The sequence below is a fragment of the Sphingomonas xinjiangensis genome (genome assembly GCF_014199255.1).
GTDB lineage: Bacteria > Pseudomonadota > Alphaproteobacteria > Sphingomonadales > Sphingomonadaceae > Sphingomonas > Sphingomonas xinjiangensis.
In genome coordinates, this window is the sequence record NZ_JACIJF010000018.1 from 1 (window position 1) to 57,671 (window position 57,671).

Consider the following 57,671-nt stretch of genomic DNA (forward strand, 5'->3'; position numbering starts at 1 on the left):
TTCCAGTCGTGAGCCCGCACCTTCATCTATCGAGGAACAGCCACCCTCCACACCATCGCTGGTCGAGGTAGCCCGCTCCCGCGATTACCCCATGTCCACAGATGCCGTTGCAAGCAGCTCGAGCGCTTGCCAATACCTGCCGTCCATTCAGATTTCTTCAGCCGGCGTCGAGGTGGAGCCCTCGTCGATGTACGCAACACCCAAGTCTAGGCGCACCCGCATGACACTGGCTCGCGCCCAACGCAGCTTCCCTAGTGAAGCAATTCCGTCAATATATAAGCCGTCGCCTCGACGATCAGCGCGTAATGCCGATAGACGCAGCTGCCGTATACCCGGCAGCGATGCTGCCGCCCATGGTGGGCGTTTGCTGAGCGAGTTACGCCGCACTGTTGTCAGCAAACACGTTGTCGGAGGACAGGGCGACGCCGCTAAAATTGCGGATGCTGGAGCTATAGCCGCTATCGCCATTGTACACCTCAGTGCAGACTGACGCCGGCATTGCCAATTGGCCCACCAGTACTGCGTATCGGCCGCTTGTCGCATTCGTAAGGCTAGAGAAGACTTCGAAGTGGATGTGCGGCCAGCGGCCTGCGTAGCAGCCAGGAAAGATGGTGGTGAACACCACTTGTCCGTTGCTGTCGGTAACCCCGACGCCGCGCAGGTAGCTTTCATTTGGAAGGTCGTAGAGCGAGTAGCGGCCTTCCCGATCGCAGTGCCAAAGGTATACTGCATAGCCTGCAAGGGGCGCGCAACTCGCGTTAACGTTCAGGACGGTGAGCGTGAGCGTCACCTGCACACCCGGAGCGGCGGCGTTCGAGGTGCCGATGAAACTCGAGCGAATGTCACTTCGGACTACGTTCGACGCAGTGAGCGCATTGGAGGTCAGACCCCGCGAGGTGTTGGTGCCGTCAGCGGGATAGGGACCGTTGGTCTCTGAGGGATCCACGACGCAGCCCGAGACCGGCGACGGTCTAGCACTCGGCGTCGGCGTGCTGGCCGCGGTCGGAGTGGGCGAAGGGCTCGGCGTCGGCGTTGAAATTTCGCCTGCCACTGGCTCGCCAGCACTTCCATCACATGCCGCGACAAGCGCGGCCGAGCCGGCTCCGGCAAACCAAGGCAGCGCACGCCGCCGGCTTGAAAGGCGCATCATCGCCTGCAAGTCGTGAGCTAAACCCAAATCGTGTTCGTGTTGATGTTCCTGAGACATTTCTTCCAGCTCCCTGTCTGACGGGAATATCGGCCTGGAAGCTCACGCGCTGATTTCAGCACATTGCGGCTCGTTTCGTCGGATTACAGTCAGGCCATCGGAAGCCAAACTCTCACCCGTCCGCCGCCGAGAGGGCGCGTCTCCAGCGTTACCTCGCTCCCATGGCTTTCCGCAATGCTGCGTACAATCGCCAACCCCAAGCCGGTCCCGCCTGTATCACGGTTGCGCGAGGCCTCGCCTCGGACGAAGGGTTGAAACAGGCTCTCCGAATTTTCTGCATCGAAGCCAGGCCCTTCGTCATCGACGATAACTTCTGCCCACCGCCCTTCGATCCGCCACTGCAACTCGGCGCGACCGCCATAGCGCACGGCATTCTCGACCAGATTGGCAAAGAGGCGCTTGAGGTCGACCGAGTGGCCACGGATCACAAGCCGCGGTCCCGGCTGCGCGCTCACAGGAGTTCCTGCGACGCAAAGATCGTCGGCCAGGCTCTCCAGCAGGCTGCCAAGGTCCAGCCTCTCAGCACGTTCTACGCTTGCACCGTCACGGGTGAACCGCAAAGCAGCCCCAAGCATGTCGCGCATCTGGTCCAGGTCAGCTGAAGCACGCACCCGGGCGGCGTCTGGCAGTTGCTCGATCCAGAATGCGATGCGCGATAGAGGAGTCCCGAGATCATGCGCGATGGCCGCCAGCATCGTCGCTCGTCCCTCAGCCTGCTCAAGGATCCGTCGCTGCATTGCCGCCATAGCCGAAGCTAGCTCGCGAACCTCTCGCGGCCCAGTGATAGGAACGGGTTCCTTAGTGCCCAAGCGAGCGCGGCTTGCCACGTCAGCCAGGTCGCGCAGCGGCCCAGAAATCTTTCGGGCCACGAGCCAGGCCAACATGGTCAGGACTATTAGTGTCACGAGCGTCGCGATCACTCGGATGAGGTGCCAATGCGTGAACGCTGGCCTCTCCGGGCTAGTTGCGACGACCCAACCATCGGTTCTTCTGCTGGCAATGGTCCAGCTACCGAACAGGTCGTTCTCGGGATCGCGGGCCTGCATCTGATAATAGCCGCGGACTTGATCGACAGGCACGCCTATGCGGGCGGCGAGCACCGCGTCGCGCCTGAGGTCTGGCCGCTCGATGGAACGCCCTGTAGGCTCAGCCTCCACATGCCGGATCGTAATCTGACGCTCTCGTCCGGGTGGGAGGGTGCCGGTCCGCAGTGCCTCAGCGATACGCGAAACGGGCAGCGGCGGCATCGACCCGGGAGGCGGCCCGCGAAACATCAGCGCGAACTGCACAGCAACCGCGAGGAGTGCGCCACCAAATACGAGTGCAACGATCGGAACGATTATCGAGCGGTGACGGCTGGTCATCCTTTGGTGACTTCGGCAACGAACATGTAACCCTCGTTGCGGATCGTCCGGATCAACTCGTCTGCGCCAGGCTGGGCGAGCTTCTTCCTCAATCGGCTCATTTGAACGTCGATCGCGCGGTCATAGTGTTCGGCGCTTGGACCGCGCGATGCGTCCAGCAGCATGTCGCGCGTCAGCACACGTCTTGGACGCTCGACAAACGCGAGGAGCAGTCTGAACTCGCCGTCAGATAAATTGATCAAGACGTCTTCTGGGTCGAACAGCTGCCGTCCGGTAGGATCCAAACGCCACCCAGCGAAACGAAGATACTGCCGCGCGGGCTCCAGTGGCGATACCGAGCTAGGTCGAGCTCGGCGCAAAACCGATCTGATGCGCGCCAGTAGTTCGCGAGGGTTCGCGGGCTTGGCAACATAGTCATCGGCGCCCAACTCAAGGCCAACGATGCGATCAACATCTTCGCCAATCACCGAATGAAGAATGACGGCAGGACCGCCTGTGCGGTCCATGCCGCGCAGGATTTGCAGCCCATCCTCACTGGGCATCATCACGTCGAGCACGATCAGCTCATAAGTCTGCCGTGCCATCGCGGCGCGCATCTCAGCTGCACCAGCAGCTACATCCACGAGGTAGCCGTGCTGCGACAGGAACTCGGCAGTGAGTTCCCGAATGCCGGAATCGTCATCGACGATGAGGAGGCGGGTATCTAAATCCAATTCGAATGCTGGCTGAGACATGTCCGGATGAATATACCGTAAAGGTATCCGCTGCCTTGCAAAGCTGCAACGGAGTGTAATGCGATCGCGCTGTGGCTTCTTTGCCACGCCTTCCCCGCAGAGCCTTTCCACCCTGCCAACACGAGGGCGAAGCAAGTCTGTAGCTAAAACTGCGTTCCGATGTTGAAGGTGAAGAGCTTGGGGTCGTCGCCGTCTATGCTGATGATGTCCTTGGCTATATCCAAACGGAGCGGTCCGAACGGCGAATTCCAGTTCACGCCGAAGCCAACAGAGATGCGCGGTTTTGGGCTATCCCCCAAATACGTCTCGTAGAACGGCGCCGTCTCGGTATAGTATTGTGTGTTGAGCGAGGTGCCGGTGCACGGATCGGTGGAAGTCGCGGCATAGCCAACCTGGCAGATCGTCGTCAAGCCAGCGTTCGTCGTGTCCGTCGACGCGACTACGTAGTAGGGATTCCCGCTCGAATCGTACACATAGCTCTTCTTCGGCAAAAGCGTTGGCGAACCATCGGCATTGTAGACTAGGTTGCCTGAGGAGTCCTTCAGCTGCTCGAACTCGACAGTCTTCGCCGGACGCGTGGTGTTGAACACAGCGCCGGCCTGTATGAAGATCGAGGGCCGCAAACCGAGCTCCGCCGCGCCTGCTCCAAGTGGAATCTCAAGCTCGGCCTTTCCAAGATAATAGGCTTTTCCGCCGAGCGCATCGTCGGTGATCGAAGATGTGTCGGTGGACAGCAATTGCGTGCCGGCCGCGGGATCTCCGGTATAGCTGGTGCGCTGGACCCGCGGACCGATGCCGCGGATGTCGAAGCCGCGAAACTGCGGCTCCCCCAGATAGAAGCGGTCGGTGATCCGGACAGGATCGACTCCCTCAGCCTTCGATCCCTCGAGGCCATGGATATACCCTCCTTCCGCTGAGAGCGAGAAGATGAAGCCTTTGCCGACATTCCAATACTTGTCTGCGTCGAAGCGCCCACGCAGGTAGCGGACGTCACCACCGAGCCCGGCGAAATCCGCGCCGAGGACCAGACGGTGGCCGCGGCTCGGGCGCAGGCGGCTGTTGAGGCTGTCGTAAATCAGCGAGAGCCCGACGAGCGAGGTGATCCGAGAACCAACCGCCTGGCAGTAGTAGGTCCCAGCCTTGAGCGGATCACACTCGGTGTCGCCATCACCATCGGTATCCGAGTAGAAGGTCGCCGTGTCGAGGGAAACATCATCCTTCGTCAGGGAGTATCGTCCAGATAGAGTCCAGTTTTCTGTGAGAGGTACGCCGGCGACGAGTTGGAAGCCGGTTGATATCTGTTGATAGGTCGTGCTGCGATCGGTCCCTACATAGTTGAACGCGTTGTAGTCGCGGCGGAAGATGGTTCCGCCCAATGCCACGTTGCTGTCGAAGAGGTAGGGCTCGGTGAAACCGAGTTCGACAGACTTCGAATAGCTTGAATAATCTACCGATGCCGACAACGTCTGCCCTCTTCCCCGGAAGTTTCGCTGGCGGATCGAGGCCGACACGATGAAGCTCTCCAGGCTTGAAAAGCCCGCCGACAATGTTAGCTCGCCATTCGCCTTCTCTTCTACGCCGGCAGAAAGGACGACCCTATCGGGTGCGGAGCCTTCCTTGCGCTCGACCTCGAACTTTTCCTGGAAATAACCCAGGCTGTTGATGCGGTCCTGCGAGCGCTTCACCAGAAAGGTGTTGAACGCGTCGCCCTCGGCCACGCGCAGTTCGCGGCGGATCACCTTGTCCTGTGTCTGGCGGTTTCCGGTGATGTCGATGCGCTCGACATAGGTACGATTGGCTTCCGCCATGCGGAAGTTCATCGTCATCGTCAGGCTCTCGCGCTCGCGCTGGAACTCTGGACGAACATCGGCAAAGGCATAGCCAAACGCGCCAGCGGTTTCGCTCAGTTGCTCAACGGTGTCCTCGACGGCTTTGGCGTTGTACCACTGCCCCTCCTTGATTGAGAGCGCCGTAGCGAGCTTCTTGTCGTTGAAGTCGCGGATCGCGCTATCGACCGTCACCGGGCCAAACTTATAGCGCGGACCTTCCTCGACGACATAGGTGATGATGAAGTCGCGCTTGTCCGGCGTTAGTTCGGCCACTGCCGAGATCACGCGGAACTCCGCATAACCGTTGGTCAGGTAGAACTGACGAAGCTTCTGCTGGTCATAGGCCAGACGGTCCTGGTCATAGGACGTGTTCGAGCTGAGCAGGTTCTTCAGGCTCGACGCCTTGGTGGCCATCTCGCCGCGGAGCTCTCCGTCCGAAAACACCTCGTTGCCGATGATGTTGATCTGGCGGACCTTGGATTTGGGGCCTTCCTTGATCTCGAAGATCACGTCCACGCGATTCTGCTCCAGGCTGACCATCTTGGGCTGAACATTGGCGGCGAAGCGGCCTTGGCGGCGATACAGCTCTAAGATACGAGCGACGTCAGCACGCACCGCAGTGCGGGTGAAGATCTGGCGCGGTGCCAGCTTCACTTCCTTAGCGATCTTCTCGCTCTTGAGCCGATTGTTACCTTCGTAGATCACCCGATTGATCACCGGGTTTTCTCGAACGCGGATGATCAGATCGCCCTTATCAAGCCCTTCGATCTCCACATCGGCCAGCAGGTCGGAGGCGAGTAGATCGCGAATTGCCTGATCGACCGTCTCCGCGGTGTAGGGCTCGCCAGCCCGCAACTTCGTATAGGAAAGGACCGTCTGCGCTTCGACGCGCTGGACGCCCTCCACCCGCAAGGAGCGAGCCAGCTTGGGCTTGCTGTCCCTTGCCCGATCCGCAAGCGGTGCGGTCTGCGCGGCCGCCTGAGCAGCGGTCGTCCCGCAGAGCAACAAGCTCGCACCGAGCAACAGGGCGCCACGCCGGGCCCGCTTCGTTCGAGTGGGTCTTTGAGACAATGGGATACTCCACGCATACTGTGCGATATCGGTCGCCGGACGCGCCGAAGGTCGAGACGAAGGACGCCCAACCCCCTCCCGAAACGGTGGGGAGCGAAGGGCTTCCAGCCCGTCGTCGGGGCGATTTCAGAACCAAGCTGCCGGCTAGATCGAGCGTCAGATACTCGATCCGTCGGCGAGCCTGTTGATGCGGCTTGAGCGTCGAAGGTCGGCTAGCCGGTTCAGATCACAAAGGCTGAAAGCCGTTCAGGCCTTTGAGATACTGCGCCCGAATTTCTATGCTCATCCCGCCGGCCGGGATCGTCACCAAGGCCGGTTTCACCTTAGGCCTGGTGAGCCCAAGTGGGTGGTTACTCGGCAGCCCCGCCCCGTCCCTCCATGGATTGAACTTGTTCTTGCCGTCGCGGTCATGCGTGAAAAGAACTGCCCACGTGCCCGGGCCCGGCGCTCGGATGCACAAAGCGGCATCGCGTCCCGGAGGCGAGCCGCTCCAGACCCGGCGAAAGGACCTACCTTCCGCTTTCAGCTTCCTGTCGTCTTTCAAAAAGTCAGCCTCGGTAGGAGGAAAGATCTCAAGCTTCAGTCGACCGGATAGATCCTTCAGCCCTACCACTTTGACATGAAGCGGTGGGCCGCTGGCGTTCGAGCAGGATCCGTCCTGTTGAGCGTAAGTAGTGGCGGCAGCGGCGACCGCGTGCGAAACCGACGCAGTGCCGAGATACATAAAGAGGTGAAACATCGGGATTCCTAATGGATTGCCTCGGGTCGAGGGCGATCTATCGAGAACACTGCAAGGCTGCGCGTTCATCGGCGCCTTGCTCGAGGATTGCCGCTGTAGAGGGTAGCTCAACATCCGAGAGGACGTTGAGAAGCGTTGAGATAGCGCGAGCCGTGTACATCTCGCACAGCCGCCGATGTATGAACGCCGCCCTTTGTGAACGCGCATTGATAGCGGCAACTTGTTCTTGATGGCCGCGCCGACAGTAATAGACGAACGTCGAGATCATAGGCTTCACAGTCGCCCCAAGAAGCACAGGCAGGTGGGCCTCTGGCGCCAGGCTCACCTCAACTTCGGCCATCTGAACGGCGAAGGCCCACGGCTCCGCCCTCCCGAACGGACTTCCTGAACTGCGGACCGTCGCCATTCCGCTCATCGGATTCTCGTCGGTCACTGACCTGGACTGGACTCGCCCAAGACACCGTGATCCGCGGTTGTCCATAAGCCTTCATTGGAAAGCCTCTCCGCTGGCAGCGGCTTGAGATGGGCTGAAGCCCTGCTGCTCCAGGAAACAATTGAGTGCCAGGACCAGCGTTTGAGCTGCCGGTATCGGCAGCGCGAGCCGCCCGACGACGACCCGCTCGAGAACCGGCGTCGCGCGCGAGTGGTCACACTGCAGGCTCTCTAGGGTTAGTTTAATGATCCCACCCAGGTTGGATACACCCGCGAAGCCGGTGACCAGCAGCTCGGGGGCAAACGGGTTGTCTACGAGCGGTGGCTGGTCGGTCCCGGGCGTTGGTCCTCGCCTATGAAAGGCGCCGTCACTATGGATGTACATTCAGATTCCTTCGCAAAGCACTCGCGGTAGCGGCAGGGCGGCATTGTTGGATCATTCGCCCTGATTCGCAGCCGCTGAACTGTTGTGCAAAAGACACATGTCAAAAGAATTTCGCAGCCGAGATGTTTTGTAATGAATGTAAAAAAGGTGCCTTTAGGAAAGGCGAACCGACAGGAAAGCCACGCCTTAGAGCTCCAGGTTTCGACGGTCTGAGCAGCCATCATCTACGCTGCTCCATGAGAGTGCGGTTCGCGTGGCCTGGGTATTGGGCAAGGCGAGGGCCGTTTCTGAGACCTAGCGATGCGCATCCAGCGCATCTCGTGCAAGGCTGGCGCAGGTCGCAGCTTTGGAGAGCCTGCGGTTCAAAGCTCTTAAGCTAAGGGCATTTGGTCCGTGGTACCTCGACGTTGAACCACAGGGGCGGAACACCGCCCCTGTGGTTCGGGGCATTCACCGGTGAGGTCCGGTGGTCGGCGACAGGGGGGGGGCACGCCGACCAGTCCTCGCTGCGGGCAGCGAGTTGCGGACGAATTTCCGTTTGTAACGAAGCCATGCAACTTGGAGCATCGAGGGTGCAAATCGGCCACTCTTTGGCTGAAAGCGACGTCAGGTGGGCGCCAGCAGCTGCCTTTCCAGGATCCTCCCCTGCTTCTTATAACATGCCGTTGATTCACCTGTCCCCGGCTTGAGCTTGCAGGCACTTCGTATTCGGCGGTAACACACTGATCGGCAGCTCGGGCGCTAATCGCTGCCGTTCTGATGCGGCAGGGTCGGCCGCGCAGACACGATTTAGCGGTGATCTACGCTATGAATGGAAGCCCAGCGGACTTGTGGCGACGCTTCGTATGCGGACGGACCGTCTCGCCACTTGACGACCTTCGGCGGATCTAGCGCTCGGCAGCAAAGCGCCAATTGCTGCCCTTGAGGGCAGCGGGCGAGCTTCCCGTTACCTGCCCTTCGTTCATGTGGAGCATAAGCCAACTTTACGAAGGAAACACAGATCCTGCATTCAAACTGCATCCGGTGCTGGTAGGTCCCGACCATGCCGAGCCCGCATCTGCAGCCCATCTCGCCTCAGCCGATCTCTAAACGCGCTGAAGACTTACAGCCCTCCATTGCTGGGCTGCGGTTGCGATATTTGCTTGGTGCCGCGCTGCTCCTGATCATCGAGGCCGCGATTGCCCTGTTTCTCGATGATCCGATAATACGCCCGTACGGTGGTGACAGCTTGGCCGTAGTGCTGGTGTATTTGGTCATCCGAGGCGCAACGCGGTTGGGATCGATCGCTTCAGTGCTCTGCGCCCTTGCCACCGCCTTCGCCATTGAGGTCTCGCAGTGGTACCATTTCGTCGAGGTAATTGGCCTCGGACGAAATCCGGTAGTCAGAGCGGTGCTGGGCACCGGCTTCGATCCGCGGGATTTTCTAGCCTATTCCGCCGGTGCCGGAGCCGTTCTGATCTTGGAGCATCTTTTCAGGGCAAGAAGGGCAACGAACTGAGTTTTACGCGCTGTGGCTAAGCGCCAGTAGCTGCCGCTCCGAGCCCCTCCCCTGCTCCCGTAAGCTGCCGTCCATTCAAGTTAGGGTTCTGCAGGTCAGACGTTGGTGTCGCGTGGATAGCGGAATGGCCGCTTTTGGGTCAATTCGGCCCTCATACAATGAGTGGAACACGGCGTCGCTGGAGTCTTTCAGGAAATTTGATGACAGCTAGTCGCGTCCGCGGTTAAGATCCTATCCTAAGCCCGCGTCCTCCCGACGTTACAGCTCACGTAGCGCAGCTGCTGGGCGAGCGCGGAGCACAGGCATACTTCCGGCCAGACCAACGACGATCGTCACGAGCGCACCAGATGCCAATGTTAAAAGGACGACACTCCAGTTCGGCAACCATACGAAGTCGAAAAGCTGCGTGACAACGTACCAGCCGCCGGCTGTTCCGATGGCCAGAGCGACGGCGCTCATGATCGCCGACAGCATGGCATATTCGATCGCCTGCAACGTCAGCACCTGTAGTCGAGTGGCACCAAGCACCTTCAGAATCACGGCGTCGTAGGTTCGCGCGGCGCGGGCGGCTGCGATCGCGCCGATTAGGACGGCCACACCGGCCAGAACCGCCACTCCGGCGGCCGCGGCTATGGCAGTCGCCATCTGCCCCACGACCGCTTGTACCTGTGCGAGAACGCCACCCACCTCGATGACCGAGGTGGACGGGAAGCGCGGCAGCAAGGCATGCGTTACCGCTGGGGTTTGGCTCGCGGGCATGTCGATGGTTGCCGCTAAATTGTGTGGAACGTCAGCCAGGGCGCCAGGGGAGAAGACCAGCACGAAGTTGAAGCCCAGGGTATCCCAAGCGATGCGCCGGAAGGATGCGACCGTCGCGTCCCGTTCCAGCCCCAATACCGAAACGGTAAGCCGGTCCCCAATCTTCAGGTTCAGCGATTTAGCTAGCCGTTCGTCGACAGAGACGAGCGCCCGTCGGCCCTCGGCTGGGGTCCACCATCGACCAGCCGACAACGTGCTGCCTGGAGGCAGCCCTTCTGCGAATGTAAGTCCACGCTCACCACGTAGCGCCCAAGCCTCCTCAGGGATCACCTTTAGGTCGGCAACGCGGGTGGAGCCATAGGCAGTAATTTTTCCCCGCATGAGCGGCACCGCGTCGACCTTGGCCCCCGGTGCTGAACGCTCCACAGTGCGACGGAATTCGGCCTCGCGCTCGGCGGGAACATCGAGTGCAAAGAGTGCAGGCGCTCGTTCGGGTACGCTGCGCTGGATGTTGCCGTCCAGGCTGGTGCGAATGGCGGCAAGAAGCACGAAGAGCGTGAGACCGAGACCAAGCGCCACCACTAACGCTACCGTTTTCGAACCGGGTCTATGAAGGCCCGCAACCGCAAGTCGCAGCAGCGGCCGGCGGAAATGAGGGAGACGAGCTGCGGCCCCGCGGATCCCAAGGCCGATTACCACCAAAAGCAGCAGGGTCACCGAAGTCGCGAGCAGAAAGCTTGCCGTGAACCAGGGGCGATCGCTCGAAGCGAGCGCCAAGGCAATGACGACAGCCGCCGCACCAGCGATCCAGCGCCAGGCGGTCCATCCGCCCGACCGCATGTCGGTCGTTGATCGCAGGAGTGACGCTGCAGGAACGCGCGCGGCAGTCACAAGGGCGGGAGCGCAGAACGCCAATGCGATGAGGAAGCCATAGGCGGCGGCAAGCGCGAGCGGAACGGGCTCCAGCGCGGAGCCAGGGGCAATCGGGAGAACCGCACCAGCCAGCGAACTGAGCAGCGGCGTTGCCGCAACCCCCGCGAGTAAACCAAGAGCAACGCCGACAAGGGCGACAGCCGAAACCTGAATAAGGTAGATGCGAGTAACGATGCCGGACGTCCCTCCGAGCACCTTGAGCATTGCGATGCTTGAGCGGCGCTGGTTGAGATAAGATGATACGCCACCGCCCACCCCAACCCCCGCGATCACGAGGGCCGAGAGCCCAACCAAGGTCAGAAACTCACCCATTCGCGTGATGAAGCGGCTGGCGCCGGGCGAAGCACGATCGCGCGTTCGCGTCTCCCACCCTGCCGCAGGGAACGCTTTCTCGAAACGGCTGATGACGGCAGCGGGATCAAGTTGAGCCAAAGCCACTCGAACTCTGGTCTCATAGAGACTGCCCGGCTGAACCAGCTCCGTGCGGCGCAGACCGGCCATAGACACAAGCGCAACAGGACCGAGTGTGAAGCCCTCGCTAAGCCGGTCCGGCTCCTCGCCGATGATCCCGCCAACGAGGAAACTGGCCATTCCAACACGGAGCTTGTCGCGTGACTTCAGGCCTAGCCGCTCGGCCAGAGCTTTGCCGATCCAGATCTCTCCATCCTCCGGAGCACGCACGGTACTCCCGTCCGACAGGGTAAGCCTGCCGTAGAGGGGATAAGCCTGATCCACTGCCTTCAATTGGATGGGCGCCGTATCGCCGCTGACAGTAACAGCCATGGACTGCATTCGAACGGTTTCCGAGACGCGGCCGAAGGCTCGCAGCGCGCCGACCTCTTCGGGGTCGGCGCCTCGCTGCGATACCGAAAACTCAGCGTCGCCCCCTAAAAGCACCTGGCCTTGCGCCCCAAGCTCCCGAGTTATGGCGGACGCCAGGCTTCCGATCGCCGCCAAGGCGCCCACGCCGAGGAAGAGGCACACGAGCAGCAGCCTCAGGCCGCGGAAGCGTAGCGACAGCTCCCGCCGGGCAAGCGTCAAGGCAATGGCCCACTGGCTCAAGCGAGACGTCCGTCGACCAGCTCGAGGGTTCGGTCGCATCGACGTGCAAGCGCAGGATCATGCGTGATAATCACGAGGCTTGCGTCAGCGGCACGTTGCCGCTCAAACAGCAGGTCGACGATCCTGGCCCCAGTAACGGCGTCAAGGTTGCCGGTCGGCTCATCGGCGAAGACCAACGACGGGCGGGGGGCAAGCGCCCGCGCTATCGCGACACGTTGCTGCTCTCCTCCTGAGAGCTGAGCCGGGTAATGATTGGTCCGGTGACCCAAGCCGACGGCGATAAGCTCGTCTTCAGCCAGCGCTGAAGCGTGAGCAATCCCGGCCAACTCCAATGGCACCGCGACATTCTCGCGCGCCGTCATGGTCGGAAACAGGTGAAAGGCTTGCAACACGATGCCAATACGTCCCCGACGCGCAATTGCGAGCGCGTCCTCGTCCAACGTCGTGAAGTCTAATCCCGCGACCTGTACGCTCCCGCTCGTTGCGCGCTCAAGCCCGGAGAGCACGGCCAAAAGAGAAGACTTTCCCGACCCTGAAGCGCCCAATAGGGCGACGCTCTCGCCGCGCGCGACGTCCAGATCGATCCCGCGCAGGATTCCGATCGGCTCGGCAGCACCCAGGGTCAGCCTTACATCGCGAGCCGAGATGACCATATCGGGTGCAGTCATGAGCGGAAGCGGAGTGGAAGTGGTAAAGGCATCGCGATCTTATGCATGCTGTGGAGTGATCCTCCAAGCTGCCCTGCTCCTGAGTGCCTGCGGAGACGGAGCGAACGACGTCCTGGTGCCCAACCAGTCGGCAACCTCCGCTTCGGAGACGCAGGCCAGAACCACCACCGACATTCCGGTTTCAGGACCCAAGCGGACGGTGCTGGCGTTTGGGGACAGCCTTTATGCCGGCTATCGCCTGAAGCGCGGCGAGAGTTTGCCAGATGCTGTTCAGGCTCAGCTGCGATCTCACGGCATCGATGCGTCGATCGTTAACGCCGGCGTTTCGAGCGACACCACAGCCGGAGGCCGCCGACGGCTTGCCTACACGCTTGATCGCCTAAAAACCGCTCCCGATCTCGTCCTGCTGGGATTAGGCGGAAACGACGTGCTGCGTCAGGTTGATCCCGTCGAGACCCGCGCCAACCTGGCGGCGATGCTCGACGAGTTGGACAAGAGAAAAATCCCCGTGGTGCTTACGGGGATGCTGGCTCCGCCGAACCTTGGGCCTGAATTCGCGGCTCGCTTTAATGCGATCTGGCCGGACCTCGCGCGGAAGCACGAAGCCGCGCTCTACCCCTTCATCCTTGAAGGCGTGATCGGCAAGCGAGCACTGATGTTGCAGGATGGTGTTCATCCCAATGCGCGGGGAGTGACAATCATCGCCAACCGGCTGACCCCGATTGTGGAAAAGCGGTTGGAGCAGTTGGAGAGATCCCGCTGATGCCCCACCTCGCTGGCTGAGGCCTCTTCAGATCACATGCTGGAGTTGAGCTAAGGGAGAGTTTCGGCAAGGGCACCATCCGCTCTCAAACGGGCCGGTTGAGGGGATAAGTGCGCGAAAGTCTGGGGGGGTCGTGATGAACGAAGGTAGGTCGAGAAGCCGGGGGAGGTGAACGGTTGAGCGGGGCAACTCGCGCTAGGCTGACCAGCACGTACCTTGAGCGAAGGAGAGGTTCGGCGGAATAGGTCTTACAGTCAACCGAGCATGCTACCATCCGACGCTAAACCAACCGTGCGCCCAGTCCTTGCAGACGCATAGATCGCCTCGATTAGTCGCAAGTCACGCAGGCCCATTTCCCCAGGCGTTTTGATAGCGGTATTGTCGCGAACCGCGTTAGCGAAGTGGTCGAGTTGGCGCGCGAACTGGACGTCGGGATCCCCCGGCGTGAACTCTCGCCCATCGCGACTCTCGATGCGCATCTTCTGCCCAGCATAGCTGGTCGCCGGATCCATGATCAGGGCTCCGTCGGTACCGCGCACCTGCGCGAAGTTCGTGCCTGCAGAGTCATAGGATGTTGCCAGTTGCGCCACCGCGCCGGATGGGAACAGCCATTGCGACGAAACATGGGCGAAGATCTCCGCAAAGCGAGCGTCTCCAGCGGGACGGAACGCCGTGGCGCTGATCCGCTGGGGCATTTCGCCGGTGAGGTACAATGCGGCTTGAAGTCCGTAGATCCCATAATCCTCGAGCGGACCGCCGCCTGCTAGCGCGCGACTGGTTCGCCAGTTCTCGCCTGGGCTGGTCGGTCCCATGCGATAGGACTGCTCAGTGCGCACCAGCCTGATAGTCCCGATTGCCTTCTGCTCCATCAACCTCATGGCTTCCAGGTTGTACGGCTCGAAATGAGAACGATAGGCAATCATCAGCTTGCGCTTGGCCCTGCGACCTGCAGCGATCATCCGTTCGCAATCGGCACTCGAAAGGGCCATCGGCTTCTCGCACAACACGTGCTTCCCAGCCGCAAAGCCGCGGATTGCCCACTCGGCATGGAGGCCCGTCGGCAGGACGATGTACACCGCGTCGATGCGCTTGTCGGACGCAATCTTTTCAAATGCCTCGTAGGAGTGGCGTGCGTCAGTCGGGACGCCGTAGGCGTCACCCACACGACGCAGCTTCTCAGGATTTCCCGACACAATCGCAGCGATATGTGCTCGCTCTGCTTGCGCGAACCGCGGCATCATCTGATTAAGTGCGTAACCGCCAAGGCCCACGATCGCGAACCCGACGCTGTCTGAGCGTATCCTGCGATCAGGGGCTGAGGGAAGCCGCGCGCCATCCGGCAAGGGCTGCCCCTTCAGACGTGCGCTGCCGCCGGCCTGTGCAAGGGTTGCGGCGGAGTCTGTGGTCACGGCCAGCGACGCGGCGGCAAGGCTACTCCCGGCAACAAACCCTCTTCGCGTAAAGACTCGAGTGACCATGAGCGCCTCCTGTTCGAGCAAGACGGTTCTTACGCGCTTTTTCAGCAATGTTCGATCCGTAGCGGACGACCGGCCGGTAATACCTGACGGCCGATGTTAGGGAGCCGAGAGGTCGGCCTGAATGGCCGATTGTGGGTCGCCCCGACAATCGGTTGTCGTGAGCGCAATGGCGAAGATATCACTGTCCGGCAGAAACGGCGTCGTGCCGACCGAGGATTGAAGATATGCGCGTGCTCCTGATCGGAATGGGCGACATCGCTCGCAAGGCGTATCTTCCGGTGCTGTCCAGGCGAGGCGATCTCGATATTCACCTCGCAACGCGAGATGAAGCCGTCCTCGATGAGGTTGGCCGCTCATTCCAGATCGCGCATCGGCACACCAGCGTAATCGGGGCGCTTGCCGTCACTTCGTTCGACGCCGCCTTCGTCCACGCGGCCACGCTGGCACATGGAGAACTCGTCAAGCTCCTTATCGAGCGAGGTGTTCCGACCTTCGTCGATAAACCGCTCGCAGATAACCTCGGCGAGGTCGAGGCGCTCGTTGCCTTAGCCACGCAGCGTGCAACACCGCTCGTGGTCGGCTTCAACCGGCGATACGCGCCGGACTATGTCGCCCTACACGGCATCGACGCGGACCTCATCATCATGGAGAAGCACCGCTACCGGCAACCCGACGTACCGCGCCGGGTCATCTTCGATGACTTCATCCATGTTGTCGATACGCTGCTTTCCCTCGCCCCTGGGCCAGTCCATCGGCGCAACATCGAAACTCATGTCGTGGACGGGCTGCTTCACACGATCACCCTCACGCTGGCAGGCGACGTGTTTACTGCCATCGGCACGATGCATCGTAACAGCGGGCTCGATGAGGAATGTCTGGACGTCATTGGTGGTGGGGCACGCCACACCGTGCTGAACCTTGCTGATCGCATCGAAGCGAGCGGGACACGAAGCCTGCATCGACGGGCCGACTGGATTTCGGTGGGACGGCAACGAGGCTTTGAGGCGATGTGCGACGATTTCCTGCTTGCAGCGCGCGAGCGCAGGCGGGTCGATGCAGCCGCTATTCTGGCGACGCATGAGATATGTGAGGCCATCGTCCGCCATACGGAGATCTGAGTCTTCGGACGGCCTTCCAGGGCTTGTATGCTCGGGCGCATAGCGTGCATCCAGGAGTTCGCATGCGCCGTGTTTCTGCTCAGCGCACAAGCCCGCTTCATCATCAGACACGAGCACCGCGTCAGCGGCGACATGCAAAACGTTTAGCCGGGTGCCCACCTGAATGAGTGTCCGAAGCTGAGAAGCGGGTTAAGGCGCTGGAATGGCCGATTGTGGGTCTTCCCGGCCTGAGAAGGCTTTCTCTGATGTCCGTCGGGCGCGATCATATAGGGCGCTCTGGTCGTGAATGTTGGGGTTGGTGAATGCCAGCCCAGCTCGTCCTATCAACGGAGTGCCGAGATGATCGCGAACGGCGGCTAGGCCTCATTGTCAGTGGGTGGCTCGATAGTTCCTGATAGCGGCGAGAAAACGCGTGGAGATACCGGCCGCGCGATCGACCTCGTCGTGAGGCACATCTACCCCGTGCGCGGCCTTGTTGAGGATGCTGACGATGCTCATGAAGTCAATCGATGGAAGCAGCCGGAGCACATCCTCCGTGACACTGACCAGTTCGTTCAGGCTCATTGGGCGGTCAGCCACTATTCCGAGATCCTCGGCCAGCACACGCAGTTCTCGCTCGATGTCGATCCGCAGCTTCACCAGCGACATCATGGGGAAGTCGCGCGCCAAATCCTCTGCAGTAGGCAGAGCTGCGTGCAAGGGGGCGGGCAAGTTCTCGGACAGGGTGTAGTCGGCGACTCCCATCGGCTTTACGGAGTCGCGCAGCGCATATTCCACCACCACGGCGTTCTTGCCTTGGCACAGGATGATGCCGATCGTCGGTCTGTCATCGGCATGGCGCAGCAGATCGTCCACCGCAGAAAGGTAAAAGTTCATCTTGCCCGCGAACTCGGGTTTGAACTCCTCAATCTTCAACTCAACAACGACGAAGCAGCGCAGATGCAGGTGATAGAACAGCAGATCTAAATAGTAATCCCGTCCAGCCACCTCAAGGTGATATTGGCTGCCGACGAAGGCGAAGCCCTTGCCCAGTTCGAGAATCAGCGAGCGTAGATGTTCGAGCAGGCTGCGCTCGAGCTCGCGCTCTGAGATGTCCGGGCCGAGTCCGAGGAAGTCGAAGCTGTAGGGATCCTTTATAAGTGCCTGAGCCAGATCGGACTGGGGTACTGGCAGAGTACGCGCAAAGTTCGTGATCGCCTTGCCCTGCCGACCAAAAAGGCCGCTGCTGACCTGATGATTGAGAACCTTCCGGCTCCAGCCATGCACTCGCGCCTGCTCGCCATACCAGATACGCTGGACGGGATCTTTGAGCGCCTCAATCAGTGTGATCGCATGACCCCACGGCAATTGTGCAACAACCCGTTGCACAATCTCGCGGTCAGGAAAGGCTTCGGCCAGCGCCCGCATATATTTGAGATTTCGCGGCGAAAAACCAGTCATTTCTGGGAAGTCGCGCTTCAGGTCGGATGAAAGCCGATCGATGATCTTGGCACCCCAGCCAGCGCTCTCCTGACGGTCGAGAATGTCGCGACCGATTCCCCAATAGAGTAGGATCAGCTCCTCGTTGACGGCCAGCGCGGCCCTGAGCCGGGACGACCGGATCCGCTCCTTCAACGTATCCAGAAGCTGGACATACTCAGTCGATTCGTAAGGCGATGGTACAGGGCGCATGCATGCCGATTAGCATCGCCCAATGGTGATGACAGGTGCCATTTGCTTGGCGCTCAGAATGCGTCCCACGCACAATACGATGGCGGGCGGACAACGTGTCAGTGGGCGGCCGCCTCGGTGCATCTAATAACCGCGAGAATCAAAACGCGATGAATGGACGCTCGCTTTGTGGAAGCGGGGGCCCAACGTGGGTAACCGCTCCTGGATCATTTCGACCAGAAGCTCAGCTGAACGTACGGCAGCTTACCGCATGATCGTTCCTAAAAGCTGCCGGGCAGCTTTCGGCCACTTCCTGCCCATGGAGCGACGCAACGTCGAGCGGCTAAGGCTCAATTCGCGTATGATGCGCAATGTCATCCGGCGCAGACGCCAGTACCTTCCCAACTCCAGCTGCCGAACTGTGGTCGAAGGGAGGGTGAGGAGACTTTGGCTTGGGTCCAGGCTGGCAACCGGGCGCTGCCTCAACATCGCTCCCCATGTGAGCGCGAGCGATAACTCTGGCTTCGTCGCCTGCATCAATCTGGACGCGCTCTTCAATGAACGATCAGAGTGTACTTTCGCCCTGATCGTTGGCCGGGCGCGCTTCCCCTTTGACCGCCCGCCAGCACCAGCCTGAGCGGCAATCGCTTGCCGGTGGTCTCTCGAGTGGTCGAAGGATCGGTATCCACCATCACATAAGATGAGTCAGGCGAACGGCGCGGGCACGATCGGATCGCATCTGCAACGAGCTGCGCCAATTACACCCAGGTATCATGGCGTGGCTGCCGGTTTGAGCATAGGGCGGCTCCACAGTCCCGTGGACCAAACGGCAATGATTGTGCGAGATGCGGAGAAATGGCCGTCCCCGAAGGCCCCAACTCTAGGCGAGGCGATCTCGAGGCTCTTCGTGCACGTTTGCGCGCGGAGACGGACCACTTGCGAGTGGAACAGGGCCGGCTGGATGCCGCTGTAACACAGGCGCGTCTGGCGCTCGAGGAGGTCGAAGCGTCGGCCGCGCTCACCCAGCGCCTGAGCCGGACGGGGAGCTGGACCTGGTATCCTGCCGACCCCAGTCTCGGGGAATGGTCGCCCGAGGTCTATACCATGCTAGGCTATCGTGTCGGCGAGGTTGAGGCGTCCTTCAGTTCGAATATCGCTCGGATCCACCCCGACGACGTGGAGCGGTATCTGCGCGAAGCAGCTGACATCGCCGACGAAGGCAAACGCTTCAACGTCGAGTATCGCTACCTCCTGCCCGATGGGACCATTCGCCATGTGCACGCGCTGGGCCGCCGCGTGAGCGAGGAGCTCTATGTCGGGACCGTGAGCGACATCACCGGACGCAGACTGGCCGAAGAGGCGCTTCGCAAGGCCCGCTCCGAACTGGCGCTTGCCTCGCGGCTCACGACCCTCGGAGTGCTCGCGACTTCCATCAGCCACGAGCTGAACCAACCATTGACGGCCATCCTCGCCAATGCGGCAGCCACGCGCCGTTGGCTGGAGCGAGGACCTGAACATATCGACCGGGCCAAAGAGGGGCTTGTCGAGATGATGGCGGATTGCCGTCGCGCGAAGGAAGTCGTGATGGGGCTGAGGGGGCTCGCCCGGAAGAGCGAGCCCGAATTCGGCGATGTCGATCTCGCCGAAGCCATCCTGGAGGTCGCCACGCTCTGCAGAGCGGAGTTCGACATGCGCTCGGGAACCCTCTCCCTAGACGTCGAAGCGATCGACAGGCCGATCGCTGCTGATCGCGTCCAGCTCCAGCAGGTCGTGCTTACCTTGATCATGGACTGCCTGGCGCGCGCCGAAGCGGGCGGAGGGCCACGCGACGTCCGAGTCTTGGCTAGAGCCGATGGCGCCGGTGCCAGCGTGACCATTGCGGACGCGGTGCCGTATCAGGCGAACGTCCTGCTCGAGACCAGCATCGACGCCCTGGGTGCAGGGCGAGATCCTGCGGACCTGGGGCTGGCCGTCGCGAGAGCGATCATCGACGGCCACGGCGGAGAGCTCACCTTCGTTCCGTTCGAAAAAGGGGGCGCGTATCGCGTGCACCTGCCGACGAGGACGGGGCCATGAGCATCAGTGCGATCGAGCGAGAAGGCTCGTTGATGGCGATTGGTCAGGCCGCTCTCGGGGGAAGCCTGGCGGCAGTAACGGTCGCGCTCCACGCTGCCGCCGATCTCTTCGGGCTGGCCCCGATGGGGTTCGAGCCGGAGATCCCGACGCTTGAGGAATTCGGCCAACCGGAAGGAACGGCTCACCTTCTGACCCATGATGGCAGAAGGCTCGGCACATTGTGGACCCGCTCTCCTGATCTGCCTGACGATCTGAGGGAGATCACCTGCGAGGCACTGGCGCTCTGTGCGGCACGGGCCGAGGTCCGAACAACCGAATGCGAACTGGAGCAGATCCGCGCAGTGATCACGCGCCGCCGCGAGTATCAGGACCTCGTCGAGGAAGTGGCCAGGACATGCACCTTCCTGTGGAAGCCGGCTACCGGCGAGGACATGTGGTCGCGCAATGTCTACAACCTGCTCGGCTACGAGTTCGGCGTCGACGCCCCTTCGTTCCAGAAATACCATGATCGGATCCACCCGGATGACGTCGACCGCTGGAATCGCGTCGTGCCCGCCGCCGGGAGGGACGAACGAAGCTGGAGCATTGAATACCGCGTCGTGCTGCCCTCCGGCGAGGTGCGCCACCTCTTCTCCACCGGCGTGCCCCTGTCGGACGGCAATCACGCTGGAGCTGCCATCGACGTCACAGACCTGCGTCGTTCGGAGGACAAGCTTAGGCGCACGCAGCACGCGCTTGCGCAGGTGTCGCAAGTCACCACGATGGGCGAGCTGGCGGCATCGATCGCACATGAGGTCAATCAGCCGCTGACCGCGATGGTGGCAGACGCTGGCGCCGCGAACCGCTGGCTCGCGCATGTGCCGCCGAACGTCCCGCGCCTGCAGGCCAGTCTGTCGAGCATCGTGCGGGATGCGCTGAGAGCAGGAGAGGTAATTCGCGGCCTGAACGGACTGGCGCATCAGGCACAGATCCAGCAGACACCCCTCGACGTGGATGGTCTGCTGGGAGAGGTGGTGGAGCTGATTTCTCCCGACGTCGAGCGCGAGCACGCCCGGCTGGAACTGGAGCTAGGAGCTGCAGGCGAGCGCGTGCTCGGAGAAGCCGCGCAACTGAAGCAGGTTCTCCTCAACCTCACGTCCAACGCTCTTGAGGCCATGCGCGATGTCGACCTGGGTTCGCGCGTGCTGCGGATCCGCTCCACGGTCGATCAGGGACACGTGCGTGTCGAGGTTTCGGATACCGGACCAGGCTTCGAAACTGATGGAGCAGAGCGCCTGTTCGAAGCATTCTACACCACCAAGAGCAACGGGATGGGGCTGGGTCTCACAATCTGCCGAACGATCATAGAACGTCACAGCGGCAGCCTCATCGCCCATAATCAACAGCCGAAGGGCGGCGTCCTGAGCTTCACGGTCCCTCTGATGGCTGCCGTCGGCTGCGGGTAAGCAAAGCACACGCCGCAACGCGCCGGCTTCCATTCAACTCACTCAAGCGGTTGGGTGGCAGCGGCTGCGGGTGAGCGGCATTCCAGGAAGACGAGCTGCGGTTCGTCCACGCATAGCGCAGGTGCGCTGTCCAGAAAGGCCACCACGCGGGGCTGCGCCATATGCGCATCGAATGCGCCGCGGTCGGACCACTCCTCCAGCACATGCCATCGGTTCGGGTCGTCTAGGCTTTGGAGGATGTCATACCGGAGCGAGCCTCGCTCGCGCCGCGTGGGCTCCACCAGCGCCAGCAGGCGGTCGCCGAGCTGCGTGGAGCAGCCCGGCTTTGCCTCGAAGAACGCCGCTACATGAAAGGTCTTCGCCATTCGAGCGTTCTTCGCAATGATCACCAGCCCTGCTGGGTCGGCAGCACGAACATCTCGGCCATGTCGAGATGCGGCGGTGCCTGGACGGCGTAGGCAACGGCATCGCCGATGTCTTCCGGCTGCAGGAAGGTCATCTGCTGGGCCAGTTCGTCCATCTGCTGGCGGTAGTTGGGGTCGGTGATGTGGTCATACAGCTCGCTGGCGACGGCGCCCGGCTGCACGCAGGTGACGCGGATGTTGTACTTCGGCGCCACTTCCATGCGCAGGCCATCCGCGAAGGCGGCTACGGCATGCTTGGAAGCGCAGTAGACCGACAGGCCCTTGAAGACCTTACGGCCGGCAATTGAGGACATAAGCACGATGTGCCCGGACTTCTGCGCCATGAGAGTGGGAAGCGCCGCAGCCGTGGTGTTGAGCACGCCCTGGACGTTGACGTCGATCATCCGGCGCCACTCGTCGGTCTTGAGCGCGTCGATGTCGGACAGCGGCATCAGGCCAGCATTGGCGACCACCACGTCGAGGCGGCCGAGTTCGCGAAGAGTCTTCTGGACCGCAGCCGCGTTCGCTTCCTCGCTGGTGACGTCGAGCTCGACGGCCAGCGCCTTGCCTCCGGCAGAGGCGATTTCGTCGCTTAGCGCCTCGAGCTTGTCCAGCCGGCGCGCTGCGATGGCTACCGCGTATCCTGCCTGAGAGAGCTTGCGGGCGATCCCGGCGCCGATACCACTCGACGCGCCGGTGATGAATGCGACTTTCTGATCGGACATGATGAATTCCTTTCCTCTGACCCGAAGAGCAAACCGCTTAGCGGCGCACTTCCGAGTTGCAGATAGGACTGCACTTCAGTCGCAACAGTTATCTATGAGGCTATTATCTGCTCGTATAACAAGGCGCATCAGTCAGAACTTCACTTGATCGGAAGCGCTTCGATGCCGAGGCGCTCGGCGATGTGAATCAGTTCAACGAGGGTTCTTGCGCCCATCTTTTCCATCACCCGCCTCTTGTGAACCTTCGCGGTCACTTCACTCGTCCCGAGCGCTGCGGCAAGTTGCTTTATCATGGGGCCTGCGATCACCCGCTGGAGAACCTCGTTCTCCCGCGGCGTAAGCGATGCGAGCCGTTGTTGGAGCCCGCCATCTTCCAGCTGCTCCACGAGCCGGCTCCGGTCGAGCGACAGCGCGTCCGAAATGGTAGCGAGGAGCACTTCCTCCTCGATCGGCTTGGTCAGAAACTCGACGGCCCCCGACTTGATCGCACGGACGCTCATCGGGATGGTGCCATGCCCGGTCATGAAGATGATCGGGGGACGTCGGCTGAGCTCGGCCAGCTGCGCCTGCAGCTCAAGCCCGTCGAGATCAGGAAGCCGGACGTCGAGCAGCACGCACGCTGGACCGGATGGCACTGGCCCGTCCAGGAACGCGCGCGCGGTGGGGTATGCGACGGCACGGTAGCCCGCAGACTCGAGCAGTCGGCTGAGGCTGTTCCGCACCGAAGGATCGTCATCGACGATGCAGACCAGTTCTTCCTGTCCGGCGATGTCGTGGTCCAACGCGGCTAGCCTCCCTCGCGGTCCCGAGGTTCTGCGACAGCGCCGGCGATCGCCTCGAGCAGCGCATCTTCCTCGAACGGCTTCGCAAAGAATGCGCGAGCTCCCCCCTCGATTGCGCGTCGCCGGGTCTCCTCGTCGGAATGCGCGGTCAGAAAGACGATCGGAGGGCAATCCTGCTCGATCCGGATCCGACGCAGCAGCTGAAGGCCGTCCATGCCGCGCATCTTCACGTCCAGGATCAGACAGTCAGCCGAGCGCCAGCGTGCATGCGCGAGCAAATCCTCACCAGATCCGACGCTCTCGGCCTCGTACCCGACAGATTCTAGCAGGTTCTCGAGACTGACTCGCACGTGGCGATCGTCATCCACGATGATGATGAGCGCCATCTGCTCCTCGACTATGCGCCGGCTGCTGCCGGCTGGTGAAGGGATACTAAGGACCCGATTGCGGATCCACCATTACACATCGGTATAACGTGTGGCCAAGTGAGGGAGATCTCGTCGAAACGTCCGCTGCTGCGAGAGCGTCGCCAGTCGCGGGAACACGCCGCCATGCTCCCACCTTTCCAAGGCGGACAGGCACGGCGGCGGAGTCCAGCGGTCAGCTGCCAAGCCCGTCGATCGCGATCAGGCGCGATTTGGAAGCCGCCTGGCGCTGCTTGGCGAGCGGGGCATATTCCGGCGAGGCGAAAAGGGCCTCGATCGACTGCCGGTCCGGGAACTCGAGCAGGATCATGTTGCCGGACTGCCAGTTCTCGAGGTCCAGCGGAGTCGCGTCGAGCGCGAGCGCCTTTCCGCCGAACCGCTCGACCAGCGGGAGTGCCTTTGCGCGGTAATCCTGGATCTGCTCGAGATCGAAGATCTCGAGGTCGCCGATCAGATAAGCCGTCATGTGCGCTCTCCCGTCATGCCGCAACGGCAGCGGGCGTCAGCTGCTGCATCAGCCCGTAGAAGTCGAAATAGGAATCGGCGCGTTCGATCTTGCCGTCGCGAAGCCGGTAGACGTCGCAGAAATTGACCTGCATGCGGGCACCGGTCGGCTCGATCACTCCGGCGGGCGAGTGGAACGTGCCGAGGTGGGTGCCGCGGCCGATCCCCTGTGCGACGACGTGATCGCCAAGGGCAACGAGGGTCTGCACCTCGCAGGTCGCGTCGGGGAAGATGTCGAACCAGCTCTTCCAGGGATCGATGATCGCGCGGACGCCGCGTGACGTGAAATTGAACGGCACGTCTAGCCATTCGCTGTATTCCGCGCCATAGCCTTCGATGGTCGCGAGGTCCTTCGCGTTCACCGCCTCGTAGAGCTGGCGGATGCGCGCTTCATTGGCATCAGACATGGTGGGGTTCTCCTGAACTGAGATGCCCACTCTCGCGAACTTTCGCCGCTGCGGTAATTGTCTGGGTGGATGTTATACCGATGTATACGAGAGGCCCCTCGTTCCCGCTTCCTGCGGGACGGCTGAATAGCGCGACCTATCCGTTTCGATCCGATCTGCAGCGTGCGAGGTTCGACCGCTACGCGCCCTAACCAAGTCATTCAGCCAAACCCCATCCCGTAAGTCGCCGTTCGACTTAGCGCGGTCTTGCCGCCGCTCTTCGGTGGAATGCTGCCAGAAGGGCAGGCCTGAGCGTTCCATAGCCTCCGTCATATCACTTTAGTGCACGCGCAGGAGTAAGCGATCTCCCATGCCGCAGCCTTTGAAGCGATGAGGGTGGATTCAGTCCCGCCCATACTCCCAGCGAAAGGGCACGCCGGTCTTGCCGAGCGCGGCCTCCACGATCGCCGGGAAGGCTCGCTCCGCGCGAACGTCATTAGCGAGGATCACTACGCAACGACGCGCGCGATCGACGCACACGAAGGTGTTGCCGGTCGATTCATTGTGGCCGCCCTTGTAGAAGCCGGGGCCCTGCGGCCCGACGAACGTGACGACGCCCAACCCGGCCGAGAGGTTCGGGAAGCGCTCGGCAGGCGGTGCATCCGGAACAAGGGTCGGGAACTGGCTGCGGCTGGTGATCGGCAGCTGCGGTCGCGTCATCTCGGCAAGCGCCCGCGTGGCGTGGAGCGCGGCGGCGAAGCGGCCGAGATCGGTGATGCTGGTATCCATCGATCCCGCGACGCGGATGCGGCTGCGCTCGTCATGCGGCTCGACCTTGCCTTCAACGGTCCAGCCGTCGGCCAAATTGCCGGCGAAGTCGGGCCGCCACTTGAGGCTGGTCCGGGTCATGCCGAGCGGCCGGAAAATAAGCCGGTCGATCTCCGCGCCCATGTCCAGGCCGAGGCCCTGTTCGAGCCCGAACTGCAGCAGAATAATGCCTTCGCCCGAATAGGCGTAGCGGGTGCCGGGATCGAAGTGGAAGCGCAGCTTCTCGTCGGGTTCGAGGTAGGCGAAATTGGCGAAGCCCGTGGAGTGCGTGAGCACGTGACGGGGCGTGATCTTGCGCCAGCGCTCGTCCGCAGCGAGGTCGCCCCAATTGCCATACGCTTCGAGATTGCCATAGCTGGGCAGCGGCTTGGGCAGCTCGAGGAAACGCCGCGGCAGAGTGCAGATGTACTCCCCACTGGCCGCCAGAGCTGCCGCCACCGCGTAGCTTTGCACCGACGCGGCCACCCACCGCGATCGACCCAGAGCCGCAAGCCTGTCGTCGATCGGCGTCGAGAAGCGGTCGCGAGCGTTGGCGACCACCACGTGCGGCACCTCGCAGAAGACATCGAGGTCCAGCTGCGGGTGCGCGCCGCGGACGCGCGCGCAGGCATAGTGATCCCGCCAGACGGTCCGGTGCATGAGGTGGCCCGGAACGTCTTCGACCCCCGACAGAAGCAGGTCGGCGTCCCCGGCCTCGAGTTGCTCGCCGACGTCGACGCTCGGCAGCACGAAGGAGAACCGCGCGCGCGGCGCCCTCGTTCGGAAAGCAGTGGCCAGTGGCGGCGCGAGAACCGCAGCGGGCGTTTCGAAGCACGCGATGGTGAAGGTTCGAGTGGTCGTCGCCGGGTCGAAGCCGGTCGGCGCCCCCGTCGACGCGAGCATCGAGTCGATCAGGCCGGCGATGGCCGGCTCGATCTCCTCGGCCCGCGGCGTCGGGACCACGCCGCGTCCGGAGGAGTTCGGAACGAACAATGGATCTCCCCGCAGCCTGCGCAGCTTCGCCAGCCTGCCCGACATCGCCGGCTGCGAGATTCCCAGCAGGCCGGAGGCCTTGGTCACATTGCGCTCCTCTAGAAGGGTTCTGAGCGTAAGCAGCAGGGTCAGGTCTAGTTCTGGCATGCGCGCATGATCCTTCGGATCGCTCGTGCATCCGCGGGGCGGAAGCCTGCAATTATCCGTTGGGATCAGCCAGGCTGGCCATCAACGGGCTGGCCGTAGCGGAGAGCGCGCCATCGGTCCCGACCGACTGGCTCTCGAAACGCTCGAGCAGCCATCGGGCGGCTGGCCCGGGCGGCGTGTCGGTCCGGAACACGATGTCGAAGCCGTAGTCGCCGCCGCGCGCGTCGGGCATGTCCAGGTGCACCAGGCGTCCGACCGCGATGTCCTCCGCGATCATTGGCACCGGCATGTTCCCCCAGCCGATGCCTGCCTTCAGAAGGATGTATTTGGATCCCAGGTCGGCGAGCCGCCACGTCCGGCTGCTGACTACGGCGAAGTCGCGGCCATCGGTCAGGCGGGAGCGATCGGTGAGCACCAGCTGGATGTGGTCCCTTCCTGCTCCCGGCTGGTTCCTGCCCGCGACGGAAAGCGGATGCTGCGGCGCTGCGACCGGGATCATCGGGACGCTTCCGCAGGCGATCTTCTCCATGCCGCTGCCGGCCTGGTCGAGCGGGCCGCTGATGCCGATGACGGCCCTCCGGTTCAGCACGAGTTCGGTCACTGCGCCGAGCGTCTCCATGTGAAGATGCAGGGCGACTGTCGGAAACTCCTCCCGGAAGGCGCTCAGCGCATCGGCCACGCGATCCGCAGGCAGCATGACATCGAGCACGACGTGGATTTCGCCTTCCAGCCCCTGCAGCAGGCCCTTGGCCTTGGACCGCATGCCGTCAATGCCGCTGATGACGGTGCGAGCTTCCGCCAGCATGGCCTTCCCCGCCAGGGTCAGCTGAGGCCTTCGGGTAGACTCGCGGTCGAAGAGCGGCATGCCGAGCTGCGATTCCAGATTCCCTATCGAATAACTGATGACCGAAGTGGCGCGGTTCAGCTTGCGCGCTGCGCCAGCGAAGCTGCCGACATCGACCACCGTGATGAAGACCTTCAGCTGATCGAGCGTCGGCGTGCCGGGTTCCGATATCATGACGAATTCCTAGAACGGTTCGGTCGAACTTATGCCGATTTAATCGGCAAACGCCTAGGCGTAGTTTGCTTCTCGCAGCCAGGCCGCACGTCAGCGGCGGCTTTCTGGAGAAACAGCATGACAGTCATGGCCGATCCTTCGAGCGTGGAGCAGGTGGTGCTTCCCTCAGTGCGCGACCTCGGCGACTTCGACGTCCGCCGCGCCCTGCCGACGGCTCAGCGCCGGATGGTTGGCCCATTCGTCTTCTTCGATGCATTCGGGCCCGTGGTGATCCGTCCGGGTGAAGGCGTCGACACCCGCCCCCACCCGCACATCGGCCTGGCGACGCTCACCCATCTGATCGAAGGCGAGATGCTCCACCGCGATAGCGAGGGGTTCGTGCAGGCCATCCATCCCGGCGACGTCAACCTGATGACCGCCGGGCGGGGCATCGTGCATTCGGAGCGCAGCGCGGCCGACTTTCGGAAGACGGGCGGGACCATGTTCGGCTTCCAGACCTGGCTGGCACTTCCCCAATCGCTCGAGGAAACGGCCCCGGCCTTCGATCACGTGAAGGCGGATGCACTGCCCGAGTTCGACGAGGACGGCGTGAAGGTACGGCTGCTCGCAGGCGAGTTCGCCGGGCTGCGGGCACCCACTCCGGTCTTCGCGGACACGCTCTACGCGGATGTGGCGATTACGTCCGGCGGACGCCTGAAAGTGGACTCCGACCATGTCGAGCGCGCCTTCTACGTCGTCGAAGGCGAAGTCGAGGTCGTGGGCCAAGCGGGTAGCTTCGATAAGGACAAGCTGATCGTCCTCAAGCCGGGGGCGGAAGTCATCCTGCGCAGCAGCACGGGGACCCGCCTGATGCTGCTCGGCGGCGAGCCGCTCGACGGGGCGCGCCACATCTACTGGAACTTCGTGTCCAGCAGGCTCGACCGCATCGACGAGGCCGCCCGGCAATGGCGGGACGGCTCCTTCCCCGGGATCCCGGGGGAGAGCGAATTCATCCCCCTGCCCGCGAACTACCGACCGCTCGCGGCTTGAAACATCACATCAGAACAGGAGATTACTAATGACCTATTCCATCATCGGCTCGGGGGCGATCGGGAGCGCTCTCATCCGGCATTTCGCTCGTGTGGGCGTGCCGGTCATGGTCGCCAATTCCCGCGGCGCCGCCGTCCTTCGCGAGATCGAGGACGAGTTCGGTCCCGTGGTCCAGGCGGTCGACGTAGAGACCGCCGCCCGAGCCGACGTGGTGATCTTGGCGCTTCCCTACGCCTCCGTGCCGGAGATCGCAGGTTCGGCCGACTGGACTGGCAAGCTGGTCGTTGACGCGACCAACGCGATTGACTTCTCCAACTTCACGCCCGCTGAACTGGGCGGCCGGCTTTCCTCGCACGTCGTCGGCGAGACGCTCGCTGGCGCATCGGTGGTCAAGGGCTTCAACACGCTGCCGGCGGCAGTCCTCGCAAAGGATCCTGTGACGTCGGAGGGCAGCCGGACCATATTCCTGTCGAGCGACGATCCGCAGGCGGCGGACCGGGTAGCGGAGCTCGTCCGGCAGCTGCAGTTCGCGCCGATCTATCTCGGCAGGATCGACGAAGGCGGTCGCCTCCAGCAGTTCGGCGGTGCCCTGATGGTGCACAGCCTTGTCCGTCAGGTCCCCTGACCCTCACGGGCGATTGCGGCGCAGGCAAAGCCCGGATGACGCATCGGCGCTGGCCGACGCCTGTGCCGCCCACCACCCCCCAGTCACGATGATCGAAGGAGTGTGACATGAGCGATATCCTAAGCGGGAAGACGGTGATCGTGACCGGAGCCGCCAGCGGAATAGGTCGGGCGATCGCGCTCGGCGTGGCGGGACACGGCGCTGGTGCGGTGATCGTGTCCGACATTCAAGCCGAGCCCCGCGAGGGCGGCCGGCCGACCGCCGAGTTGATCCGCGACCTCGGAGTGCAGTCCAGGTTCGTGCGGGCTGATGTTTCGAAGCGCGCCGACAATGACGGGCTGGTCGGAGCTGCTCAGGAGTTCGGTGGCGTGGACGTAATGGTGCTGAATGCCGGCATCTCCCTGCGAGCCGACGGCTTTGACGTTGCCGAGGACGATTACCGACGACTCATGTCGATCAACCTCGACGGTCCGCTCTTCGGCGCACAGGCGGCCGCCCGACAGATGAAGGCTCTCGGCAAAGCCGGAAGCATCGTGCTGATGGGAAGCATGGGCGGTCTCGCAGGCGCCGGCATCACCGTCGCCTACTCGACCAGCAAGGGCGGTGTCACTTTGATGGCCAAGGCTCTCGCAGATGCACTCGGGCCCGATGGCATCCGGGTCAACGCGGTCGCGCCGGGAACTATCGACACTGAATTGCTGCGCTCCACTCCCCCGATCGCCGCCGCGGCGGAGGGATTCAGGCAAAGGACCCCTCTGCGTCGTCTCGGACAACCATCCGAGGTGGGTGATGCGGTCGCGTTTCTCGGCTCCGATTTGTCGAGCTACATCACAGGCATCGCCCTCCAGGTCGATGGTGGACTGCTCTCCGTCATCTAGTCGTTCTCATCGTAGAACGTGCGGGCGGCATCTTCTCGAAGGTGCCGCCCGTTTTCGTTGAGGCCGGCATTGCCGCGTCGTCAATCGCGGGATGACCAAAGCGCGCTCCGCCCCGAGCGCGCTCGCTCCTAAGCCTTGAGCACCGCCCGCCGCGCCGAGCGCTTGTGGCGGGCTGCAGCATCACGGAGCAAGAATATGAGCGACCAGACGTTCCCGAAAACCGGTCTCGAGACCATGATCACCCCGGACAGTTGCGCGCTGATCCTGATCGATCACCAGCCCTTCCAGGTGGCAGGGGTCAAGAACATCGACGTATCGTTGATGGTCAACAATGTCGTCGCGCTCGCGAAGACCGCGAAGGCCTTCGGCGTCCCCACGCTGCTCACCAGCGTCATCAAGGATCGCGGCGGCAACATCCTGAAGCCGCTCACCGACGTCTTCCCCGAGCAGACCCCGATCGACCGCACGTTCATCAACACCTGGGAAGACGAGAAGTGCGTCGCATGGGCGCGCGAAACCGGGCGCAAGAAGCTCGTATTCGCTGCCCTCTGGACCGAGGTCTGCCTCGCCTTTCCCGTGATCCATGCGCTCGGCGATGGGTATGAGGTTTACTTCGTCACCGACGCGTCCGGCGGCACCAGCCAGGAATCCCATGAGATGGGTATCGCTCGAATGATCCAGGCGGGCGCCGTCCCGATGACGACCGTCGTGTTCATGTCAGAACTCCAGCGAGACTGGGCGCGCGTCGATCAAGCCGCCAAGACGGCCGAGATCATCCTCGAACATGGCGGCGCAAGCGCGAGCGCGCTCGCTTGGGAACTGCAGCTGATGGCTGGCGCCGCGGCAGCCTGACGCCTCCGGCTTGTCGAAAAGCTCGAACGAAGCGGTCGATCCTATTCGGATTTCCCGGCCGTTCCGTTCGAGCGACAAGCCACTCACACGATACGAACTCCAGTCGAAGGAAGCCGAGATGGCGAAGGTTCTGGTCCTTTATTACTCGTCCTATGGTCATATCGAGACGATGGCGCACGCCATCGCGGAAGGCGCCAGGTCAGCCGGCGCCGTCGCGGACGTGAAGCGCGTTCCGGAGACCGTGCCCGAGGAAATCGCTCGCAGCGCTTACTTCAAGCTGGACCAGGAAGCCCCAATCGCGACAGTCGCCGATCTCGAGAACTACGACGCCATCATCGTGGGAACTGGCACGCGGTTCGGGCGCATGTCCTCGCAGATGGCGGCGTTCTGGGATGCGGCTGGCGGCCTGTGGGCCCGCGGCGCTTTGAACGGAAAGGTGGGCGGCGCTTTCACCTCGTCTGCCACCCAGCATGGCGGCAACGAGACGACGCTCTTCTCCATCATCACCAACCTCTTCCACTTCGGCATGACGATCGTGGGCCTGCCCTACAGCCATGCCGGCCAGATGACGCTCGAAGCTGTCGTCGGTGGTGCACCCTATGGATCCACGACGATCGCCGGAAGCGACGGCTCGCGGCAGCCCTCGGACATCGAACTCGAAGGCGCCCGTCACCAAGGCGAACTGGTCGCTAAGGCCGCTGCCAAGCTGTTCGGCTGATCAAGGAAGGGGAGGCCCTCCGATGGCGAGCCTGCAGAACAAGGTCGTGATGGTGACCGGAGCCGCGTCGGGCATCGGGCGGGAGTCCGCGCTGGCCTTCGCGAGGGCAGGCGCGTGGGTCTTCGGCGCTGACCGGGACACGGCAGGATTGCGGCAGACCAACCAGTTGGCGGCTTCGGAAGGCCTTCGCTTCAGCGTATCCGAAGTGGACGTCTCCCTGGCCAGCGACGTCGAGCGTTTCACCGCCCATGTGCTGGCGTCGGCGGGCCGCCTGGACGTCGCCTTCAACAATGCCGGCATCACCGGTTCCGCGCATCGGATCGAGGACTACCCGGTCGACGATTTCGATCGCGTGCTGGCCGTGAACCTTCGCAGCGTCTTCCTCGGCATGAAGTTCCAGATACCGGCGATGGTGCGAAGCGGCGGTGGCGCGATCGTGAACACGGCGTCTGTCGCCGCGCTCACAGGACCGGGAGGGATGAGCGCCTATGCCGCGTCGAAGCACGGGGTGCACGGCCTCACCCGCGTGGCGGCGATGGAGAATGCAGCGCGAGGCATCCGCGTCAACGCCATCGCGCCCGGCTGGACCGAGACGCCAATGGTTGCCGCGAACAGCCGGCAGAACCCTCGGTTCGCAGAACTCGCCCGCACCGCCATTCCGGTCAAGCGCGGCGCGGATCCCAAGGAAATCGCAGATGCCGCGCTTTGGCTCGCGTCGGACGCCGCCAGCTATGTCGTGGGGCAGATGCTGGTGGTCGATGGCGGAATGACCATCGGCGGCTTCGAACTCTGATCAACAGGAGATTGACATGAACGACATCAGCGAAGCCGCCAAGGCAGTGGTCCGCCGCAACACGGAAGAAGTTCAAGGCGGTGGCAATTTCGAGCTGTTCGAGGAACTGTTCGCGGACGACTTCCTCGACCACACGCCCCAGCCTGGCGGCACACCGGACAAAGCGGGTGCGCGAGCGCTCTATCACCGTCTGCGCGAGGCCTTCCCCGATTTCCGTCCTGAGATCCGCTGGCAGGCCACCGACGGGAATCTGGTGACGACCTACAAGATCTACCACGGCACGCATCTCGCCGAGTTCCTCGGTGTCCCCGCGACCGGGAAGGAGATTCACTTCGAGACGGTCGACGCGATGCGCGTCGTCGACGGCAAAATCACCGAGCATTGGGGTGTGGCCAACCTGTATTCCCTAATGGAGCAGCTCGGCGCCAAGCCGCAGGTCGGCGCGCGATGAGCAAGGTCGTGCGCTTCCGACAGACCGGCGCCCCGGCGGTAATGGTTGTCGAGGAGGACGTGGTGGGTCCTCCAGGTCGCGGCGAGGTGCAGCTTCGGCAGCATGCCATCGGGGTGAATTTCGTCGACACGGCGTTTCGGGACGGCAGCTTCGGCACGCCCTTGCCTGCGGTCGCCGGCATCGAAGCGGCGGGCGTGGTGACGGCGCTGGGTGAAGGAGTGACCAGCTTCACTCCCGGCGACCGCGTGTCCTACTTCTTTGCCCCCGGCAGCTATGCGGAAGTGCGCAACGTGTCGGCGGAAGCTCTCATCCCCCTGCCCGAGGACATTTCCTTCGAGACCGCGGCAGCGATCATGGCGAAGGGGCTTACCGCGCGGATGGGGGTGCGCCGGCTGCACGCTGTGCAGCCGGGACAGACTGTAATCGTCCAAGGGGCGACGGGAGGCGTCGGATCGTTCACGGCGCGTTGGTCGGCTGCGCTTGGTGCAAAGGTGATCGGCACCGGCTCTCGGCAGAAGCTCGATCTGCTCGAAGGTTCGGGTGTGATCGCAGTCGACTCGCATGATCACGATCTCGGAGCCGCTCTGCGGCGGATTGCGCCGGACGGGGCCGACGTCGTCTACGAGTTTGTCGGCAAGGCGACTTTCCCTGCGTCGATCACGGCGGTTCGCGACGGCGGCACGATCGTTGCCATCGGCGCGGCATCGGGCGCCCCCGACGCGGATGCCGATCTTCTGGCAAGCCGCGCGATCAACCTCACGCGGGGAAGCACTGCCCAGCTCGTCAGGGGACCGCTCCTGCAGTCCGCCAGCCTGGAGGTCTTCGATGCGCTTCGACGCGGCTATCTTGGCACGCCGAAGCTCCACCGGTATCGGCTCGAAGACGCCGTCCAGGCGCACATCGACATCGCAACGCGTGCGCGTGACGGTCTTCCGATCCTGCTTCCTTGATCGAGGGCCTGCGCCGCTGCACGGCGCAGGCTGCCTCTGCCAGCTAGTGGGACCAAGATGATCACGACGGACCGCCTGACGCTTCGGCCTCATCGCACGGACGACTTCGAGCAACTGTCGTCCCTCTATCGAGATGAAGCGATGACCGCGTTTATCCGAGGGTTGCCCGCCAACGAAGAGGAATGCTGGCACCGGCTTCTTCGCTACGTCGGGCACTGGACCGCGCTTGGTTTCGGATTGTTCGCTGTGGTCAGACGGGCGGACGACCGGATCATCGGAGAAGTCGGGTTCGCGGACTTCCGCCGTGGACTGGGACATGACTTTGACAGCTACCCCGAAGCCGCATGGATGTTCTGCGGTGCGGCGCACGGTCAGGGCTATGCAGTGGAAGCGATGACCGCAGCGATCAGCTGGTTCGAGGCCGCGCACAGGCATGAGAAGACGGTCTGCATCATCGATCCCGACAATAGTGGCTCGATCCGGCTGGCCGCCAAGCTCGGCTTCGTGAAATTCGGCACTTCGATGTACCGCGGTGCCGCGGTGACGATGCTGGCGAGGACGCCTGCCGGAGCGGGCTGATCGTCAACGGCCAGGTGGATACTGTTCAAGCAGGCAGCGTCGCGACTATGCGACACCGTAAAGCGCGGCGGCCCTGCGCTGGTGCGGAGGCGCAGAATGCACCCGGTTGAGATGTTCGAGCTGGTCGTCGGCATGCTCGTCGCGGTGCTGGCACTTCACTACGTCGCGCGGCGACTGAACCTTCCGCCGGCGGCCGCCTTGCTCGTGGGCGGAGGCGGGTTGGCATTTCTGCCCGGGCTCCCTTCAGTCGAACTCGACCCCGAACTGGTTTTGGTGCTGTTTCTGCCGCCTTTGTTGATGGACGGCGCCTGGTTTACGGCGCTTGCGCCTTTTCGTCGCAATCTCGCCGGCATCCTCTCTCTCGCAATCGGCGCGGTCCTGTTCACTGCGATCGTGGTCGCTTGCGTAGCAAAGACGCTGATCCCGGGACTTCCTTGGGCGGCATGCATCGCCCTTGGCGCCATCGTGTCGCCTCCCGATGCCGTCGCTGCGCGCGCCGTGCTGCAAAGGGTTCGTCTGCCCCGCCGATTGACGGCACTGCTCGAGGGAGAGAGCCTGTTGAATGACGCGACCGGCCTCGTCCTGTTCCGGTTCGCGGTCGCAGCGGTATTGACCGGATCCTTCAGCCTGGCCGAGGCGACCGGGAGCTTCGTGGTGCTCGTTGTCGGAGGCGTGCTGGTCGGCGGCGGCGTCGGAGGACTGTGGGTGCGGATCCTGCGGTCGCTCGAAGACGACAATCTGATGATAGCGTTGTCGGCACTCGTCTGCTGGCTCGCTTACATCGCGGGCGAGCTGCTTCACGTCTCCGGTGTGATCGCAACGGTCACGGCTGGTCTTGTCTGTGGATGGTATCAGCACGTCGTGTTCTCGGCGAGCGTGCGCGTGCGCGCCGTTGCCTTCTGGAAGGTCATGACTTTCCTGCTGGAGGCGGCCGTATTCGTCCTGATCGGCTTCTCCCTCCGGGGCGTGCTGGATCGTCTTGGAGGACCCGCGGTGGTGCTCGAGACGATGGCGCAGCCGGTGCTGCTGATCGTTCTGACCGTTCTCATCGCCCGATTTCTCTGGATATTCGGCGCAGATCTGTTGGTGAAACTTCTTCGTTCCGCTGGAGCGAGGCACCTGCGACCGCTTGGATCGCGTGCTTCGCTGGTGATGAGCTGGGCGGGGATGCGTGGCGTCGTTACTCTCGCAGTGGCGCTGACGTTGCCCGATGCCATGCCGGGCCGCGATCTCATGCTCGTTACCGCGTTTGCGGTCATCTTCATGACGGTGCTTCTGCAAGGCACCACCCTTGGCGCAGTGATCAAGTTGGCCCGCCCCGCCGAGGAGAAGGACGCGATCGCGCCCATGAATCTGCACGCGGCGGAGACCGCGATGTTCAAGGCGCAGTTTGCCGCCGTCGAACGGCTGGCGTTCGATGGGGATGGTGAGTTGCTGCACCCGCAGCTTCTCGACCGCTATCGCACGCGTGCGACCGCCTCGTCCAAGTTCGAGCTTGATCTCGAGGAGCGGACCCGCAGGATCATCGAGCATTTCGATATCGTGCTTGCTGCAGTTGCAGCCGGACGTGCCGAGCTCGTCCGGCTGCACAGGAATGGGCAGATCGAGCGGGCCATTTCAAGGAACGACGGGGAGATGCACGGCCGCATCGAACAGGCCTACCTTTCGTACTCCAGGCAACAGATTCAGTACTATAGCGACCTCAACGCAAAGGTGCTCGGGTACCGCCCTCCTGAGATCATCGTGCTGCACCTGAACAGCCTCAACGCCGCGGTGGCCGATCGCCTCCTGAAGGTTTTCAAGGAGCTCGATTACCGGTTTGTCTCGTTGGCCGAGGCGCAGTCAGATCGCGCCTATCAACAATCTCCTGCGCACGCCACGAGGTTCGGTCCGATGTGGGGTTACAGGTGGGCACGCGAACGCAGCATCAAGGTAGACGGGAGCTTGGAGCAAGAGCCGCCGCAGTGGATCGCAACCTATGCGGCAGGTAAGTGATGTTGTGGTCGGGACCTGTGTCGATGAGGGGAGCCCCGGCGCCACCGTCGGCAAGGGGCAAATGACGACCGGTGCTACTTCGCCCATTCCAGCCAGCCGGTACTACCCGGCATATCAAAGTGAACGACAGGCTGATCCGAAGGCCGCTGCTCGAGCAAATTGCCGTTCGGGTTCGCCTCGGCCGGGTCAAGCGAGCTGCGGCGGGGACCTAGGCGGCGGCAAGTTTGGAGTGCTGAACGAAGTCAATTCAGTTCGGCGGCGCGGTCACTTAGCAAAAGGTATTGACGAGGCACTGCCGCAACCGAATATTTGAGCGTAGCGGCCGTGATAACGACAGCTCTCACCCGGTAGTGAATCCCCTGCTCGCACACCTGTCGCGCCACCGAGCTCAAGCCGCCATTACGCTCCGGTACAATTCAAAAGCGCAGCATGCGGTGATTAGATGCGGCAAGCCGATCAGGAGATCGTGATTGCCTCTACCTCTCGTTCAATGTCCTGCGCCGGCGCAGGAAGCGTCCGCTATCGCCGGTGAGCAACCTCGCTGCCCAACGGCGACAAGCGACATACCCGAACGTGCCGATCCGGTATCACGAGCGCCTGCGCTCACCGTCGAACGATATGATGAGGACTGGTCTGCTCTTGCGGATGCCCGCGCCCGGACTGGACGATGGACCGAAAGGTTCAAATATCTCCCGCTCAACTCGGACGGTTCGGTCTATATCACGACCGGGATCGAGGTCCGAGCCAGGTCCGAAAGCTATAGTGCGCCGAGCTGGGGAGCCGCGCCCGACTTCGACTATGTCTGGACGCGCGTCATGCCCTATGCGGACGTGCATGTCGGCAGCGTTCGGTTCTTCGTGCAGCCGCTGGCCGCGCACGTGATAGGCCGCGCCCCGCCACATCGGCCAGCTGACCGGACTGGAACCGACGTGCTGCAGGCCTTGGCCGAGTTCGAGCTTACGGTTGGTGCTTCTGGGTCCCTGCGCACGTCCGTCGGCCGCCAATTGGTCAGCCTGGGAGGAGGGCGGCTCATCGACACTCGCTACGGTCCTAACGTGCCGATGCCATTCGACGGCCTTCAGGCGCGGTTCGAGACCACCCGAGCGAAAGTGACCATGTTCGACCTCAGACCCGTGGAGACCGGTCCCCATGATTTCGATGACCGTGGATCCAGCCGCAGGCGGGTTTGGGGCGTCTACGGCGCGATCTGGCGTGAAGGTTCGCGCGAGACCGGAACCGACCTTTATTACATCGGCTTCCGAGATAGGCGCGCAGTCTTCGAGCAGGGCGCCGCGCGTGAGCTCCTCCACACCTTCGGTGTTCGCGAATTCGGCCAACATGGCCCGGGGCACTGGAACGTCGAGGGTGTGCTGCAATCTGGCTCCTTCGGCCACGCCTCCGTAAGCGCGTGGGGACTGGGGATGGAGATCGGGCGCCGCTTCGATTCAACTCCCTTCCGCCCCGACCTGACGCTCATCCTGGATATCGCTTCCGGTGACCGCGACCCGGCCCGGAAGACGCTCCAGACCTTCAATCCGTTGTTCCCGAGAGGCAAATATTTCGGCGCGCTTTCGCCTGTTGGACCGCGGAACGTTATCCACCTGAATCCATCCCTGGCACTCCACCCCGCGAAGCGCGTGGGCCTTTCGCTGGCAGCTTCGGCCTTCTGGCGACAAAGCAGGCGTGACGGGGTCTACGGCATCGCCGGTGATCTAGTGCGAAGAGGCGGCTCCAGTCGCGATCGGTTCGTGGGAAGCCAATTCGAGGCTGCTGGATCCTTGCAATTGACGCCAGAGCTGAGCCTCTCCACTTCATTGAGCGCCTTTGCGCCAGGGGCCTTCATCCGAGCCACCGGCCCGGCGAGAACCACGTTGATGAGCGCGTCGACCATCAGCTTTCGGTTCTGACAAGCCTGACGAAGACAAGGGTTCATTTTGCGAGTGGACGAGGTGAGGCCATTAGCGCGCCTTCGGACGAGACTTGTCCGGGCTGACGATCGCCCGCCACCGCAATGTGCCGCGGGATGGTCAGCCTGAACTTCGCTCCCGTTGGCGTCGGCAGGAGATCGAGCGCTCCTCCATGGCTTGATGCGATCGATCTCGAGATCGCGAGGCCCATGCCCATGCCGTCGCTTTTGGAGGTTGCCAGCGGCTCGAACAGCATACCCTTGATCGATGGGGCAACGCCCGGCCCGTTATCGGCTATCGTGCAGACGACCGACGTGCCGGAGGGTTGCAGCGTGAGGCTGATGGCCGGTGCGGCCACTGGCTCATCGCGAATGGCTTCGATGCTGTTGCGGAGAAGGTTCACCAATACCTGCTGGATTTGAACGCGGCTGCCCAAGACCACCAGCCCATCGCTGCACAGCGAGAGTTCCAGCCGTATCGAGAGCCTTGCGAGCTCAGGTCGCAATGCGGCGGTGACCTCTTCTATGATCGAGTTCATCTCTACCAAGGTGGCGTCCGCCTCCTGATTGCGAGCCAATGCACGCAGACCAGTGACGATGTCAGCCACGCGGGACACTTCGGAGATCACGTCGTCGAGCATCGCGGAAGCCTCGGCAAGAACGGGCCGATCCCTCTCTATCCAGCGCTTCGCTGCCTCGGCACTTGCCACGATTGCCGATAGAGGCTGGTTGATCTCGTGGATGATCGACGATGCGAGCTCCCCCATGACCGCCAACCGCGCAGCACGCAGGTCACGTTGATCGCCGCAGGGTGCAGGCGAAATCGTATTGGATTCGTGGTTTGCGAGAGCTCCGCCCGCTCCGGCCCTTTCACGTGGCGAGCCGCCAACCGCCGGAGGGGCGACCGCCGAGGTGGACCGATGATCTGGGAGTGGAACCGCTTCCTCTAAACCGATCGAGGGCTCGCCCGCCGTCAGCAACGCTCCGCGGCCGGCGGGGCGGCGCTCTAAGGACATGGCGTGCCCCAAACCGCACTGACATGCCGCTCACCGGAACGGCCGTGAGGCATCTGAAGCTGCTCCTGGTGCATGGCGCCTGACCCGCATATCGTGGACGATCTGCCGGGGAAGACGCAGTGTGGACTGAAACCCACACACGGGACCCGCGATCGGGTCTTGGGCGATGCGTCGGAAGACCCCGGATGCGGGGCAGCATCACGGTCGCGCGCGCACGACTTCCATGTTGCCATTCGCCTGCCTGACAAGGCGAACCGGATAGATTTGCGAGATCGCCCGCCCGAAGCGCAGGGGATCGCCCGTTCGGAAGCGCCCGCTGACCCGGTAGGCCGCAACCTCCGGATCGCGCACGATCAGATGGCGCTGATCGTAGCGGTTCATCTCGACGAGGGCTTCGCTGAGCGGCACGTTGTCGAATTCCACGAAGCCGTCCTGCCACGCCTCACTCGCCTCGACATCGGCCGTGGAGACGGCACCGGTCTCTCCACGCTGCACATACTGTTCACCAGGACTGAGGCGCAGGCGTGATCGCTTGGCGCCGCCCATCTCCACCTCCACTACACCTTTGACGAGGACGACCACGAAGCCGGTGGCGTCCTTGCGAACATTGAAGCGGGTGCCGAGCGCAGTCACGACGCTATCGCCCGCCGAGACGGAGAACGGACGGGTGCGGTCGGCCGCGACTTCGAAGAAGGCCTGCCCTCTGACGAGTCGCACCAGCCGCCGTCGCGGCGTCAGCGCGATATCGACGGCACTGTCCGTGTCCAGGTGGAGCGTGCTTCCATCCGGGAGCTGCCTTGTCACCCGCTCCCCAATCCCGGTTTCCAGATCAACCTCGCCAAGCTCTTCAAGCGGAGCCCTTGACGCAGTCTGTTGGACATCTGAAGGGCCGGTCGAAACGGGGCCGAGCGGCAATACGCCGGATGTGACCAAGGTAATCCCAGCGACCGCTGCGGCGCTTGTCACAGCGATCCATGGCCAGATTGGGCGGGCCGATGGCCGAACCTCCATCGCAGCGGCGCGTATGACTTCCGTCACTTCGTCACCGGGAGCGTCGTCAAAGCAGTCCCATGCAGCGTTCACCCGCTCCCATGCCGCCGCATGGGCCTCGCTTTGGTCCAGCCACTCTTCGAAAAGGTTCGCTTCGCGCGGCGTGCCTTCCTCAAGGACGAGGAACCACAATGCGGCGGCCTCGTCTGCGCTCATCCCTTGCAACCGCGACCTCGTGATCCGCAATTCGTTCACCGCGTCCCTCCGAAGTTAGCGGCGAGATAGCTTATCGCGCGCAACATGTGCTTCTCGACTGCGCTCACGGAAATACCGAGACGCTCCGCGATTTCCCGGTGTCGCAGGCCCTCCAACCGCCGCAGAACAAACACGGTGCGCGTTCTCTCCGGCAAGTCGAGAAGTGCCTTGGTAGCGGCGCGCAATTCTGCTTTGGCTTCGGCGTGCCGCCCGGCATCCAAGTCCTCGCCGCGATGCACCTCCGGTTCGAAAGTAACGTGTTCATTCGCGTGCCGTGCGGCCCGACGGCGTTGCCGATCACTCAAGACGCTCCTGGCCGTCTGGAACACATAGCCGCTGAAATGGTCGATTTCGGCAGCACTGACGCGTTGCACGATCCGCACAAAGACTTCTTGCACGAGATCTTCCGCTTCCGATCCATCTTGAACACGACGCTCGAAATATCGCGTGAGCGACCGACGGAGCTTTTCGGAGTCCTTCGCTAGCGAGCGTGCTCGTTCAGCCTCCTCGTCTCGCCCGATCATGGGGCAACTGCTCGCCATGGTGCGTTCGGGGCCCCTGGATGATGAATATCTTCATCCGTAGACGCAGGCACGGGCCAAACCCACACGAGCCTAGAACCGGTACATGAGCACTGCATCGAATCGGCGCCGTCGGGGGTCTGCAAGCGAGCTATAGCCGGCCTCGGCGAAGAAGAAGTAGCGACCGCTGTCGACAACGATGGGCGGCGAACTGTCGAAAAGGTTCTGTACGCCCAGCCGCAGTTCCATGCCAGCAGATCGGGAACCCTCCCGAGCTCCGCTGAAGCGGTAGGAGATCGCAAGGTCCACATACGCTTGGGCCGGAATGTAATCCGATCCCTGCAGACGGATCGCGAATTCGTTGCCTTGCCCGACCGGCGGCCCCCATGGAACCACGCGGTAGCGTCCATAATACTGGCCGTCGAGAGCGACCGCCAATGGACCCCGCTCCCATTCAACGCCGGCCACGCCGCGCCACGTCAACGCTCCCTGCGAGTAGTTCGCCAGGGTGTACCATACCGCTTGATCGTCGAACCTGCGCTTGAACTCGGGCTGCCATGTCGCCGCGGTTGTGAACCTCACCTGCCCAGCAGGCCCCAAAGGTGCGACGTACTCTGCTTTGAGGTCAAGCGCAGCGAGCTTCGTCCGTCCGGTGTTCAGTGCGGTGGTGTCGATCCGGGTAATCAGCCCACCGGTATAGCCGGCAGCTAGGTCGGCCTCGGTAAGCGGAAGCCGGACTATGCGTTCCGGGAAGCGCTCTTCGTTGGCGAGGAAATAGGCGACGGCGCCGTAGTCGGTCAGATAGCGCAGCCCATTCGCCGAGGTGAGGACAATTTCATCCTTCTTTTCGATACGCGTGTAGTCGAGAGACAGACGCAGTCGGGAATCCGCCGTCGTTAGAACCACGCCTGCCGAGAAGCTCCGCGCGCGCTCGGGAAGAACGGCGGTGGAGCCGCCGACGACCACGGGCACATCGGTGGAGATGAGGCTTCCCCCCCGGCGGGGATCGCGCTCAGCGAAGGAACGCACGACACGGGCGGAGATCTGGTCGATGCTGGGCGGCAGGATACCGGTGCTGACGCTTCCCCGTACCATCAGGTTGCGGAAAGGGTAGAACCGCAAACCAGCCGTATATACTGTCGCGCTTCGGTCGCTCGTTTCGAGCCGATCGAACAAGGCGTCCCCCGTCCGCGACTGTGAAGGCGCGGTGTTGCGATACCGATCGTTGCGTGCCGCGAGCTGCAGCTCGAGGCCGGACAGCGCGACTGCGCTCTCGCGATCGATCAGCGGCGCGCGAAGCTCGGCGGAGAAGGAGCGGACCTCCTGAGAGACTTCAGGAAGCGGCCGTGCGACAATCGTTCCGAGCAGGCTTTCGCGAACAAAGGAAGCTGGCACATGCTCGCGTCGCCTCTCCGCAAGAAGGGACAGGGTTGCCCGTCCGCCTGGAAGCCTCGCAATGGGACCCGAGAGGCGGGCTGATGCTTGCCGCATCCGGTTGACCAGCGAATATCGGAGCACGTTGGGAGTTCGATAGGCGTTGATCGTGGAGAGGAAGGTGGGATAATCTCCGAGGGGATTAGGGATAGGCGCTCCAAGTTCCGAAAACCCGAACAGGCCTGAGAAAGCATCAGCCGACAGCCCGTCGCCTGCCAGATCTATTCGCTGGCGCGCGGTGCCGACCGTATAGTCAAGGTTCGCTCTCCAATCATGAGGAAGATCGACGATGCCGCCGACAGTGACACGGCTGGTCGTGGAGCGATTTACCAGTGAGTTGTCGAATCCCGGCAAGGGAAAGGTGACCGTGACCGCTCCATCGAACCGCCGGAACTGCGGATCAGCCACGTAGGCGGACTGAAGAGAGAACGGCACCGTGGACTGTCCCCGGTTCCCCATCCACAGACCATCGACGAACAACTCCACGCCGTCGCGCAAGCGGCGGCGCACGTTGAGGAGAAAGGACCACCGCTCGACTTCGGGCAACAATGTCCGGGTCGCGCCATTGGCGTCCGGAGACAGAGTGATGTCGATGCGTCCGGCGTTAGAGAGCAGCGCGGAAGCAAGCATGCCCTCGCCAAGCGGCGCGTAGGTCGTGCGGGCGTTCAGCGGGATCGTGCCCTCGGGGGTCCTGAGCGCAAGCGGTGCAGACCCGAAGATGTTCACGGAGCCGCTGACGGGATATTGTCCGAAGAACTGGGCCGGATCGTTCCGCAGCTTGAGCGCGCGCGAGCGCTCCGTATAGTCGCGGTCCCCATATGCAAGGCTGTCTTGTCGCGTTCGCGCGAACGCGAGCATGACGTCCGTATCGCCGCCGTCGGGAGTGAAGCCGACGCCGCCTTCAATTCGGCTGAATCCGGCATCGCCCCGCGCCGTGACGCCGGAGGACATGGCTAAATAACCTCCTCTGTAATCACGATCCAGGACCACGTTGACCACGCCAGCCGTTGCCCCCGGCCCATAAATGCCGCCAGCGGTCGCGGTTATCGTCTCCACCCGAGCTATGGCTGGTATAGGGACCGCGTTGATGTCGGGCTGGTTGAATCCGTCTTCGCTGGCGGGCAGCGAGGGAAGGCGCCGGCCATCCAGCAGCACCAAGGTCTGGCGTGGGCCCAGTCCCCGCAGGTTGATCTCGGATCTTGTGCTGCCAATGTTCTCGAGCGAAAATTGGGAAGCTGTCGCCATCTGGCCGTTCACCGGCAAGCGGGTTCGCAGGAAGTCCTCAGGTGTGTCGAGGTGGGAGTTGTCGAGCTCGCGACGGCTGGACACCTGATAAGGCTGAATGTCGCTCTCGGTGCGTTGTATGTCCGCGTTCTGAGTGCGTCTCCCCACCACCAGGATCTCCGGCGTAGGCTCGGGAGGCGCGATCTCCGATACGCCGTACCGGCCTGACCTGACGATGACGATCGTGCCATCCGCGCTTCTGGTGAATGACAAATCTGACCCTTGGAGGAGCTTGCGCAGCGCCTCCTCTATGGTCAGGCGCCCGCGCACCGCCGGTGCGGCCCGGTCACCAACCTGGCTGGCGGAGAACAGCAATTCTGTCCGCGCCTGCTTTGCCAGCTGGGACAGCGAGGCAGAAAGACGCTGGGCCGGGAGAGCTATCTGATATGCGCGTGTCTGGGCCGCCGCGGGCAGCGCCGCCGCGACAAGGAACGCAGTCGGGAGCCCCAGAACCAGCAGACGCATGTGACGGCCGCAAGCTTACCGCGACCTCCGAACGAAGGGAAGGCGCCGCTTGACGGAGTGGCAGCTCAGTCGGCCGTGCCGCTCGGGTGCCAAACCCGAGCGAACGTCGTGGTCCAGAGTGAGAGTTCGAACCGTGCTCATGGGGAGCGGCCGGCGAAAATGGGGCTCATCCCCCAAAAGTTGCGGGGATCGCGCCTAGGTGGTGGTAGAGGCGCTTGTTGCCAGGTCTGCTTGGAAGTCCTTGAATGCCGTAGCACCGGGCGAGGATCCGAGCTGCTCCTGGAACTTGGCGAAGTCGGCAACTTCCCAATGCTCTGCGAGCTTTCCATTCTCGATCCGGTAGAACTGGAACGCCGCGAAATCCACGCGGTTACCGGTGGGCGTCATCCCACCGAAGTCGTGGACGTGGGTGCCGCTCACCCGGTTCATCACCGCCACGCGGTCTCCCTCCGCGATGATCTGTTCGATGGTCCAGGTGAAGTCGGGGAAGCTCGCCTTCAAACCGCTGAGGTAGCTTCGGATCACCTCGATGCCGCTCGACTGCCCTTCGAGCTTGTCACCATAGTCTTGCGAGACGATCTCACCGAGTTCGCTCAGGTCGCCGGAGTTGAACATGGCAAAATAGCGCCGGACGATTTCCTTGTTCGCTTCGATGTCGTGCATTTCAGTCTCCGAGTCGGTTGGTTGGATGCACGCTCAATGCCTGCGTGCGTCGAGGCTCAGCCGGCCAGGGCCGAACGCCACGATCTGGAGGAAGCCCCCCGCCATGGTCACGTTCTTGAAGAAGTGGATGAACTGGTTCTGGTCGCTGAAATGAGCGTGGAAAAACACTGCCGTGGCGATGCAGAACGCGGCTAGCACGGCTGCCATGAGGCGGGTTCTAAACCCGATGATCAGCGCCGTCGCACATCCAAGCTCGACTGAAAGTGCAATCAACAGCCCGAGAGACGGGAAAGGGAGCCCGACGGAGGCGATGAACCCGATCGTCGCTTCAGGCGCGAGCAGCTTGCCGGATCCAGAGATCAGGAACAGCCCGGCCATGGTCGTGCGACCCACTAGGGGAAGCACGTCTCTTGCGCTCACGGCGTTTCCGGTCGTGCTCAAAGGTTGGATCGTTGCCACGTGTATCTCCCACATTGCCGGCAGATGCGCCTGGACTTGAGTAGGAGGTCGGCAGGACCAAGGGCGAACGCCTAATGGTCATCCAGGCAATGCGCCGCCGGCAATCAATCAGGCGTCGGCCGATCACCGCCGAGGGAGGAGCAGGCTTACGAGCAAGGCGGCGAGGATGAGCACGACTGCAGCCGAGATCAAACTATCCTGAGTCAGAAGCAGCAGCTGATTGAAGGTGACTGCTCCAGCGCCTGCCCCCGTAGCGACCATCGCGGCGTCCTGAACCACGGCGATCGGCCGGCGCTGTGCGCTGTTCGGGCGTTGCTTCACGAGCGAGCTCCTACGGCTTCGCGCACCTTCGCAAGTTGCCAGTCCGAATAGCCGGCATCGTGTGCCTCGGACGTCGCACCGCCGAGCCACTTCCGGCCACCGAGGCGAGCGAGAACTGCGAAGCGGCGAAGCGCTTCCAGGCGCCTGTCTGCGAGGGGCGGTGAGACCTTCGCGGCGGTGACGGCTCGCAGCCAGCGCGTGAGTCGCGAAGGCTCCAACACGGTGTTCAGAGTGTCGAGCTTGGAAATCGAGATAACTTCCTCCTCAAGCACGGTGAACGGCTTGCTGCTGCCTTGCGCGACGTGCGCGCGAGCGTTCGCAAGCTCTGAAGAGAGGTCGAGATAGGCCATGGTGGGCTCCTGACGATTGCGACCCGGAGGGCATCCGCCCTCCGGGCGAAGGCCTCAGCGCAGTTTGGCGTCCAGGCTCAGGCGGCCGGCTCCGAAGCTGACCACCTGAAGAAGCCCGCCTGCCATGGCGATGTTCTTGAAGAAGTGGATGAACTGGTTCTGGTCGGCAAGGTCAGCGTGGAAGCTGATGGCGGTGGCGATGGAGAATGCCGCCAGAAGCGCCGCGACGAGCTTGGTTCGGTAGCCGACGATCAATGCGGCGCCTCCCACTAGCTCAACCAGCACCGCCGCAGCAAAGGCCAGCGTCGGGAATGGCAGGCCGACCGTCTGGATGAAGCCGATGGTCATCGCGGGAGCCGAAATCTTCGATAGCCCCGAAAGCAGGAAGATGGCGGCGATGAGGATGCGGCCGGTGAGAGGCAGAATGCCTGCGGCAGCGGATTCCTTGGACATAGCGATGCCGGATGGGGCGGCGCTGGCAGTGACAGTGGACATGTGGTTCTCCTGTTCATTTCGGCAGGAAGGCCCCGCCGTGGCCCACTGATCTGGACAGGGTGGGCTTGGCGCAAAAGCTGAAAAGAATGGATCATTTCGTTCGACCTTTTCGGCAAGCTGTCTTGTCGGAAACTTCGAATGCTTCGCTCGATTCTTTGCGGCTTTTCCTCTCGCGCACGGGAGACGACATCCTCGGCAAAGGAGATTTGACATGACAGCGACCCGTGAGTTGAGCCGCCGAACACAGGCCTTCCGCACTCTCGAGGGTGATGGAATCGAAGTGCTTCGAGCCATCCCTGCCGACGGCCTGGAAAGCGTCGGGCCCTTCATCTTCCTCGATCACTTCGGCCCGATCGCGTGGAAGCCGGGCGAGGAGAAGGGGGCTTCGGAGCATCCGCATGCCGGTATCGAGACGATGACGTTGCTGCTCGAAGGGCGCATGCGCCACAAGGACAGTCTGGGGAACGCGAGCACCATGGCTCCTGGCGACGTCCAGTGGATGCGTGCGGGTCGCGGCATCGTCCACGACGAGCAGCCCGATGTCAGCCAGATGAAGCCGGGCGAGCGCACGCACGGGGTCCAGCTGTGGTTGAACCTGCCTAGGGGAGACAAGCATGTGGCTCCCGAATATCGCCACATCAGAGCAGACGAGATCCCGCTGATCTCGGACGCGGAGGGTGTGCGGCAGCGGCTCATCGCGGGAACTGCCGGAGGTTACACCGGTCCGCTGAAGACATACGGCGACGCCCACGTGATCCACGCCAGCTTCGATGCGGATGCCGTGGTGACGGTGGACTTGTCGGCGGTGGCGGAACTTGCCGTCTACACCATAATCGGCAGTGCCGAGCTCGGATCCGTCGGGGACGTCATCTCGGCGGGCGAACTTGGTGTGCTTTCCAAAGGTGGCCTGGTCCGCATCGACGGAAAAACCGGTAGCGAGTTGCTCATCATTGGCGGGCAGCCGCTGGACGCGCCGATACTGCGCTATGGCCCCTTCGTCATGAACACGCCCTCGGAGCTCGACCGTGCCTTTGGCGACTATCGGCGCGGCGCCATGGGCAGGATCGCAGCCTAGAGCAACGGAGCCGGAAGGTTGCCCGTGCCCATACCCGCCGAGAGAGGGGGGCTTCTCTCGGCGGGGCGGGGCTATTTGGGGCTTAGCCCCGCTGCGCATCAGCTCGTCACATCCGGCCCGGGGGTGGCGGATGCAGGGCACTCGCGAGCTGATGCGAGGCTCTTGTCTGGGGCGCGATGCGCGCATCCCCTTATCCTATGCCGCAAGCGCCGGACGCTGCCGCACCGGCTCACATCCTCCAAGCCGCTGGTCGAGACGTCGCTCTTCATCGCGCAGGAACGCGATCAGCGCAGTGGCCCGGGCGCTGCGGCTCTGACCCACGGGCGCGCAGGCGAACAGCGACTTCGTGCCGAGACTCCAGTCGGGGAGAACCTGCACCAGATGACCCGATCGAAGCGCCTGATCGATCAGTAGGCGCGGCAAGCAGCCGATGCCAGTTCCTGCCAGCACTGCGTGCATGAGCGTGCTGATCGAACTGAAGCTGATCCTGTTGGGCGTCTGCACGATCGCTTGCAGACCTGTCTGCGAGAAGCGCCACGTCATCGCTCGGCTGCCAGCCGTGTTCTGGTCGAGACAGGTGTGACTGCTCGTCAGGTCCGTTGGCGTTTCCGGCGCACCTGCGCGCGCCAGATAGGCCGGGCTGGCGCAGACGACCGTCTCGCTGTCCAGAAGCGCGATGGCATGAGGCGAAGGCTCGTCGCCGATGTAGAGGCGGACGTCCCAATCCGTCGAACTCGCAGCGCTCCCCTCTTCGTCGATGCGCAGATCAATCTGGGGATAAACCGCCATGAAGCCTGGCGTCACGTGGGCAAGGAACAGACTGGCGCTTGCATCCGCCCGCACCGTCAAAAGCCCAACCGGGTCGTCCTCGGCACCCCTGATCTCATCGGCCGATTCCGCCAGCCTATGCAGAAGCGGAACTGTCTGTTCGTAGAAGCGCAGCCCCTCGGACGTAGGGACGATACCTCTTGCAGTGCGGTGGAACAGCTTGACCCCGAGCCGCTCCTCAAGGCGGCCGACGGCCCTGCTGACGCCTGACGTGGTGAGGCCGACGACGCCCGATGCAGCGACGAAGCTTCCGCTCTCGACCGCGCTGGCGAACACACCCACCCCGCTGATCAGGCGCTCATCGAACCACATGCCTTGCCTCCAACCCGTCGGTGTGGAGGCGATCATATTCAATGGGCCCGCGAGCGGCAGTTGTACCGTCGTATCATTCGCGGGAGGAATGTCGTTGCCCATGCGGAAGGAGAGCGCAGCGGCGAATTTCCGGTGGCATGCAGGCCAGCTGGACTGGATCGAGACGGCACGGGATGCGCTCGCCAGCAACGGCTTTGGCTAAACCATCGTGTAATTGCGCCATCCACCTCCTAGCCCGAATGCCAAGTTCGGGCTCCGTCCGTAGAAGCGAAACATGATCAGTCTAAACGGCTACAAATTCTCCGAAGCCCGTTATGGCTCCGCCACAATCCGGCGAGCGGTGGCCGAGCACCTCCCACCGCTGGTCCTTCTCGACGAGGGCGGCCAAAGCCTGGCTGAGAACGCGGCGCTCTGCGCTAGAGCCCTGGAGGTCGGTTCGTCGTTCTCCAATCTGTGGGCCGAAGAGCCGATTGGTCTCGTCGAGGTCGATGGTCGCCAATCACTCGCCTTCGCGGACAACCGGATCACCAGGCTGGACGGGCTACTCGGTCGCCCTATGGACATCAGCCACTTCCTGTCTGTCGCGAGTGCTGTCACCGAGGCAGTGGCGCAGATGCACCGAAGCGGGCATGTCCACCGAGCGCTTAGGCCGTGGCATCTATTTCTGCGTCCGGACAACAACGTCGGCATCGTGGGCCTTGGACGGGTGCAGGGCCTATCGAGCGACATTGAACACGACGTGCTTGAGGCATCGGCCGATGATCTCGCCTATGTGGCTCCCGAGCAGATCCGCCGCCCCGCACGCTCGGACGAGCACTCCGACCTCTATGCGCTGGGCATCATCTTCTACGAGATGCTCGCGGCCAGAAGACCCTTCGACGGTGGTGATCCCCTGGAATGGGCGCACGCGCACACCGCGCTGACCGCGCTTCCGCCGTCCACGCTCCGCCCGCTGATCCCTTCAGCTGTGTCGGACCTGATCATGCGGCTGCTGTCCAAGGACCCAGAAGACCGGTTCCAGTCCGCAGGGAGCTTGCGAGAGGCGCTGAAACGCCTCGCGAGCGCATGGCTGCGCCCCGGCATCGAACGCATCGGCGCTCACGCAAGCGCACGCGCTTGGCCAGGTCGAGCTGCGCGAGCGTGATTGGGCGCAGGAACATCTGAAGACCCGAGTAGCGGAACTCGCGAAGAGCGGGCAGTTCCACGTCACGGCGATCAGCGGCAGTGCGGGATCGGGCAAGACGACGCTGGTCCGGACGGTCCAGGCCGATCTGCTCTCAGCGGGCGCCCATTTCGGCGATGGCAAGTTCTCGCAAGTCGGAAACGAGCTTCCTTACGGACCATTGGCGGCGGCCCTAGGTGGACGGCTGCGCGCTCTAGCGAGAGCGCCTGGCGCCGCCGACGTCGCCGAGACGGTCAGCGCCATGCTCGGCGCCGATCTGGGATCGCTCGCGAAGATCCTGCCGGGTCTGCGCGAACTCCTTCCTGACATCCCCCAGCCCGCTGAGCCGATGGGCGATCCGGAGCTCAGGTTGCATCGTGCTCTGCTAAGACTGATTGGATACCTCGGCGAACACGGCCCCATCGTCCTCTTCATCGACGACATCCAATGGGCGAGGCCTGCGTTCGTGCGGCTTGCGCGGGCGCTTGTCGCGTCCGGAGGCATCCCGAACATGCTCCTGATCGTCGCATTGAGGGACGACGAGGCGAAGGCGCGGTCGGACGTCGCAGAGCTGATCGATCTGCTTGCGTCGGATCCTTCGTTCGGCCTTCTCGCCCTGCCTCCACTTACTCCGGCCGGTGTTCAGCAGGTTGCGGAGGAGCTCCTGGGCGGGCTGGTGTCCTCCCTGGCGGAGCAGGTCCATTCGCAGTCGCGCGGCAATCCGCTCCATGCGGTCCAACTCCTGTCCGCACTCGCGGAAAGCCGGGCTTCTCAACCGCATCAGGCGCTTGCGACTGACAACCCGGTGGCCGGGGATGTCGTTGCGCTGTTGCGAAGCAAGATCCTCGAGCTGCCGGCCGATACGCTCGGACTCCTGTGTCAAGCGGCGTGCATCGGCCATGCCGTATCGGCGCCGATCTCCGGCGCCCTCTGGTCACAGGATGCCAGGGCCGGCTTCATACCCGCCATCGATGCCGGGCTGGTCAGTTGGGCCGGCGACGAACTGGAGTTTTCGCACGACAAGGTCCACGAAGCCGCTTTGATGCTGCTCGACGCGCCGGCACGGCGGCAGGCTCACAAGGAGGTGGGAGAGGCTCTGCTGCTAGCCGCAGGAGCCGAGGGCGACGAACTGGCGCTCGCCGCTCTCAACCAGATTGCCCGCGGCTACGAATACGTCGCGCCCAACGAACGCGAAAGCGTCGCGCGCCGCGTCATCGAAGGCGCCGGGATCGCTCAGGGGTCACTGGCCTTCCAGGTGGCGGTGGATCTGCTCGACGCGGCCGAGAACATGCTCGGACAGACTAGATGGGATGCCAATCCTCGTTTGGCGGTCGAGATCGCGATCGCGATGGCGCGCGCGCTCATGCTCTCCGGAAACATGGCTCTCGCGCTCGATCGGCTTGAAGATCTGCTGACGCGGTCGTTGCCGCTCGGGGAGCAACGAGCTGCAGTCTACCTCAAGGTCGTTGGGCTGATCGCCTCCGACAGGTACAGCGAGGCCATCGACGTGAGCCTGGCCCATCTACGCGTTGAAGGCATCATGTTCAGCCGGTCACCCAGCAACGAGGACGTGGACGCGGAGTATGCCCGCCTGCTTCGCTCCGTCGAACATGGTGCACTCGACGAGATCGTAGATCGCGACGCCCTTTCGGACGAGGCGCTGCTGTTCCAGGTGAATCTGCTGTCCGAGCTGATCCCGGCTTCACTCTCCATCGACCGCAATCTCTTCGCGATGGTCACGACCAGGATCACCAACATCACGCTGGAACACGGTCCCAACGCAACCGGTGCCTACGTGTTCGCGACGATGAACATGGTCGTCGGCTTCCGCTTCGGAGATTTCCAGCTCGGCCACCGGTTTGGCACGACCGCGATGGAGCTGGTGAAGCGGCCGGAACTCGCGGGCCGCAAGGCACGTGCCATCCAATGCTTCGGAGCACTCGTCGTCCCCTGGAACGGCCATGTTCGAAGCGGCATCACTTTCGTCGAGCAGGGCCTCGACGCCGCCATAGAAGCCGGTGATCTGGTGTTTGCGGCCTATAGCCGGGATCACATGCAGACGCTGCGCTATGTAAGCGCGGACCCGCTTCCCCTGGTGGAGCGTGAAGCCCAGTCGGCTGTCGTTTCGGCTCACAACGCGGGCATCGCGCACGCCTCGACCTTCCAGGTCCAGGTTGCGCGGGCCCGAGCCCTGCAGGGTGGCGCAAGCGCATTCGGGACGCTCGACGACGGCGAATTCAGCGAGGCGCAGTACGAGGCGATGCTGAACGCCTGGCCGGGTCTCGGAATGGCCACGTTCCGCTATCTCACGTTCAAGCTCGAGGCCCGCCTGCAGGCAGGTCGCCTCGACGAGGCGCTCGCCTGCTCGAGGGACGCAGAGTCCCTCCAATGGACGTGCGCCTCCTTCTTCGACGTGGCCGAATATCAGCTTCATTCGGGTCTGGCAGCCGCAGACGCGCTGGCGATCGGACACCCTGACCGAGAGTATCTGCAGAGCAGGCTTGATACGGCCGTCGGCGAGATGCGCCGGTGGTCCGACAGCGCGCCCGACAACTTCAGATGCCGCATGCTTCTGCTGGAGGGCGCACGCTGGTTCGCCCGTGGCGACTACGGCCTAGCTTCGAGCTGCTTCGACCAGAGCCTGCAATCCGCTGCCGACAACGGGTTCGTTCAGATCGAGGCATTCGCAGCGGAACGCGCCGCGCTCGCGAAGCGCGCGGCAGGCATGCTGGAGGTCGCCGCCGCCTATGCGGCACTTGCGTACAGGAAGTATCTCGAATGGGGTGCAGGGGCCAAGGCCAAAGCACTCCTCGATGCTTGGCCAACAGCGGGGGCAAACGACCGGAACCTCGCCTCTCATGCACTCACGCTCGAGAAGCTGGACCTGGGAGCGCTGCTCGAGGCGCTTCAGGCTATCGCAGCCGAGGTCGACTCCGCCAGTCTGCTGACCACGCTGATGCGGCTGACGCTCTCCTCCGCAGGCGCGACCCGAGGCACCCTCTATCTCCTGCGCGACGGTAAGCCTCAGCAGGTCGCATCGGCCGGCCTGGTCGAGCGCGAGGTTCAGGTAACGGTCGGCGGCGACAGGATGGCCACGGCGTTCGAACAACGGCTGATCAACCGCGTGTGGGCCAGCGGCACCCGGGACATCCTGTTCGAACAGGACGCATCCTCCCCCCTTCCTCGAACCGAGCCACGCTCCGCGCTGTGTCTCCCACTCAAGCGCAAGGGGGCGCTCACCGGACTCCTCTACCTGGAGAACAATGTCGCAAGTCGCGCCTTCTCACAGGAACAGGCGGCCATGCTCGAGTTCATCGCGGCGCAGGCGGCCAGTTCTCTCGAGATCGCTCAGCTCTACGAAGGCCTTCTGAAGGAGAACCGCGAGAGAACGCTGGCAGAGGAATCCCTGCGTCGCTCCCAGGCGTGGCTTACGGCCGGCCAAGCCTTGTCCAAGACCGGTAGCTGGCGGTGGAACATGCAATCAGGGGAAGTCGAGTGGTCGGCACAGCATTACGAGATCTTCGGTCTCGTGCCTTACTCGGTGACACCAACCGTCGAACTGCTAGTGAGCCTCATACATCCGGACGACCGCGACGGCACCCTCGCCGTGATGGACCAGGCGCGCAGGGAAACGACGACCTTCGGCCATGAATATCGTATTATCCGCCCGAACGGAGAAGTGCGCCACATCCATGGCATCGGTGCGCCTGAGGCAGGAGAACCTGCCGGTGCCGTCATTGGCACTGTGATGGACATCACCGATCGCAAGCTTGCCGAAGATGCGGCTCGAAGCGTGCAGCACGACCTGGCGCACGCAGCCCGCCTCGCGATGGTGGGCGAACTGGCGGCCTCCATCATCCACGAGATCAATCAGCCGCTGGCGGCGACCGTCGCCAGCGCCGAAGGTGCGCGGCGCTGGATCAACCGCGCAACGCCAGACGTCGAGGAAGCCAAATCGATGCTGGACGACGTGATCTCCGAGGCTTCACGCGTCGCTGACATCGTCGCCGGACTGCGCGCTCTGGCCCGCAAGGGCGAAACGGAAGTCACAGCCATCGATCTGCAGGAAGCAATCGACGAGGTGCTCGTAGTCATGCGGCCCGAGTTCGAAAAGAACGAGGTCCTGCTCACGCGCACCGCGGCAAGCTGCCGGCCGGTGGTATACGGGCAACGCGTCCAGCTTCAGCAGGTCCTGATCAACCTTCTGCGCAACGGCATCGAGGCGATGCGGGACGCCGGGTCCACGGAACGCAGGATGCACCTGGAACTCGGCATGGAAAATGAGCACGTTCGTGTCACGGTGACGGACAGCGGGCCGGGGATCGAACCTGCGGTCGCCGAGTCCCTGTTCGAGCCGCTGGTCACCTCCAAGCGGGAGGGCATGGGCATGGGCCTCGCAATCTCGAAATCTATCGCGAAAAGCCACGGCGGAATGCTCGAACTGCTTCCCTCCGCGGTCGGTGCCAGCTTCTCGTTCACTGTTCCGACTTACAGGAGGCCAGCCTGATCGTAGTCAGTCCTCGGCTCTGACGAGCGCGCCCTCGATGCAGGCGATCAGTTCCTCGCCCTTGAACGGCTTCGCTAGAATGCAGTGAACGCCAGCGCTCTTCGCTTCCGCCTCGACCTCGGGTGTCAGGTATGCGGTGATGAGTATCATCGGGAACCCTTCAGAATGGCTGGCGAGTCTCCTGGCGAGATCGATTCCGCTCATGCCTTTCGGGATCTGGAAGTCGCTGACGAGGCATTGGCATCTGCCGACGGCATCGGACTGCAGGAAATCCTCCGCTGAGGAGAAGGCGGACACCTCGCAGCCGAAGCTGCGCAGGAGACCGCTGAGGGACCTCCGCACTCCGGCGTCGTCATCGATGATGCAAACCGACTGACCTTCTTGCACTCGGGAAGGATCCTCGTCCTGAAGTGGCTGAGCTTCTGAGCTACGGCTTGGCGCACCCCGGCTCCATTGTACTCGAGCGTAATCGATCAGCGGGACGCGTTGATCCCTAGTTCATCGGCGATTTTCGCGAACGCGATGATCGTCGTGGCTCCCAGCTTCCGCATGCCGTTGCTGCGATGGACCTTTACCGTCACTTCGCTGATGCCGAGATCGAAAGCTATCTGCTTGTTCAACTTTCCGGCGGCGACGAGCGTCATCACCTCCCGTTCCCGCGAGGAGAGCGCCGCCCATAGCGTGCGTAGACTCTCAAGATGTGCATTCTGGGCGCGCGCCGCCTTGTCACGGGTAAGCGCGGCGGAGACAGCGGAGAGCATCTGCTCCGCGGCGAACGGCTTCGGCAGGAAGTCGACTGCGCCGGCTTTCATGCCCTGGACGGACATGGGCACGTCGCCGAAACCGGTCATCAGGATCACCGGCATCGAGGTGCCCTGGTCGCGCAGGCGAGACTGGAACTCCAGCCCGCTCATGCCCGGAAGTCTCACGTCGAGCACCAGGCAACCCGGCTTGTCGAGCATGTCGGAGGCGAGGAACTCGTCGACGCTGCCATATTGCAGCGACGTGTAGCCGCTCGAGCGCAGCAGCCCGTCGATGCTCCTGCGCAAGGCGGGATCATCGTCGACGATGTGCACGGTGGCACTCGCATCGATGGAGTCGGCTACCTTCATCAGCATGTCGCCTTATCGTGAGCCGCAGCGCTCGCGGACGTCAATTAAACCAAAGGGGCATTGCGTTCCCCTGCGCCATGGTCCTCGATGGACGACATCAGTCGCACGGATCAGAGATTTTCCGACCGGAAGCGGTCCGCAAAGCTGACCTCCTCACCGGCGATCATGAACTTGCCCCGACCGCGATAGTGGAGCGTCCTGGGCATATCGATCGGCGCGACTGAAGCCTTCACGATCTCCCAGACGAAGAAGCTGTACTCGTCGATCATGCGATCTTCATACAGTCTGCACTCGAAGCTCGCATAGCATTCGGCGATCTGCGGTGCGCTGACGCGTGCGCCCGGCACCGCGGTGAGGCCTGTCTCAGCGAACTTGTCACCGTCGTCGGCATGCATGTTTCCGATCTGAACGACCTGCTCCACCATCTCGAAGGTCGGGATGTTGATCACACATTCGCGCGTTTCGACGATGGCGGCATGGGAGCGGTTGCCCTCCCAGAGATAGCAGCCGACCAAGGCAGGCGAGAACTGCATCATCGTGTGCCATCCCATCGTCATCACGTTGAAGCGGCCGTTCACACGCGATGTCACGAGTACGACGGGACCCGTCTCGAGGTGCTCCCGTGCCCGGACAAGGGGAAAGTCTCGCTTTTCGTAACGCATAACACTGCCCTCGTCCGGCCAACGCGGGCGAAAGATGCTCCTCGTCGTCGCGCGTCTCCATTGTCCAGGTGGATACTGTCTGCATGGATACTGGAACAGGCCAACGACCCCCTCGATCATCACGCGAGCGAAAGACCGATTCCGCACCCGATTTCGCCGTTGGCGAGGATCGGTCCTTCGGCGCGATCATTGAGGAGAGTGGCCGATGCGCCATAGAGTTTGGTTCGTCACCGGGATCTCGCGCGGCCTCGGCAAGGCCATCGCGCAGTGCGCCATCGGCGGCGGCGACTTCGTGGTCGGGACCACGAGGTCCGGCGAAGCGCCCGCCGACCTGCCGCCGCAGCGATTGGCCGTGCTGAAAGTGGACATGCGGGACACCGAAGGCGTCGCATCCGCAGTGCGGGCAGCGGCTGATCTGAAGGGCCGGCTGGATGTGTTGGTCAACAACGCTGGATACGGGCTGCTCGGTCCTGTCGAGACCGCGAGCGCCGACGAAGTCGGCGCTGTATTCGAGACCAACGTCTTCGGCCCCATAGCAGCCATCAGAGCAGCGCTGCCGATCATGCGAGCCCAACGAAGCGGGCACATCATCAACATCTCCTCCGTGGCTGGGATGGCGCCTGCTCCCGGAACGGGGATCTACTCGGCAACAAAGGCGGCGCTCTCCGCAATGTCGTACAGCCTTGCAGCGGAACTTGCACCGCACGGCGTTCGCGTCACTGCCGTTTCCCCGGGATCGTTCCGAACGGAGTTCCTGGAGCCTCGCTCGGTCCGTCAAACGGGTCAGGCGACGACCGGATACGAGGAGACAGCAGAGCCAACGATCGACGCTCTCCTGCGCAAGAGCCTCAAGCAGATCGGCGATCCTGAGCGCGCCGCAGCCGCCATAGCGGAGATCGTCCGTGCCGAAGCAGATCCCCTCGACCTGCTTCTAGGAAGCGACGCCCTGGAGCGTGTGCAGAGCCGCGGCGCCCGATTTCAGGCGGATATCCAGGCCTGACGCGCGCTTACGCTCTCGACCGACATCTCGGACGACGCTGCGGGCTGAACCTATCAATCGATCAACCAACCATGGAGATGAACATGAACGGGGTATCAGGAAAAGTCGTGCTGATTACCGGCGCCAGCAGCGGGATCGGGGAGGCAACGGCCCGTAGCTTGGCAAGCGAGGGCGCTCGGGTGATGCTGGGTGCGCGAAGGACGGATCGGCTCGAGCGACTGGTTGACGAGATCACCGCCTCGGGCGGCGAAGCGCGCTGCAGGCGTCTCGACGTGACGTCTCGCGAGGACCTGGCAGACTTCGCAAACGAAGCTCGTTCGGTATTCGGCCGCGTAGACGTGATCGTCAACAACGCGGGCGTCATGCCGCTATCACCCATGGCTTCCTTGAAGGTAGACGAGTGGGACCGGATGGTCGACGTCAACATCAAGGGCGTCCTTTACGGGATCGCCGCCGCATTGCCGATCATGCTGGAACAGGGCCAGGGGCAGGTGATCAACGTCTCGTCGATCGGCGGACACGCCGTGAGCCCGACCGCCGCAGTCTACTGCGCGACCAAGTTCGCCGTGCGGGCGATCTCGG

At 63.0% G+C, this 57,671-nt stretch carries 52 protein-coding genes (1 of these 52 running past the window's edge); 21 read left to right on the forward strand and 31 right to left on the reverse strand.

What is annotated here, in order from left to right; all coding sequences use genetic code 11:
- Positions 1-376: 376 nt before the first annotated feature.
- The 6 genes from FHT02_RS17965 to FHT02_RS17990 all read right to left on the reverse strand — a co-directional run bounded on the left by FHT02_RS17965 (position 377) and on the right by FHT02_RS17990 (position 7,761).
- Entirely contained in the window at positions 377-1,051 is a 675-nt protein-coding gene (locus FHT02_RS17965; RefSeq protein ID WP_343056990.1) for a dioxygenase family protein, read from the reverse strand.
- 245 nt (positions 1,052-1,296) lie between these two features.
- On the reverse strand, positions 1,297-2,454 hold the full coding sequence (locus tag FHT02_RS17970; protein ID WP_246352512.1) for an ATP-binding protein: 1,158 nt from the start codon (positions 2,452-2,454) through the stop codon (positions 1,297-1,299).
- 113 nt (positions 2,455-2,567) lie between these two features.
- Positions 2,568-3,305 carry a response regulator gene (locus FHT02_RS17975; protein WP_184091101.1) on the reverse strand — a complete coding sequence of 246 codons (738 nt, stop codon included), beginning with the start codon at positions 3,303-3,305 and terminating at the stop codon, positions 2,568-2,570.
- Between the two features lie 143 nt (positions 3,306-3,448).
- Positions 3,449-6,157 (reverse strand): outer membrane protein assembly factor BamA, encoded by a 2,709-nt coding sequence (bamA, locus tag FHT02_RS17980; RefSeq protein ID WP_425506459.1) that lies wholly within the window; start codon positions 6,155-6,157, stop codon positions 3,449-3,451.
- Positions 6,158-6,431: 274 nt separating this feature from the next.
- Positions 6,432-6,944, reverse strand: a complete 513-nt coding sequence (locus tag FHT02_RS17985; RefSeq protein WP_184090970.1) for a DUF2141 domain-containing protein — start codon at positions 6,942-6,944, stop codon at positions 6,432-6,434.
- Between the two features lie 487 nt (positions 6,945-7,431).
- Entirely contained in the window at positions 7,432-7,761 is a 330-nt protein-coding gene (locus tag FHT02_RS17990; RefSeq protein WP_184090972.1) for a hypothetical protein, read from the reverse strand.
- Positions 7,762-8,803: 1,042 nt separating this feature from the next.
- Here FHT02_RS17990 and FHT02_RS17995 point away from each other — a divergent pair.
- Complete coding sequence (locus FHT02_RS17995) at positions 8,804-9,259, forward strand: ribosomal maturation YjgA family protein (RefSeq protein ID WP_184090974.1); 456 nt, start codon at positions 8,804-8,806, stop codon at positions 9,257-9,259.
- A 258-nt stretch (positions 9,260-9,517) separates the two neighbouring features.
- On the opposite strand, the gene FHT02_RS18000 is transcribed toward FHT02_RS17995, so the two are convergent.
- Complete coding sequence (locus FHT02_RS18000; protein ID WP_343056991.1) at positions 9,518-12,013, reverse strand: ABC transporter permease; 2,496 nt, start codon at positions 12,011-12,013, stop codon at positions 9,518-9,520.
- Positions 12,010-12,666, reverse strand: a complete 657-nt coding sequence (locus FHT02_RS18005) for an ABC transporter ATP-binding protein (protein ID WP_246352513.1) — start codon at positions 12,664-12,666, stop codon at positions 12,010-12,012. Before FHT02_RS18005 ends, FHT02_RS18000 begins: the two co-directional genes overlap by 4 nt.
- A gap of 70 nt (positions 12,667-12,736) precedes the next feature.
- On the opposite strand from FHT02_RS18005, the gene FHT02_RS18010 reads away from it, so the two are divergent.
- Positions 12,737-13,444, forward strand: a complete 708-nt coding sequence (locus FHT02_RS18010; RefSeq protein ID WP_343056992.1) for an arylesterase — start codon at positions 12,737-12,739, stop codon at positions 13,442-13,444.
- A gap of 254 nt (positions 13,445-13,698) precedes the next feature.
- Here the strand turns inward: FHT02_RS18010 and FHT02_RS18015 are convergent, their stop codons facing one another.
- Positions 13,699-14,970: a Gfo/Idh/MocA family protein gene (locus FHT02_RS18015; protein ID WP_246352514.1), complete on the reverse strand. Its 1,272-nt coding sequence runs from the start codon at positions 14,968-14,970 to the stop codon at positions 13,699-13,701.
- A 176-nt stretch (positions 14,971-15,146) separates the two neighbouring features.
- Here FHT02_RS18015 and FHT02_RS18020 point away from each other — a divergent pair, with 176 nt between their 5' ends.
- On the forward strand, positions 15,147-16,040 hold the full coding sequence (locus tag FHT02_RS18020; protein WP_184090988.1) for a Gfo/Idh/MocA family protein: 894 nt from the start codon (positions 15,147-15,149) through the stop codon (positions 16,038-16,040).
- 369 nt (positions 16,041-16,409) lie between these two features.
- On the opposite strand, the gene FHT02_RS18025 is transcribed toward FHT02_RS18020, so the two are convergent.
- Positions 16,410-17,654, reverse strand: coding sequence for a PDDEXK nuclease domain-containing protein (locus FHT02_RS18025; RefSeq protein ID WP_246352515.1), 1,245 nt, complete (start codon positions 17,652-17,654; stop codon positions 16,410-16,412).
- 978 nt (positions 17,655-18,632) lie between these two features.
- Here FHT02_RS18025 and FHT02_RS18030 point away from each other — a divergent pair.
- Together FHT02_RS18030 and FHT02_RS18035 are read left to right on the forward strand one after the other, a co-directional pair.
- Entirely contained in the window at positions 18,633-19,766 is a 1,134-nt protein-coding gene (locus FHT02_RS18030; protein ID WP_184090998.1) for a PAS domain-containing protein, read from the forward strand.
- 32 nt (positions 19,767-19,798) lie between these two features.
- Positions 19,799-21,211, forward strand: a complete 1,413-nt coding sequence (locus tag FHT02_RS18035; RefSeq protein WP_184091008.1) for a sensor histidine kinase — start codon at positions 19,799-19,801, stop codon at positions 21,209-21,211.
- Positions 21,212-21,249: 38 nt separating this feature from the next.
- Here FHT02_RS18035 and FHT02_RS18040 read toward each other — a convergent pair whose 3' ends face one another.
- From FHT02_RS18040 to FHT02_RS18075, 8 genes are all read right to left on the reverse strand, one after another.
- Positions 21,250-21,576, reverse strand: coding sequence for a putative quinol monooxygenase (locus FHT02_RS18040; RefSeq protein ID WP_184091010.1), 327 nt, complete (start codon positions 21,574-21,576; stop codon positions 21,250-21,252).
- Positions 21,577-21,596: 20 nt separating this feature from the next.
- Positions 21,597-22,340 (reverse strand): SDR family oxidoreductase, encoded by a 744-nt coding sequence (locus FHT02_RS18045; RefSeq protein WP_184091012.1) that lies wholly within the window; start codon positions 22,338-22,340, stop codon positions 21,597-21,599.
- A gap of 140 nt (positions 22,341-22,480) precedes the next feature.
- Positions 22,481-23,122 (reverse strand): response regulator transcription factor, encoded by a 642-nt coding sequence (locus tag FHT02_RS18050; RefSeq protein ID WP_221239561.1) that lies wholly within the window; start codon positions 23,120-23,122, stop codon positions 22,481-22,483.
- A gap of 5 nt (positions 23,123-23,127) precedes the next feature.
- On the reverse strand, positions 23,128-23,508 hold the full coding sequence (locus FHT02_RS18055; RefSeq protein WP_184091014.1) for a response regulator transcription factor: 381 nt from the start codon (positions 23,506-23,508) through the stop codon (positions 23,128-23,130).
- Positions 23,509-23,722: 214 nt separating this feature from the next.
- Positions 23,723-24,013 (reverse strand): DUF1330 domain-containing protein, encoded by a 291-nt coding sequence (locus tag FHT02_RS18060; RefSeq protein ID WP_184091016.1) that lies wholly within the window; start codon positions 24,011-24,013, stop codon positions 23,723-23,725.
- Positions 24,014-24,026: 13 nt separating this feature from the next.
- Positions 24,027-24,458 carry an ester cyclase gene (locus tag FHT02_RS18065; RefSeq protein WP_184091018.1) on the reverse strand — a complete coding sequence of 144 codons (432 nt, stop codon included), beginning with the start codon at positions 24,456-24,458 and terminating at the stop codon, positions 24,027-24,029.
- Between the two features lie 381 nt (positions 24,459-24,839).
- On the reverse strand, positions 24,840-26,384 hold the full coding sequence (locus FHT02_RS18070; protein WP_184091020.1) for a serine hydrolase: 1,545 nt from the start codon (positions 26,382-26,384) through the stop codon (positions 24,840-24,842).
- Between the two features lie 52 nt (positions 26,385-26,436).
- Positions 26,437-27,399: a LysR family transcriptional regulator gene (locus FHT02_RS18075; protein WP_343056995.1), complete on the reverse strand. Its 963-nt coding sequence runs from the start codon at positions 27,397-27,399 to the stop codon at positions 26,437-26,439.
- A 129-nt stretch (positions 27,400-27,528) separates the two neighbouring features.
- Here FHT02_RS18075 and FHT02_RS18080 point away from each other — a divergent pair, with 129 nt between their 5' ends.
- From FHT02_RS18080 to FHT02_RS18130, 11 genes are all read left to right on the forward strand, one after another.
- Positions 27,529-28,431, forward strand: a complete 903-nt coding sequence (locus tag FHT02_RS18080) for a pirin family protein (protein WP_425506461.1) — start codon at positions 27,529-27,531, stop codon at positions 28,429-28,431.
- A 28-nt stretch (positions 28,432-28,459) separates the two neighbouring features.
- A complete protein-coding gene (locus FHT02_RS18085) occupies positions 28,460-29,056 on the forward strand; it encodes an NADPH-dependent F420 reductase (protein ID WP_184091026.1) in 597 nt (198 codons plus the stop codon).
- Between the two features lie 107 nt (positions 29,057-29,163).
- The gene (locus FHT02_RS18090; RefSeq protein ID WP_184091028.1) at positions 29,164-29,934 is read left to right on the forward strand and encodes an SDR family oxidoreductase; all 771 of its coding nucleotides are present in this window, start codon (positions 29,164-29,166) and stop codon (positions 29,932-29,934) included.
- A 195-nt stretch (positions 29,935-30,129) separates the two neighbouring features.
- A complete protein-coding gene (locus FHT02_RS18095; RefSeq protein ID WP_184091030.1) occupies positions 30,130-30,786 on the forward strand; it encodes a hydrolase in 657 nt (218 codons plus the stop codon).
- A 118-nt stretch (positions 30,787-30,904) separates the two neighbouring features.
- The gene (wrbA, locus tag FHT02_RS18100) at positions 30,905-31,504 is read left to right on the forward strand and encodes an NAD(P)H:quinone oxidoreductase (RefSeq protein ID WP_184091032.1); all 600 of its coding nucleotides are present in this window, start codon (positions 30,905-30,907) and stop codon (positions 31,502-31,504) included.
- 22 nt (positions 31,505-31,526) lie between these two features.
- Positions 31,527-32,297, forward strand: coding sequence for an SDR family NAD(P)-dependent oxidoreductase (locus tag FHT02_RS18105; RefSeq protein ID WP_184091034.1), 771 nt, complete (start codon positions 31,527-31,529; stop codon positions 32,295-32,297).
- Between the two features lie 16 nt (positions 32,298-32,313).
- On the forward strand, positions 32,314-32,748 hold the full coding sequence (locus tag FHT02_RS18110) for an ester cyclase (RefSeq protein WP_184091036.1): 435 nt from the start codon (positions 32,314-32,316) through the stop codon (positions 32,746-32,748).
- Positions 32,745-33,698 carry a zinc-binding dehydrogenase gene (locus FHT02_RS18115; RefSeq protein ID WP_184091038.1) on the forward strand — a complete coding sequence of 318 codons (954 nt, stop codon included), beginning with the start codon at positions 32,745-32,747 and terminating at the stop codon, positions 33,696-33,698. The genes FHT02_RS18110 and FHT02_RS18115 overlap by 4 nt, the downstream gene beginning before the upstream one ends.
- Before the next feature lie 57 nt (positions 33,699-33,755).
- Positions 33,756-34,277 (forward strand): GNAT family N-acetyltransferase, encoded by a 522-nt coding sequence (locus tag FHT02_RS18120; protein WP_184091040.1) that lies wholly within the window; start codon positions 33,756-33,758, stop codon positions 34,275-34,277.
- 132 nt (positions 34,278-34,409) lie between these two features.
- The gene (locus FHT02_RS18125) at positions 34,410-36,272 is read left to right on the forward strand and encodes a Na+/H+ antiporter (protein ID WP_246352516.1); all 1,863 of its coding nucleotides are present in this window, start codon (positions 34,410-34,412) and stop codon (positions 36,270-36,272) included.
- A 470-nt stretch (positions 36,273-36,742) separates the two neighbouring features.
- Positions 36,743-38,179 carry an alginate export family protein gene (locus tag FHT02_RS18130; RefSeq protein ID WP_221239562.1) on the forward strand — a complete coding sequence of 479 codons (1,437 nt, stop codon included), beginning with the start codon at positions 36,743-36,745 and terminating at the stop codon, positions 38,177-38,179.
- Positions 38,180-38,201: 22 nt separating this feature from the next.
- On the opposite strand, the gene FHT02_RS18135 is transcribed toward FHT02_RS18130, so the two are convergent.
- The 9 genes from FHT02_RS18135 to FHT02_RS18175 all read right to left on the reverse strand — a co-directional run bounded on the left by FHT02_RS18135 (position 38,202) and on the right by FHT02_RS18175 (position 46,389).
- Positions 38,202-39,158, reverse strand: a complete 957-nt coding sequence (locus FHT02_RS18135) for a sensor histidine kinase (protein WP_184091044.1) — start codon at positions 39,156-39,158, stop codon at positions 38,202-38,204.
- 234 nt (positions 39,159-39,392) lie between these two features.
- A complete protein-coding gene (locus FHT02_RS18140; protein ID WP_184091046.1) occupies positions 39,393-40,400 on the reverse strand; it encodes a FecR family protein in 1,008 nt (335 codons plus the stop codon).
- Between the two features lie 35 nt (positions 40,401-40,435).
- Positions 40,436-40,963, reverse strand: coding sequence for an RNA polymerase sigma factor (locus FHT02_RS18145; protein ID WP_184091048.1), 528 nt, complete (start codon positions 40,961-40,963; stop codon positions 40,436-40,438).
- A gap of 90 nt (positions 40,964-41,053) precedes the next feature.
- The gene (locus tag FHT02_RS18150) at positions 41,054-44,143 is read right to left on the reverse strand and encodes a TonB-dependent receptor (RefSeq protein WP_184091050.1); all 3,090 of its coding nucleotides are present in this window, start codon (positions 44,141-44,143) and stop codon (positions 41,054-41,056) included.
- Positions 44,144-44,338: 195 nt separating this feature from the next.
- Positions 44,339-44,806 carry an ester cyclase gene (locus FHT02_RS18155; protein ID WP_184091052.1) on the reverse strand — a complete coding sequence of 156 codons (468 nt, stop codon included), beginning with the start codon at positions 44,804-44,806 and terminating at the stop codon, positions 44,339-44,341.
- A 33-nt stretch (positions 44,807-44,839) separates the two neighbouring features.
- A complete protein-coding gene (locus FHT02_RS18160) occupies positions 44,840-45,226 on the reverse strand; it encodes a DoxX family protein (protein ID WP_343056993.1) in 387 nt (128 codons plus the stop codon).
- Between the two features lie 162 nt (positions 45,227-45,388).
- On the reverse strand, positions 45,389-45,586 hold the full coding sequence (locus tag FHT02_RS18165; RefSeq protein ID WP_184091056.1) for a hypothetical protein: 198 nt from the start codon (positions 45,584-45,586) through the stop codon (positions 45,389-45,391).
- A complete protein-coding gene (locus tag FHT02_RS18170) occupies positions 45,583-45,936 on the reverse strand; it encodes a hypothetical protein (RefSeq protein ID WP_184091058.1) in 354 nt (117 codons plus the stop codon). The genes FHT02_RS18165 and FHT02_RS18170 overlap by 4 nt, the downstream gene beginning before the upstream one ends.
- Before the next feature lie 54 nt (positions 45,937-45,990).
- Entirely contained in the window at positions 45,991-46,389 is a 399-nt protein-coding gene (locus FHT02_RS18175; protein ID WP_221239564.1) for a DoxX family protein, read from the reverse strand.
- A 253-nt stretch (positions 46,390-46,642) separates the two neighbouring features.
- Here FHT02_RS18175 and FHT02_RS18180 point away from each other — a divergent pair, with 253 nt between their 5' ends.
- Positions 46,643-47,506 (forward strand): pirin family protein, encoded by an 864-nt coding sequence (locus FHT02_RS18180; RefSeq protein ID WP_184091062.1) that lies wholly within the window; start codon positions 46,643-46,645, stop codon positions 47,504-47,506.
- Positions 47,507-47,701: 195 nt separating this feature from the next.
- Here the strand turns inward: FHT02_RS18180 and FHT02_RS18185 are convergent, their stop codons facing one another.
- Positions 47,702-48,646, reverse strand: coding sequence for a LysR family transcriptional regulator (locus FHT02_RS18185; protein WP_184091064.1), 945 nt, complete (start codon positions 48,644-48,646; stop codon positions 47,702-47,704).
- 274 nt (positions 48,647-48,920) lie between these two features.
- Between FHT02_RS18185 and FHT02_RS18190 the strand changes: the two genes are divergently transcribed.
- Positions 48,921-49,790, forward strand: a complete 870-nt coding sequence (locus FHT02_RS18190) for a serine/threonine protein kinase (RefSeq protein WP_184091066.1) — start codon at positions 48,921-48,923, stop codon at positions 49,788-49,790.
- 16 nt (positions 49,791-49,806) lie between these two features.
- Positions 49,807-54,315: an AAA family ATPase gene (locus FHT02_RS18195; protein ID WP_246352521.1), complete on the forward strand. Its 4,509-nt coding sequence runs from the start codon at positions 49,807-49,809 to the stop codon at positions 54,313-54,315.
- 6 nt (positions 54,316-54,321) lie between these two features.
- Here FHT02_RS18195 and FHT02_RS18200 read toward each other — a convergent pair whose 3' ends face one another.
- From FHT02_RS18200 to FHT02_RS18210, 3 genes are all read right to left on the reverse strand, one after another.
- Positions 54,322-54,702, reverse strand: coding sequence for a response regulator (locus tag FHT02_RS18200; protein ID WP_184091075.1), 381 nt, complete (start codon positions 54,700-54,702; stop codon positions 54,322-54,324).
- A gap of 86 nt (positions 54,703-54,788) precedes the next feature.
- Positions 54,789-55,427, reverse strand: a complete 639-nt coding sequence (locus tag FHT02_RS18205; RefSeq protein WP_184091078.1) for a response regulator transcription factor — start codon at positions 55,425-55,427, stop codon at positions 54,789-54,791.
- Between the two features lie 110 nt (positions 55,428-55,537).
- Positions 55,538-56,209 (reverse strand): flavin reductase family protein, encoded by a 672-nt coding sequence (locus tag FHT02_RS18210; RefSeq protein ID WP_425506460.1) that lies wholly within the window; start codon positions 56,207-56,209, stop codon positions 55,538-55,540.
- 85 nt (positions 56,210-56,294) lie between these two features.
- On the opposite strand from FHT02_RS18210, the gene FHT02_RS18215 reads away from it, so the two are divergent.
- A complete protein-coding gene (locus FHT02_RS18215) occupies positions 56,295-57,089 on the forward strand; it encodes an SDR family NAD(P)-dependent oxidoreductase (protein ID WP_184091082.1) in 795 nt (264 codons plus the stop codon).
- A 77-nt stretch (positions 57,090-57,166) separates the two neighbouring features.
- Positions 57,167-57,671, forward strand: the 5' portion of a protein-coding gene (locus tag FHT02_RS18220) for an SDR family oxidoreductase (protein WP_246352524.1). It continues 236 nt past the right edge of the window; only the first 505 of its 741 coding nucleotides appear in the window; it begins with the start codon at positions 57,167-57,169; the stop codon falls past the right edge of the window.

Coding starts and splice junctions, on each gene's coding strand:
- FHT02_RS17975 (WP_184091101.1), bottom strand. CDS start 3,305: ATGTCTCAGCCAGCATTCGAATTGGATTTAGATACCCGCCTCCTCATC.
- FHT02_RS18105 (WP_184091034.1), top strand. CDS start 31,527: ATGGCGAGCCTGCAGAACAAGGTCGTGATGGTGACCGGAGCCGCGTCG.
- FHT02_RS18035 (WP_184091008.1), top strand. CDS start 19,799: ATGGCGATTGGTCAGGCCGCTCTCGGGGGAAGCCTGGCGGCAGTAACG.
- FHT02_RS18045 (WP_184091012.1), bottom strand. CDS start 22,340: ATGTCCGATCAGAAAGTCGCATTCATCACCGGCGCGTCGAGTGGTATC.
- FHT02_RS18065 (WP_184091018.1), bottom strand. CDS start 24,458: ATGTCTGATGCCAATGAAGCGCGCATCCGCCAGCTCTACGAGGCGGTG.
- FHT02_RS18120 (WP_184091040.1), top strand. CDS start 33,756: ATGATCACGACGGACCGCCTGACGCTTCGGCCTCATCGCACGGACGAC.
- FHT02_RS18210 (WP_425506460.1), bottom strand. CDS start 56,209: ATGATCGAGGGGGTCGTTGGCCTGTTCCAGTATCCATGCAGACAGTAT.
- FHT02_RS18150 (WP_184091050.1), bottom strand. CDS start 44,143: ATGCGTCTGCTGGTTCTGGGGCTCCCGACTGCGTTCCTTGTCGCGGCG.
- FHT02_RS18055 (WP_184091014.1), bottom strand. CDS start 23,508: ATGGCGCTCATCATCATCGTGGATGACGATCGCCACGTGCGAGTCAGT.
- FHT02_RS17990 (WP_184090972.1), bottom strand. CDS start 7,761: ATGTACATCCATAGTGACGGCGCCTTTCATAGGCGAGGACCAACGCCC.
- FHT02_RS18090 (WP_184091028.1), top strand. CDS start 29,164: ATGAGCGATATCCTAAGCGGGAAGACGGTGATCGTGACCGGAGCCGCC.
- wrbA (WP_184091032.1), top strand. CDS start 30,905: ATGGCGAAGGTTCTGGTCCTTTATTACTCGTCCTATGGTCATATCGAG.
- FHT02_RS18125 (WP_246352516.1), top strand. CDS start 34,410: ATGCTCGTCGCGGTGCTGGCACTTCACTACGTCGCGCGGCGACTGAAC.
- FHT02_RS18215 (WP_184091082.1), top strand. CDS start 56,295: ATGCGCCATAGAGTTTGGTTCGTCACCGGGATCTCGCGCGGCCTCGGC.
- FHT02_RS18170 (WP_184091058.1), bottom strand. CDS start 45,936: ATGGCCTATCTCGACCTCTCTTCAGAGCTTGCGAACGCTCGCGCGCAC.
- FHT02_RS18085 (WP_184091026.1), top strand. CDS start 28,460: ATGACCTATTCCATCATCGGCTCGGGGGCGATCGGGAGCGCTCTCATC.
- FHT02_RS18110 (WP_184091036.1), top strand. CDS start 32,314: ATGAACGACATCAGCGAAGCCGCCAAGGCAGTGGTCCGCCGCAACACG.
- FHT02_RS18190 (WP_184091066.1), top strand. CDS start 48,921: ATGATCAGTCTAAACGGCTACAAATTCTCCGAAGCCCGTTATGGCTCC.
- FHT02_RS18155 (WP_184091052.1), bottom strand. CDS start 44,806: ATGCACGACATCGAAGCGAACAAGGAAATCGTCCGGCGCTATTTTGCC.
- FHT02_RS18095 (WP_184091030.1), top strand. CDS start 30,130: ATGAGCGACCAGACGTTCCCGAAAACCGGTCTCGAGACCATGATCACC.
- FHT02_RS18080 (WP_425506461.1), top strand. CDS start 27,529: ATGGCCGATCCTTCGAGCGTGGAGCAGGTGGTGCTTCCCTCAGTGCGC.
- FHT02_RS17970 (WP_246352512.1), bottom strand. CDS start 2,454: ATGCCGCCGCTGCCCGTTTCGCGTATCGCTGAGGCACTGCGGACCGGC.
- FHT02_RS18070 (WP_184091020.1), bottom strand. CDS start 26,384: ATGCCAGAACTAGACCTGACCCTGCTGCTTACGCTCAGAACCCTTCTA.
- FHT02_RS18040 (WP_184091010.1), bottom strand. CDS start 21,576: ATGGCGAAGACCTTTCATGTAGCGGCGTTCTTCGAGGCAAAGCCGGGC.
- FHT02_RS18140 (WP_184091046.1), bottom strand. CDS start 40,400: ATGAGCGCAGACGAGGCCGCCGCATTGTGGTTCCTCGTCCTTGAGGAA.
- FHT02_RS18005 (WP_246352513.1), bottom strand. CDS start 12,666: ATGGTCATCTCGGCTCGCGATGTAAGGCTGACCCTGGGTGCTGCCGAG.
- FHT02_RS18185 (WP_184091064.1), bottom strand. CDS start 48,646: ATGTGGTTCGATGAGCGCCTGATCAGCGGGGTGGGTGTGTTCGCCAGC.
- FHT02_RS18205 (WP_184091078.1), bottom strand. CDS start 55,427: ATGAAGGTAGCCGACTCCATCGATGCGAGTGCCACCGTGCACATCGTC.
- FHT02_RS17985 (WP_184090970.1), bottom strand. CDS start 6,944: ATGTTTCACCTCTTTATGTATCTCGGCACTGCGTCGGTTTCGCACGCG.
- FHT02_RS17995 (WP_184090974.1), top strand. CDS start 8,804: ATGCCGAGCCCGCATCTGCAGCCCATCTCGCCTCAGCCGATCTCTAAA.
- FHT02_RS18175 (WP_221239564.1), bottom strand. CDS start 46,389: ATGTCCAAGGAATCCGCTGCCGCAGGCATTCTGCCTCTCACCGGCCGC.
- FHT02_RS18060 (WP_184091016.1), bottom strand. CDS start 24,013: ATGACGGCTTATCTGATCGGCGACCTCGAGATCTTCGATCTCGAGCAG.
- FHT02_RS18115 (WP_184091038.1), top strand. CDS start 32,745: ATGAGCAAGGTCGTGCGCTTCCGACAGACCGGCGCCCCGGCGGTAATG.
- FHT02_RS18145 (WP_184091048.1), bottom strand. CDS start 40,963: ATGATCGGGCGAGACGAGGAGGCTGAACGAGCACGCTCGCTAGCGAAG.
- FHT02_RS18180 (WP_184091062.1), top strand. CDS start 46,643: ATGACAGCGACCCGTGAGTTGAGCCGCCGAACACAGGCCTTCCGCACT.
- FHT02_RS18020 (WP_184090988.1), top strand. CDS start 15,147: ATGCGCGTGCTCCTGATCGGAATGGGCGACATCGCTCGCAAGGCGTAT.